General features: G+C 57.2%; 44 protein-coding genes (2 of these 44 only partly in view). 28 read left to right on the plus strand and 16 right to left on the minus strand.

From position 1 onward, the window contains the following. Positions 1-759: the 5' portion of a zinc-dependent alcohol dehydrogenase family protein gene (locus tag K5845_RS13140; protein ID WP_090226219.1), read on the minus strand. 225 nt of this gene lie to the left of the window's left edge; only the first 759 of its 984 coding nucleotides appear in the window; the start codon lies at positions 757-759; the stop codon falls past the left edge of the window. A gap of 206 nt (positions 760-965) precedes the next feature. Between K5845_RS13140 and K5845_RS13145 the strand changes: the two genes are divergently transcribed. The 6 genes from K5845_RS13145 to K5845_RS13170 all read left to right on the plus strand — a co-directional run bounded on the left by K5845_RS13145 (position 966) and on the right by K5845_RS13170 (position 5,300). Further along, the gene (locus K5845_RS13145) at positions 966-1,295 is read left to right on the plus strand and encodes an HPF/RaiA family ribosome-associated protein (RefSeq protein WP_052743792.1); all 330 of its coding nucleotides are present in this window, start codon (positions 966-968) and stop codon (positions 1,293-1,295) included. 468 nt (positions 1,296-1,763) lie between these two features. Further along, positions 1,764-2,078: a hypothetical protein gene (locus tag K5845_RS13150; protein WP_046477988.1), complete on the plus strand. Its 315-nt coding sequence runs from the start codon at positions 1,764-1,766 to the stop codon at positions 2,076-2,078. 79 nt (positions 2,079-2,157) lie between these two features. Continuing rightward, positions 2,158-2,721 carry an HdeD family acid-resistance protein gene (locus K5845_RS13155; protein WP_046477987.1) on the plus strand — a complete coding sequence of 188 codons (564 nt, stop codon included), beginning with the start codon at positions 2,158-2,160 and terminating at the stop codon, positions 2,719-2,721. Beyond that, positions 2,696-2,848 carry a hypothetical protein gene (locus K5845_RS13160; RefSeq protein WP_287959219.1) on the plus strand — a complete coding sequence of 51 codons (153 nt, stop codon included), beginning with the start codon at positions 2,696-2,698 and terminating at the stop codon, positions 2,846-2,848. The genes K5845_RS13155 and K5845_RS13160 overlap by 26 nt, the downstream gene beginning before the upstream one ends. Then, a complete protein-coding gene (locus tag K5845_RS13165; protein ID WP_046477986.1) occupies positions 2,778-3,842 on the plus strand; it encodes a patatin-like phospholipase family protein in 1,065 nt (354 codons plus the stop codon). The genes K5845_RS13160 and K5845_RS13165 overlap by 71 nt, the downstream gene beginning before the upstream one ends. A gap of 3 nt (positions 3,843-3,845) precedes the next feature. Next, a complete protein-coding gene (locus tag K5845_RS13170; RefSeq protein WP_287959164.1) occupies positions 3,846-5,300 on the plus strand; it encodes a GntP family permease in 1,455 nt (484 codons plus the stop codon). 39 nt (positions 5,301-5,339) lie between these two features. Here the strand turns inward: K5845_RS13170 and K5845_RS13175 are convergent, their stop codons facing one another. Next, positions 5,340-6,053 (minus strand): MOSC domain-containing protein, encoded by a 714-nt coding sequence (locus K5845_RS13175; protein ID WP_287959165.1) that lies wholly within the window; start codon positions 6,051-6,053, stop codon positions 5,340-5,342. Between the two features lie 399 nt (positions 6,054-6,452). Between K5845_RS13175 and bcsS the strand changes: the two genes are divergently transcribed. Beyond that, positions 6,453-7,295, plus strand: a complete 843-nt coding sequence (gene bcsS, locus K5845_RS13180) for a cellulose biosynthesis protein BcsS (protein WP_046477983.1) — start codon at positions 6,453-6,455, stop codon at positions 7,293-7,295. A 96-nt stretch (positions 7,296-7,391) separates the two neighbouring features. Here the strand turns inward: bcsS and K5845_RS13185 are convergent, their stop codons facing one another. Both K5845_RS13185 and K5845_RS13190 read right to left on the minus strand, forming a co-directional pair. Next, the gene (locus K5845_RS13185) at positions 7,392-7,595 is read right to left on the minus strand and encodes a hypothetical protein (protein WP_046477982.1); all 204 of its coding nucleotides are present in this window, start codon (positions 7,593-7,595) and stop codon (positions 7,392-7,394) included. A gap of 39 nt (positions 7,596-7,634) precedes the next feature. After that, positions 7,635-8,225, minus strand: coding sequence for a VOC family protein (locus K5845_RS13190; RefSeq protein WP_046477981.1), 591 nt, complete (start codon positions 8,223-8,225; stop codon positions 7,635-7,637). Positions 8,226-8,488: 263 nt separating this feature from the next. Between K5845_RS13190 and K5845_RS13195 the strand changes: the two genes are divergently transcribed. Together K5845_RS13195 and K5845_RS13200 are read left to right on the plus strand one after the other, a co-directional pair. Then, the gene (locus tag K5845_RS13195; RefSeq protein WP_287959166.1) at positions 8,489-9,505 is read left to right on the plus strand and encodes a C45 family autoproteolytic acyltransferase/hydrolase; all 1,017 of its coding nucleotides are present in this window, start codon (positions 8,489-8,491) and stop codon (positions 9,503-9,505) included. After that, complete coding sequence (locus K5845_RS13200) at positions 9,502-10,554, plus strand: dienelactone hydrolase family protein (RefSeq protein ID WP_287959167.1); 1,053 nt, start codon at positions 9,502-9,504, stop codon at positions 10,552-10,554. The genes K5845_RS13195 and K5845_RS13200 overlap by 4 nt, the downstream gene beginning before the upstream one ends. 19 nt (positions 10,555-10,573) lie before the next feature. Here the strand turns inward: K5845_RS13200 and K5845_RS13205 are convergent, their stop codons facing one another. After that, positions 10,574-11,254, minus strand: a complete 681-nt coding sequence (locus K5845_RS13205) for a 4'-phosphopantetheinyl transferase family protein (RefSeq protein WP_287959168.1) — start codon at positions 11,252-11,254, stop codon at positions 10,574-10,576. Between the two features lie 51 nt (positions 11,255-11,305). After that, positions 11,306-12,628: a KamA family radical SAM protein gene (locus K5845_RS13210; RefSeq protein WP_046477978.1), complete on the minus strand. Its 1,323-nt coding sequence runs from the start codon at positions 12,626-12,628 to the stop codon at positions 11,306-11,308. Between the two features lie 212 nt (positions 12,629-12,840). Here K5845_RS13210 and K5845_RS13215 point away from each other — a divergent pair, with 212 nt between their 5' ends. Continuing rightward, positions 12,841-16,971 carry a Pls/PosA family non-ribosomal peptide synthetase gene (locus tag K5845_RS13215; RefSeq protein ID WP_287959169.1) on the plus strand — a complete coding sequence of 1,377 codons (4,131 nt, stop codon included), beginning with the start codon at positions 12,841-12,843 and terminating at the stop codon, positions 16,969-16,971. A gap of 16 nt (positions 16,972-16,987) precedes the next feature. On the opposite strand, the gene K5845_RS13220 is transcribed toward K5845_RS13215, so the two are convergent. Next, positions 16,988-17,968: a DUF808 domain-containing protein gene (locus K5845_RS13220; protein WP_046477977.1), complete on the minus strand. Its 981-nt coding sequence runs from the start codon at positions 17,966-17,968 to the stop codon at positions 16,988-16,990. Positions 17,969-18,069: 101 nt separating this feature from the next. Next, on the minus strand, positions 18,070-19,005 hold the full coding sequence (locus K5845_RS13225; RefSeq protein ID WP_046477976.1) for a LysR family transcriptional regulator: 936 nt from the start codon (positions 19,003-19,005) through the stop codon (positions 18,070-18,072). A gap of 215 nt (positions 19,006-19,220) precedes the next feature. On the opposite strand from K5845_RS13225, the gene K5845_RS13230 reads away from it, so the two are divergent. From K5845_RS13230 to K5845_RS13250, 5 genes are all read left to right on the plus strand, one after another. Further along, positions 19,221-20,288 carry a C4-dicarboxylate TRAP transporter substrate-binding protein gene (locus tag K5845_RS13230; RefSeq protein ID WP_046477975.1) on the plus strand — a complete coding sequence of 356 codons (1,068 nt, stop codon included), beginning with the start codon at positions 19,221-19,223 and terminating at the stop codon, positions 20,286-20,288. 80 nt (positions 20,289-20,368) lie between these two features. Further along, positions 20,369-20,917, plus strand: a complete 549-nt coding sequence (locus tag K5845_RS13235) for a TRAP transporter small permease (RefSeq protein ID WP_046477974.1) — start codon at positions 20,369-20,371, stop codon at positions 20,915-20,917. Next, positions 20,917-22,245, plus strand: a complete 1,329-nt coding sequence (locus tag K5845_RS13240; RefSeq protein WP_287959170.1) for a TRAP transporter large permease — start codon at positions 20,917-20,919, stop codon at positions 22,243-22,245. Before K5845_RS13235 ends, K5845_RS13240 begins: the two co-directional genes overlap by 1 nt. A gap of 50 nt (positions 22,246-22,295) precedes the next feature. Next, positions 22,296-23,000 carry a cyclase family protein gene (locus tag K5845_RS13245; RefSeq protein WP_046477972.1) on the plus strand — a complete coding sequence of 235 codons (705 nt, stop codon included), beginning with the start codon at positions 22,296-22,298 and terminating at the stop codon, positions 22,998-23,000. Positions 23,001-23,069: 69 nt separating this feature from the next. Further along, complete coding sequence (locus K5845_RS13250; protein ID WP_287959171.1) at positions 23,070-24,473, plus strand: amidase family protein; 1,404 nt, start codon at positions 23,070-23,072, stop codon at positions 24,471-24,473. A gap of 21 nt (positions 24,474-24,494) precedes the next feature. Here the strand turns inward: K5845_RS13250 and K5845_RS13255 are convergent, their stop codons facing one another. The 5 genes from K5845_RS13255 to K5845_RS13275 form a co-directional block, all read right to left on the minus strand. Beyond that, positions 24,495-25,823 carry an HlyD family type I secretion periplasmic adaptor subunit gene (locus K5845_RS13255; RefSeq protein ID WP_046477970.1) on the minus strand — a complete coding sequence of 443 codons (1,329 nt, stop codon included), beginning with the start codon at positions 25,821-25,823 and terminating at the stop codon, positions 24,495-24,497. A gap of 18 nt (positions 25,824-25,841) precedes the next feature. Beyond that, positions 25,842-27,839, minus strand: a complete 1,998-nt coding sequence (locus tag K5845_RS13260) for a cadherin-like domain-containing protein (RefSeq protein ID WP_287959172.1) — start codon at positions 27,837-27,839, stop codon at positions 25,842-25,844. Then, positions 27,836-29,602, minus strand: a complete 1,767-nt coding sequence (locus K5845_RS13265) for a type I secretion system permease/ATPase (RefSeq protein ID WP_046477969.1) — start codon at positions 29,600-29,602, stop codon at positions 27,836-27,838. The genes K5845_RS13260 and K5845_RS13265 overlap by 4 nt, the downstream gene beginning before the upstream one ends. Positions 29,603-29,683: 81 nt before the next feature. Beyond that, positions 29,684-38,563, minus strand: a complete 8,880-nt coding sequence (locus tag K5845_RS13270) for a peroxidase family protein (protein WP_287959173.1) — start codon at positions 38,561-38,563, stop codon at positions 29,684-29,686. A gap of 459 nt (positions 38,564-39,022) precedes the next feature. Beyond that, positions 39,023-39,694 (minus strand): LuxR C-terminal-related transcriptional regulator, encoded by a 672-nt coding sequence (locus K5845_RS13275; protein WP_287959174.1) that lies wholly within the window; start codon positions 39,692-39,694, stop codon positions 39,023-39,025. 515 nt (positions 39,695-40,209) lie between these two features. On the opposite strand from K5845_RS13275, the gene K5845_RS13280 reads away from it, so the two are divergent. The 7 genes from K5845_RS13280 to K5845_RS13310 all read left to right on the plus strand — a co-directional run bounded on the left by K5845_RS13280 (position 40,210) and on the right by K5845_RS13310 (position 48,127). Further along, positions 40,210-41,145, plus strand: coding sequence for a TonB-dependent receptor plug domain-containing protein (locus K5845_RS13280; protein ID WP_287959175.1), 936 nt, complete (start codon positions 40,210-40,212; stop codon positions 41,143-41,145). A 36-nt stretch (positions 41,146-41,181) separates the two neighbouring features. After that, positions 41,182-42,378: a TonB-dependent receptor gene (locus K5845_RS13285; protein ID WP_353736548.1), complete on the plus strand. Its 1,197-nt coding sequence runs from the start codon at positions 41,182-41,184 to the stop codon at positions 42,376-42,378. Positions 42,379-42,450: 72 nt separating this feature from the next. Next, positions 42,451-42,966: a winged helix-turn-helix domain-containing protein gene (locus K5845_RS13290; protein WP_244512343.1), complete on the plus strand. Its 516-nt coding sequence runs from the start codon at positions 42,451-42,453 to the stop codon at positions 42,964-42,966. Positions 42,967-43,026: 60 nt separating this feature from the next. Next, positions 43,027-43,488: an Rrf2 family transcriptional regulator gene (locus K5845_RS13295; protein ID WP_090226251.1), complete on the plus strand. Its 462-nt coding sequence runs from the start codon at positions 43,027-43,029 to the stop codon at positions 43,486-43,488. A 293-nt stretch (positions 43,489-43,781) separates the two neighbouring features. Then, a complete protein-coding gene (locus K5845_RS13300; RefSeq protein ID WP_287959176.1) occupies positions 43,782-44,465 on the plus strand; it encodes a hydrolase in 684 nt (227 codons plus the stop codon). A gap of 158 nt (positions 44,466-44,623) precedes the next feature. Further along, on the plus strand, positions 44,624-46,489 hold the full coding sequence (locus K5845_RS13305) for an amidohydrolase (RefSeq protein WP_090226256.1): 1,866 nt from the start codon (positions 44,624-44,626) through the stop codon (positions 46,487-46,489). 36 nt (positions 46,490-46,525) lie between these two features. Then, positions 46,526-48,127 (plus strand): MFS transporter, encoded by a 1,602-nt coding sequence (locus tag K5845_RS13310; RefSeq protein WP_287959177.1) that lies wholly within the window; start codon positions 46,526-46,528, stop codon positions 48,125-48,127. A 600-nt stretch (positions 48,128-48,727) separates the two neighbouring features. On the opposite strand, the gene K5845_RS13315 is transcribed toward K5845_RS13310, so the two are convergent. Beyond that, positions 48,728-49,432 carry an FMN-dependent NADH-azoreductase gene (locus K5845_RS13315; RefSeq protein ID WP_287959178.1) on the minus strand — a complete coding sequence of 235 codons (705 nt, stop codon included), beginning with the start codon at positions 49,430-49,432 and terminating at the stop codon, positions 48,728-48,730. Positions 49,433-49,565: 133 nt separating this feature from the next. Here K5845_RS13315 and K5845_RS13320 point away from each other — a divergent pair, with 133 nt between their 5' ends. Further along, positions 49,566-50,459 carry a LysR substrate-binding domain-containing protein gene (locus tag K5845_RS13320; protein ID WP_287959179.1) on the plus strand — a complete coding sequence of 298 codons (894 nt, stop codon included), beginning with the start codon at positions 49,566-49,568 and terminating at the stop codon, positions 50,457-50,459. An 86-nt stretch (positions 50,460-50,545) separates the two neighbouring features. Here K5845_RS13320 and K5845_RS13325 read toward each other — a convergent pair whose 3' ends face one another. Together K5845_RS13325 and K5845_RS13330 are read right to left on the minus strand one after the other, a co-directional pair. Next, positions 50,546-51,487, minus strand: a complete 942-nt coding sequence (locus K5845_RS13325; RefSeq protein ID WP_287959180.1) for an SRPBCC family protein — start codon at positions 51,485-51,487, stop codon at positions 50,546-50,548. Continuing rightward, positions 51,484-51,825: an ArsR/SmtB family transcription factor gene (locus tag K5845_RS13330; RefSeq protein ID WP_170832390.1), complete on the minus strand. Its 342-nt coding sequence runs from the start codon at positions 51,823-51,825 to the stop codon at positions 51,484-51,486. Before K5845_RS13330 ends, K5845_RS13325 begins: the two co-directional genes overlap by 4 nt. Positions 51,826-52,269: 444 nt before the next feature. Between K5845_RS13330 and K5845_RS13335 the strand changes: the two genes are divergently transcribed. The 5 genes in view from K5845_RS13335 to K5845_RS13355 are tightly spaced (at most 21 nt apart) and all read left to right on the plus strand, a layout consistent with a single transcriptional unit that may run on beyond the window. After that, positions 52,270-52,593 carry a HigA family addiction module antitoxin gene (locus K5845_RS13335; protein ID WP_287959181.1) on the plus strand — a complete coding sequence of 108 codons (324 nt, stop codon included), beginning with the start codon at positions 52,270-52,272 and terminating at the stop codon, positions 52,591-52,593. Continuing rightward, positions 52,590-54,416, plus strand: a complete 1,827-nt coding sequence (locus K5845_RS13340; protein ID WP_287959182.1) for a site-specific DNA-methyltransferase — start codon at positions 52,590-52,592, stop codon at positions 54,414-54,416. The genes K5845_RS13335 and K5845_RS13340 overlap by 4 nt, the downstream gene beginning before the upstream one ends. 4 nt (positions 54,417-54,420) lie before the next feature. Beyond that, the gene (locus K5845_RS13345) at positions 54,421-57,012 is read left to right on the plus strand and encodes a DEAD/DEAH box helicase (protein ID WP_287959183.1); all 2,592 of its coding nucleotides are present in this window, start codon (positions 54,421-54,423) and stop codon (positions 57,010-57,012) included. 21 nt (positions 57,013-57,033) lie between these two features. After that, the gene (locus K5845_RS13350; RefSeq protein ID WP_287959184.1) at positions 57,034-57,249 is read left to right on the plus strand and encodes a hypothetical protein; all 216 of its coding nucleotides are present in this window, start codon (positions 57,034-57,036) and stop codon (positions 57,247-57,249) included. Then, positions 57,246-57,671, plus strand: partial view of an AAA family ATPase gene (locus K5845_RS13355; RefSeq protein ID WP_287959185.1) — the 5' end (the start) only. The gene runs 2,073 nt beyond the window's last position; only the first 426 of its 2,499 coding nucleotides appear in the window; its start codon is at positions 57,246-57,248; its stop codon lies beyond the right edge, outside the window. Before K5845_RS13350 ends, K5845_RS13355 begins: the two co-directional genes overlap by 4 nt.

The raw sequence follows: 57,671 nt of genomic DNA on the forward strand, positions 1-57,671 counted from the left end.
AATGCCACCGCACACGACCCTTCCACCTTTAGCGACCGCCGCAAGAGCGGCCGGGACGAGCGCGCCCACCGGTGCAAAAATTATCGCAGCATCGAGAAGTTCCGGCGAAGGTTCATCTGAACCGCCCACCCATGTGACCCCAAGGCTTCGCGCAAACTCTTGCGATTTCGTATCTCCGGGGCGGGTGAAGGCGTACACGGCACGCCCCTGCCACAGACATATCTGAGTAATGATATGAGCCGCCGCACCAAAACCGTAGATCCCTATCATTTTGCCTTCACCAGCATGGCGCAACGACCTCCATCCAATCAAACCTGCACACAGGAGAGGTGACGTTGCTATCGGATCAGCGTTGGGATCGAGGTCAAACGCGAAGTCCGACGTGGCCACCGTATGCGTGGCAAATCCTCCGTCGCGCGTGTAACCAGTGAACAAAGGATGGTCACAGAGGTTTTCACGATCGCTCCGGCAATAACCGCACTGCCCACAAGTCTGGCCCAGCCAGGGTATGCCAACGCGGTGTCCAATTCGATCTGCGGAAACACCCGGTCCGACGGCATCAACAATGCCGACGATCTCGTGCCCTGGCACCAACGGCAACTTTGGCTCTGACAGATCACCATCAACGATATGAAGGTCGGTCCGGCACACCGCACATGCTTCTATCTTTACACGTACTTCACCTTCGCCGGGCGTTGGATCTGGCCGCTCGACAAGTTGCAGAGGCTTGTCAAGCTTTTCGAAAATCATTGCCTTCATGCGCACACCCTGCAGTCAATTTTTCGCTGTTGACGGTCTAGGCCGTGGCCGCTTCCATACCTAAATAAATAGGACCAACACTCGTTGGCTTTGATGCAGTGCAAAGAGTTTGGAACATTTCACGGCGGGGGTTTCACTTACACAATCCATCCGTTTCCGTCGCATCCAGCTTTGACGCTGTAGGCTTCACTTCGCGAGGCAAGACTATGCAAGACCCACTCATCATCACGTTTCGGCATCTAGAGTCTTCTGAGGCGGTCGAGAACCAAGTCCGACAACGTCTCACGGATCTTCAGAAGCTCTATCCCAGGATCGTTGCCTGTGAAGTCGTGATAGAAGCTCCTCAAAAACGGAAAGTTACAGGCCGGGAGTTCAAGGTCCACCTGAAACTCTCAATTCCTGGTCCGGATATTAACGTCACAGGTGAGGCAAGTCGCGGTGAAGCCGCTGAGGATGTCAACGTAGCCGTGCGCGAGGCCTTCGAGGCTGCTGAGCGTATTCTCGTGGAGCGTAAGGAGAAATTGGCCAGACACTAACCACGGCATACCGAGTTGCAAATATGCTTCCCCGGTCATCAGGCCGGGGAAGACATCTTATTAAGGGCCTTCAATTTTAAGTGTTATTTGCGCCTCTTAAGCGGCTCTCTGTTCGGCAGCATCGAGCCTTACCATTTGCATTGACGCCTCCATGATGCTCTGCGTCTTTTGCGGCTCCCTAGCCACGTTACTCAAGCTTGCGCCTCACGCGCCTTTTAATTTTTAATTCCGCCCATCATATTCCGTCGGCTGAACTATTTTTCTCCTGGCACTTTTGCAAAACGCAATGAATCAACACCTTGCAACTCCGCGCCCACCGCATGAATTTCGAAATTATCTCTATAGCTATCCATTAACTATTGCCGCGCCTCGAAAATTAATTGATACGCTAAAGCAAAATTTTCTTTTATAGTGGGCACTGAGAATGGGGGGTCTCATAGCGGATTCATTCACTGCGGAGACCTAAAAATGAGACCTTATCTGACATCGGCACTTCTTATTCTCTTGGCCGGCGCAATATCCTCACCAGCGATCTCTCAGGACAATACGAAAGGTGGTCCGCCCAAGTCCATGGGCGATGAAGCCGGAAAACTGCCTGCGACCGGGACCATGAGCGAGCGTCTCCCAGAAATGGGAGCTACTCCTCGCCCGTCCCCCGAGATGGAAACCGGATCTGTCGGTCCCAAAGGCCCCGCTAAGACCATGGGCGACGAAGCCGGGAAACTTCCTGCAACCGGAAATATGAGCGGTGCGGTCCCAAAGATGACCACTCCGGAAAAATAATGGTGTTCGACGCGGTCGTGCAATCGCATGGCCGCGAACTCGATAAGGTTTTGCAACCCCAATTCCTGGAGATTAAATCATGGCGGACAAATCAATTACCTATACCGATTCTGGCGGTGCGAGTTGGTGGGGCGCTATTCTGCTCGGGGTCGTCTTTGTTATCGCCGGGCTTTTCATTCTCGGAGATTTGGCCCTTGCAACGGTTATCAGTGCTGTGCTGATCGGTATCGTTCTGCTTGTTGCTGGTATCGCGGAAATCATTCATTCCTTCTCCGCACAGCATTGGCGCGGCTTCCTGCTGAGGCTGTTGGTCGGCTTCTTGTACGCAGCCGGTGGTGTCCTACTTGTCGCCGACCCGCTGCGCGCTTCGATCGCCCTCACGCTCGTTTTCGGGATCGCGTTGATCGCTTCCGGTATCGTGCGTCTTTTCCAAGCCTTTCAATACTGGGACTGGGCCGGATGGCTTCTATTACTTTCCGGAGTCGTCGGCATCGCCGCTGGTGCAGTCATCCTCACTCAGTGGCCGATCAGTGGCCTATGGGTGCTTGGCCTCGTCGTGGGCGTGGATCTGCTCATCCATGGGTTCTGGTGGATTTCGCTTGGTTGGCGCATGCGGCATGACCATCGCGCCGTTCCAGCGTGACGTTTCCGGACTTCTGCCGAACCAGAAGGGTATGTTGGGAGTAGGGATAGCAACGGATGCCATCGGGTGGGGGCAAGACGACCAACAGATCTGGTTCCCGCCGTCGAACGACGGTGAAGCTCATTGACCTCGCGCTGCAAGGTGGGGGGTCTCATGGCGCATTTACTTGGGGCGTATTGGATAGGCTTCTCGAAGAGCCTGACCTCAAGATTGACGCCATCTCTGGCACATCGGCCGGCGCGATGAATGCTGCCGTCCTCGCCGATGGCTGGACAGACAACGGCGCGATTGGTGCACGCGCGGCTCTTGATGCCTATTGGAATCGCGTATCTCGGGCCGCCGCCTTAAGCCCCCTGCAACGAACTCCAATCGATCGGATGCTCGGGCGTTGGACGCTTGATACGTCACCAGCCTTCATCGCGATGGATTTGATGTCGCGAGTTTTCTCGCCCTACGACCTCAATCCGCAAGGGTTCAATCCACTTACCCGGATCCTGGAAGAGAGTATCGATTTTGAGAGGCTCTCCCGCGCGCCGATCAAACTGTTCGTTACGGCTACAAACGTCCGAACCGGGCGCGGCCGCATCTTCCGGAACGCGGAAATTACGCCGGAGGTCCTACTCGCCTCCGCATGTCTGCCAACACTGTTTCAATCCGTGGAAATAGACGGTGAACCCTACTGGGATGGTGGGTTTGCGGGAAATCCGACAATTACGCCCCTGGTCCGTGAAAGCGATGCGCAGGATACGATCCTCGTACAAATCAACCCTCGGGAGCGCCCGGGAACGCCCAGGACCGCAGCGGAGATTTTCAATCGACTGAATGAGGTCTCCTTCAATGCGACGCTCATGAAAGAGCTGAGGATGATCGCGCTTTTGCGTCAGGTGGCCGACCCTGGCTCGGGAGAAGGTGCGCGTTGGGCTAGTATGCGAACCCATCGGATCATGAGCGACATGATGGTGACGTTGGGTTACTCGTCAAAGCTAAACGCCGAATGGGCCTTCCTCACCATGCTGCGGGATGAAGGGCGACGTTGCGCTTCAGAATTTCTCGATGTGCACAAAAACGATATCGGGCAGAGCTCCACGGCCGATCTCGATGTTCTTTTGGCGGAGTGCTAGGTCATGGGGCTTTTCGGAATCCTGATCGCCCTGGGATTGTTGATCTGGTTTGCCTACCGGGGCTGGAGCATTCTTCTGTTGGCGCCGGCAGCGGCGCTCCTGGCAGCCGCCCTTTCAAATCAGCCGTTACTTGCTCACTGGACGCAAACGTTCATGGGCAGCGCTGCAAACTTCTTCGCGCAATTCTTTCCTCTATTTCTCCTCGGCGCGCTGTTTGGCAAGTTGATGGACGACAGCGGATCGGTCCGAGCCATTTCGCGCTTCATGACTGAGCGTCTTGGACCGAGCCACGCCATGTTGGCGGTCGTGCTTGCTGGGGCGATGGTCACGTATGGCGGCGTTAGTCTGTTTGTCGCCTTCTTTGTTCTGGCCCCCATGGCGCAGGAACTGTTTCGCGCGGCGAACATCCCACGGCGGCTGATGCCCGCAGCCATCGCGCTCGGGACATCGACCTTCACAATGTCGGCGTTGCCGGGAACACCGGCCATTCAAAATGCCATTCCGATGCCGTTCTTCGGAACAACCCCGTTTGCGGCACCTGGACTTGGAATTGTTGCCGCGCTCATCATGTTCGGGTTCGGGATGTGGTGGCTCAACCGCGTGGAGGCTTCGGCGCGAGATGCAGGTGAGGGCTTTGGCGGCGACAATGCGAGCCCGCTTGATACAGTGGCCGACGATCAGCTTATTCGAGAACGGGCAACAACCGCGCGCGAGTTTGACCCCGCAGAGTTGCGACATGGGCAACAGAGCGACAGCCTTCCGCCGATTGGACTCGCAGTGCTGCCACTTGTTGCGGTCGTCGGCATCAACCTGCTTATGGCAATCTTTATCTTGCCGTCGCTGGATTTCTCATTCCTGGCAGAGGAGCGTTGGGGAGCAACGTCTTTGTCAGCGGTGGGTGGCGTCTGGTCTGTTGCCGTCGCACTGGCTTCCGCAACACTGATTTTGATCCTCACAAACAGGCAACGGCTGCCGGCATTGCGCGAAAGCATGGACGCAGGCGCCAACGCCGCGGTGCTGCCTGCCGTCAGTGTTGCAAGCCTGGTGGGCTTCGGCGCGGTCATTGCCGCATTGCCGGCGTTTGCGTTGGTGCGGGATTGGGTCCTCTCTATCGAGGGCGGGCCTCTTGTCTCGCTCACGGTCGCGACCAATGTTTTGGCTGCGCTCACCGGCTCCGCATCAGGTGGGCTCACGATTGCGCTGGATACGCTTGGCGAAACATACATGCAGCTTGCCCATGAACTGGGTATCAACCCGGAGCTACTGCATCGTGTGGCCGTGATCGGCTCGGGCACTCTCGACAGCCTCCCGCACAACGGCGCCGTCGTGACCCTGCTTGCCGTGTGCGGGACCACGCACGGGGACAGCTATCGAGATATCGTCATGGTGGCGATCGTCGGCGCCATTATCGCCCTCGTCGCCGTAATCCTCCTGGGCTCGTTGTTTGGGTCCTTCTGAGCCCTTCCCGCCGCCTAGATGACGCTCAGACCGGAGACCTCAGGATGTCTCTTCTTTATCGACGCCCGTGAGCCGCTTGCTCCAGTCCTCAACCTTGGACGTCTCAAGGCGGCGTTGCATCAGGCGGCGCCAGCTTTCTGCAAGTGTTGGGATTGCGGCAAGCGCGGTCAGTTCTTCGAAGGCGAGCGTGCGCTGATAGAGAACCGAAATCGCGCGAGCGAGCGGCCATTCGGGATGTGGGCGTTCAATCAGGCAAAGCGTGTCGCCCGGCTCAATGCTCCCCTCTTCGAGAACTCGATAGTACCAGCCCGAACGCCCTGAACGTTGGACGCGCATGGCCATGTCCGCCACGCCGAAGCGCGCATTCAATTTCCAACATGGCTGCCGGCCTTGGGACACCTGTAACACCACAGCGCCCAGACGCATTGTGTCCCCCAGACAGACATCAGCTTCAGTCAATCCAGAAGTGGAGATGTTTTCACCGAAGGCAGGAGGCTCATCGAGCAATGGCGAAATTTCGGGTATCTCCGCTGACCACGTCGCATAGTGATCCCGGGCGTAATGATGCAGCGCCTTCTCTGGCCCGCCATGATGCCGGGGATCAGCTTGCTCGTCGCCAACCAACCCCGTGCGGGTAACGCGCCAGGGACCGGCAACAGCTGACTTATCGATGGCACTAAGCGCCCCTGATGGCCCTAACGGCCGTGAAACCCCGGCATACATATGTTCAATGATTGCCAAGCCGGCTGTCATCCAAGCCCGTCCTTACTCGCCTTGTTTTGCTGTCATACGTGAACCGTTTGAGCCGCTCGTGTCCTGTGTCCAAACGGCCCTTAAGATGGGACCATCAGCACCATGCGTCGCGGCATCCGGCCTCAGCGCACATTCTGTTGGGTCCATTTTAACGAATCGTTTTTCGTGCTTTACTGCGCTGAAGTAAAAGCATTTTGCGATACGGTTCCGCGTTTCTTCACATCCAAATTTTTCTGTGAATCACCATTACGTCGGCTTCACGGTGGCGAACTGTAATAAATTCGCAACAATGTCTCAGGTATGCGCACCTGTTTATGTGCTGTTAACCCGCGACTCAGTTAATCCTACTAGCAATGTTTCTTGGATTTTGGCTCCGGCAAGGGGGAAGCCGTAACAGCTATGGCAATAAAGAAATCGACGATCGCTCTGGCCTCGGCATTTACTGCCGGCCTCATCGCAACCTCAGCATTCGCAGGTGACGATGGCTTTTATCAACCGTCGTACGGCGATCTGGCATACCCGATCGTCACGTTTTCCGGTGGTGAACTGACCAATGGCGCTCGCGAGGGTTACTCCGGCATCTACTATGGCTTCAATCGGGATTTAGGCCAGTCCGGCTGGATTGGCCGGATTTACGGCTCGATCGGCGATTACGATTATGACTATGGCCCTGGGCAAGGACCGTTCGGTAATGGACCCGGCTCCGTTGACGGTGACTATTGGACCGGCGACATCATGTTCGGCTATTTGTGGGTTCGTAACGGTTTCGACCTCTCGGTGCTTGTTGGTGCTGAATACTACGATCGTGAATCTGTTACGTCTGATCCCAACCCCAATTTCCGTGGTCGTGATGAGGATGATGAATTCGGGTTCAAGGTTGTTGCCGATATCGAATCCAACGACCTGAGCAATTCGCCCCTGTATTTCGCTCTCGGCGGTAGCTACTCGACAGCTTTCGACAACTATTATTCTCTTGCCCGGGTTGGCTACAGCTTCGACCGTTTCACGATTGGGCCTGAGGCTTGGGCTCTGGGCGACGATTCCGGTGATGCACAGCGCCTTGGCGGCTTCTTGAAGCTAGACTTTGAGATTGGCACTGTCGCTACCACGATCATCGGCTCTGGCGGTTACCAGTTTGCTGATGACGGATTTGCAGGTGAGTTCGGTGAAGAAGGTGGTTATGCCACCATTGAATTCCGGATGGCTCTTGGTGAACCTCGTCGCGGCCTTCCTATGAAGTGACCTAGCGACATATCCGCAAGTTCACTTGCGCCTTTACAAATAAAAAAGCCGTGGCTTACCGCCACGGCTTTTTTTAGATCCTAATCTTCTCAAAACTCAGGAATGTTCTTGGTGGCTGATTGCGTTTTGGGGAGATGCCGCCCCACGCAAAACAGTTTCGACCGACGCTTCTTCGACCTTGACCGGCTCCGTTTGCGTTCCACGAGGCCGGCACATGGCCGAATTTATCGATACTCCCTCGCGAAGCAGCCAACCGCTCGCGACGCCGCCATTCTCATTCTTGACTAAGTAGGCCTTCATTGCTTCCTCCTGAACGCGTATTTTGCTGGAGCGCTCGGTTCAGCAGTTGGGCTTTTGAGCGGGCGTCACGATGCCGAAGACGTTGCCCATCGGGTCGTTCACAACTGCGATGACATCACCGTTCTCGGTCTCCATTGGATCGCGCAGGATGGTGCCACCATTAGCCTCCACCTTCTCGATGGTCGCGTCCACGTCCTCAACTTCCATATAAGTGAACCAACCTAATCCTGTATGCGGCGCAACCGGATGATTGGCTCGCATTAGTCCGGCGACCTCCTGGTTGCCGTTCAGGAAAATAGTATAGCGATCCTCGGGAGAGCTGGGCTCCTGGGTCTGATCATCAGCATCAACGACCTTCGTATTCCAACCCATTACCTTGGAATAGAAGTCTGTCAGCTTTTCCGTTTCTGGGGCGAGCAATTCACTCCACCAGATAAAGCCTACACCGGAGCAGGAACCGCGGTTCGGTGTGGTATTTGTTGTTGCCTCGACGGCTTGCGCAGGCGCACACGCCAACACGAGCCCCGCAAAGGCCATAGACGCCACCAACTTAACGTGCTGACGAAGGTTAAGAGTCTTAAATAGACGGGCACCATTTTGGGGCGTCTGGATCATAATCGGATTCGACATACTGTCCTCTAAAGGCAGGTTTTACAATTTTGAGAGCCAATGAGGGGACAGAAGCAATTCCAATGCCAGGTGCAGAACGACGGATTTCGTGAGTTCGGTCGTTTAATAAATGCATGACCTGCCGCGGTAATAAAAAATTTACAATGTGCCCTGTGATGCCAATTGGGTTTGGTATTTTGTTTGCTCAGTAAATAATTCGTCGCTTCGCACCCAACACCTCTGCATCGAACTGCTCTCATTCCAGCACGAGACACACTGACGAAATGGCCCACCGTAACTATCACGAAATTGATGCCAACAGCCCTTCGGCCTGCGGTCGCGCGCTTGGTAAAATGTTTGGATCTATCATTAGGGGCTACCTCGCCGAATCCCGTGAAGACGAGGACTGGCAGGAGCTGTTGAATGAAGCCAAGCCGCTGCTCCAGCAAACCGCTCGTTACTTTCCCGCTTATGTCGAGGAATTGGACGCCTATGCCGATGCGGCTGGTGTTCCTCTAATCGAACTGTGGGCGATGAGCATCGAGGATGAACTTGGCGATGACGACTATGAGAAATGCACGACGGTCGTTACCAACAACGGCCGCTTAATCGCTCATAATGAAGATTGGGATCCGGATGCATCCGACGATATCTGCATCCTGAAAAAGAGATGCGGAGACACGACAACTCTAGAGCTTTATTATTATGGCTGCCCCTTAGGGGGGACGGCCTTGTCCATCAGCTCGAACGGTTATGTGCAAGCCATCAACAGCTTGGATCATACGGACTGGCAGATCGGCGTTCCTAAGCTCGTGATCGCCCGCAGAATGGCCGAAATTCGTAGTTTAGATGCAGAGCTCAACGGTGTTCTTGCTGTTCCGCGCTCTTCGGGCTTTGCTCACAATCTCGTAGGCAGCGATGGGGATGTTTGCGTTGTGGAGTGTACCGCTATGCGACACAGCGTGCGGTATCCAGACACTCCCAGCATTCATACAAATCATCTACTCTCTCCGACGCTAAGGTGTTTCCAAGACGAGACCGACGGCAAAAGTACATTCCGACGTTACGACAGCGCGTGCGATCTCGCCCGGCCGGGCATGGACATGGCCTCGATGAAAAAGCTGATGAGTGACGAAAGCCGGGGCGCCGTTTCAAGCCTGTTCAATCGCAATACCATCGCGCGAGCTATCGTCGATATAGACCAGCAAACAGCGAGTTTCTGGTTACGACGAGAGCGCAAAAAAGGCTGGATTGATTACCCGATAAATTTCCTCTGCGACAAGACAGAGTTCATCGCATGACCTTTCCACTTGCGAAGCGCATTTGGACGACAGCGAGCAGACAGCGCTTCATGTGGGGAAGCCTAGTGCTGGCTTCCATTGTCACTTTGATATTAGCTAGCTTTTTGTTGTCACGGGGCCCAGCAAAGGAGCCTTTCACGACCGAGCAAATGAGGTTTGTCACCAATGTTGTGCCGGGTACGACAAATGACGAACCCGTCGAAGTCCAAGCTACGCTCTACATTCCAAAGGCCGTAGAATTTCCCATTCCCGCGGTCGTGATCACGCCCTCGAGCAGTGGTGTCGAAGAGACGCGTGAGGTGTACTACGCGCGGGAGCTAACAAAGGTCGGTGCTGCGGTGCTTATCATCGACAGCTTCGCATCGCGCGGCCTGACGGATTCTCTTTATGACCAGAGCGTGTTGGAGCAATGGGATGTCGAAAACGACGCTATTGCTGGCCTTGCCAAACTGGTCGCAGACGAGCGTTTCATTCCGGATCGCATTGCGATTATGGGCGTATCGAAAGGCGGCACCGTCGCAATGGATACTGCCTTGACGATCCGGCGCAAATGGATGGGCGTAGACGATATCGCCTTTGCAGCACACATTGCCATTTCTCCCGACTGCACTTGGATTACGCGCAACGCGCAGACAACCGGGGCGCCCATACTATTTATGTTGGCTGAACTTGATGATCAGACGCCGGCCAAACCCTGCCTGGCAGAATCCTTGCGCATAAAGAACGCGGGAAACGAACGCATTGAAACCAAGGTGTATAAAGGAGCACATCACGCATGGGAGGAACTTGGCTGGTGGCCTGAACACGATCCTGAGGCTGAAAACTACTCGAAATGTCGTGTCTGGATTGAGGATGACGGCAAAATGTACTCAGCGCACACGGGTGAGCTCCTGCCCGAGGATGATTGGCACTCTTGGGCCAGAGACTCCTGCATGATCCAAGGCGTGACGTGTTGCGGTGGTTCATGGTCTCTTAAGAAACAGGCAACGGACGACATCATTGCTTTTCTGCGTCGGGCGGGCGTTCTTGACGAGAAACCTACAAGCTGACGCGGCTAGAATTGCTGGCCTAGTGAGCCTGCAAAATGCCGGACACATCTGACATCGATATCTCCAAGCTATCAGATGATGTAACCAACGCCGCGCGAAAGAATTCCGGCGCGGGCAGGTCATAAGCGAACCAATGTTCCGATCCTTGAGGCATGCTCGTATCCTCGATCTCGCGGTCCGGCGTCATCGAGGAAATCCGCTCAAGATTGGCAGAAAAACCACAGCCCGTCGCTTTGAGGTATGCCTCTTTGCGGGTCCAGATGGTGAAGAAGATTTCGCTGCGGTCAAGCCGTGGAGCGCGCTCGACGGCTGCATATTCCTCGGGACTGAAGATCTCAGCCGCCACTGCCAAATGATTGATGGATTTGTCGGCGCGCTCGATGTCGATTCCGACAGCGCCCGGAGCAATCGCGATCAAGGCACGGCCGGCCGCGTGCGATACGTTGAAATGGATTTGATCGTCTCCGACAAGGCGCGGCTTTCCGTTCACACCTGTGGTGAACGTGAAATCTCTCGGACTTCTATCTGTGTATGCGCCGAGAACCGTTCTGAGTAATGCACGGGTTTTGACGAACTCCTCTCGCACCAGAAGATGGCTGATCGAGGCAGCTCTCTTCGCTTCACTGGAGTCCAGAATCGGATAGCAGTCCTCTGCCGTTAAACGGCAGAGGTCCGCCCCGTACACACGGATTTGGGTCATGGCTCACTCCCGCGCGTTGAAAGCCGGGCGCGGGCCAGTCCTTTGGGGTTGTTACTCGGCGGCCATCACGGAAGGCTTCGCCGTGGGGAGTACCGAAGGAAGACGTGCCAAAATGGCATCGCGGCCACCTGGAGCACGCCATTCGGCACGCGCTGCGGGATCAAGCGTCCTCAGCGGATCGAAGTAGAAGTACATCCGGTTCCGATCGACCGACGGCGACCGGTAGCCCGTCGCTCCGAACTTCGAGTTCTGATACTCGAAGCTGTGGACGTCGCGCTTGCCACCGCCACCTGGGGTGTCCACGATGAACAATGGCGTGTTGAATCCGGCGGTCGCCCCGCGCACCTCACGCTCCAGCATTTGCATGTCACTTACTGGAACTCGGAAGTGCTCTGTACCCATGACCATGTCGCATGAGTAGACATAGTAGGGCTGGATGTTCACGGCGCTCAGCTTCTTGATCAGTTCGATCATTGTGCTGGGATTGTCGTTTACGCCGCGCAGGAGAACCGCCTGGTTGCGAACGTGAATGCCATCCGAAAAGAGCCGACGCATAGCCTTCTCAACCAGCGGCGTGACCTCGCGCGGATGGTTGAAGTGGGTGTGAACGAAGACGCTCTTGAATAAGGAGCGGCCACGCTGCGCCACCTCATTGATCGCTTCGTACCAAGGATCATCCGAAAGGAACTTCATCGGTTGAACGGAAACCGATTTGGTTGCGAAGCGAATACGCCTTACGTGCTCGATGTCGAGGAGCGCATGGCCGATGAGTTTGATATTCGCTGGCTTCAGGCGGGCGATGTCGCCGCCGGAAACCACAACGTCCTCAATGCTTGGGTTTGAGCGGATGTAGTTGAGGGCGGCCAACCAGCCGCTTGCACTTGTAACCGTATCTTTTTGCAACGACTCCGTCGCCTGGCCTACGGCATAGCTGCGCGTGCAGTATTGGCAATATACCGGGCAAACAGAGGTGACGAGGAACAGAACCTTGTCGGGATAACGGTGTATCAGGTTCGGAGCCGGCGATGTTTTACGCTCGTCCAGCGAGTCTACTGACGTGCATGGATGATCTTCTTCAAGCTCGGAGAGCATCGGCAAGAACTGCCGGCGAATTGGATCGCTTTCTGCATTGCGCCAGTCAATCAAGTCGAGGATGTATGGATTAAGCCGGATTGACATGCCGACCTTTTTCAAACCCTCGCGCATTTCGTTAACAAAGCTTTCCGGCGCGACATTTCCAAGCGCTGCCTCAAGCTGATCAATTCGGAAAACCGAATTCTTATCTTGCCATTTATGATCAAGAAATTCTGACTTATCAGTCGCAGCATAGAGCCCCGACGTATTCTCAAAGCCCAGGATGTCGGTGTGGGGCATGGTTCAACTCCGCCTCAAATTCGTATCAAATTTGAACAACTGGCCATACCCTGCGCAAATCACAGACCGATTCCTGGTTAAGCTCGACGCTCCTCCTCTTAGTGGTTAAAAAAGTATTTACAGATCCGTTTGCTTTTTTCTGGCTATAATCGGCACGAAGTTTGCGTTCCGACACAAGCACCAATCATTTTTTCGCGCATGTGGCGGTTTTCATGAGTTCTGTTCTTAAAGAGAATAAATGGCGTGATGCGGCACTTGCGGCCGGTGATACGCTCGCCGCTGCTGATTTTGGTATCGACGCACGGACTGAATCGCGAGAAACGCGCATTCAATCCAAATCCGACTCTCTCATGTCTCGACTGGATCAATTGTCTCGTTCCGGTCGATCATGGAAGCCAACGCGGATGGCGCCCTGCCTCCACGAAATATTCGAGCGACAGGCTGACCGCACACCCGACGCAATTGCTCTTGAATGCGGCGATAAGGCTCTGAGCTATCTCGAGCTGGAAGAGGAAGCCAATAGAATGGCGCGCTACCTGCGCGCTCTTGGTGTTACCCCCGGACGCTTTGTGGGGATTTCACTCGACCGGTCTCAGTGGCCCATTATTACGATTCTGGCTGTCCTAAAGTCAGGCGGCGCCTACGTTCCGATCGAACCTTCACTGCCAAACGACCGCATTCGCTATATCGCGGAAGCCGCAGATCTGGCGATTGTCGTGACAGAGGCTGAATACGAGGCGCGCTTGTCAGAGATCAGCGCTGGCAAAGTCGTGACCGTCGAGCAGTATCGTATGTCCGCGAGTGGCTATAGTGACACGCGCTTATCGCGTAGCGAGTCGCGCGTCCAAGCGGACGACATCTGCTACGTCTTGTTCACTTCCGGCACGACAGGGCGTCCGAAAGGCGTCGTTACGGAACATCGGAATGTCGTTCACTTCGTTGAAGCCTTCAATGAAGTGTGCAGCACGACGGCCGACGATCGCGTTTACCAGGGTTTTTCTCTGGGATTCGATGGCTCCGTGGAAGAGATGTGGATGGCATTCTCGAACGGCGCGACGCTCGTCTGCGGCGACAAGGCCACGCCGCGTTTCGGTGCGGATCTCGCGGACTACCTCAAGTCCCGGAAGATAACCTTCCTGTCGACTGTTCCCACGTTGCTGTCCACTCTGACACAGAACATTCCTTCTCTGAGACAGCTCGTTGTTAGCGGAGAGGCTTGCCCCGCTGACCTCGTGAACCGCTGGTGCCGTCCAGGCCTTACGATGCGCAACGTCTATGGCCCAACGGAAGCGACGGTCAACACGACGGCGAGCGTACTTGAGGCCGGAAAGCCGGTAACCATCGGGCGTCCGCTCCCGGGCTATAACCTGCACATTCTCGATAGCGAGATGCGGCCTGTTCCGCATGGGGAAAAGGGCGAGCTTTACGTCAGCGGCGATGGCTTATCTCGCGGTTACCTCAATCAACCGGAACTCACTGGGCGTGCCTTCATCTCGTGGGCGCCGCCGTCTGATGCCGTCTCCGATGAGCTAGCGACCTCTCAGACGCTCCGCCTCTACAAGACTGGCGATCAGGTCCGCTGGAATTCTGACGGTGAACTGGAATTCTTCGGCCGCATCGACAGTCAGGTCAAGCTGCGGGGCTTCCGTATCGAGCTGTCTGAAATCGAAGCAATTCTCGTCGAACAGTCAGAGATCACGTCGTCTGCTGTCAAAGTCTATGATGCCGATGGTGTTCAAAGCCTTGCCGCATATGTGCTGCTAACAGAAGGCGCAGGCGCCCTGGACCGGTCGCACTTGCTTGCCATTCTTCGGGATCGGCTTCCCACCTATATGGTGCCCGCCTATCTCGACGTCTTAGACAAGTTCCCGATGCTGACCAGCGGCAAGGTGGACCGTAATCGTCTGCCTGCACCAACGCGCGCGCTGGTGACAGAGGACGCTTCGACCGACGCTGAAATGTCGGAATTTGAAGAGCGCGTCGCTGCGGTCTGGGCGAAGCTTCTGAAGGTCCCCAAGGTTGGGCCTGAGCAGAACTTCTTCACAGATCTTGGCGGACACTCGTTGCTTGCCGCTCAACTCGTTACGGCGCTGCGTGCTGACTTAAGCGTAAGCGTACCGGTTCGTGACACCTATGCGCATCCGACCGTTCGGCAGTTAGCGGCCCATATTGAAAAGGTCAGCGCTCAGGCCAAGACCAAAACGGCGGCCACGGCTGCTACGGCTGTTCCAGCCAAGGCCATCGCCCCGAAGCGCCCCTGGTCAACCGTACTATTTCAAGTCCTTTATATGCTGTCGATTGTGCCGCTACTGGCTTTGCCGATCGTCTATATTCTGCCGCTCGCCATGGAGGCGTTACAGAAACGTGCCTCCGTTGTCGAACTGGCCATCACGAGCCTTGCGGTCGTCCTGGCCACCTGGCTGGCGCTGGTTGTTATCGCAATCGCCGCAAAGTGGACCATTATCGGACGGTTCCGCCCAGGTCGTTATCCTCTGTGGGGCAGCTATTACCTCCGCTGGTGGATTGTCTCTCGTCTGCAGCACCTGAGCGGGATGTCGGCTCTCAACGGTACGCCGTTAGCGCCTGTCATGTGGCGACTCATGGGTGCACGCGTTGGACGACGCTGCGTCCTCAACCCGAGCCTCATCTACGCGTGGGACTGCATCAAAATCGGAAACGACGTCAGCATCGGCGTTGACGCGCAGCTTCCTGCATTGCGAATGGAGGATGGTGAACTCGTCGTCGGCAACGTGGAGATTGGCGAACGCTGTTTCATCGGCTGCCACTCCGCTCTCGGCCTGAACGTCAAAATGGGTGCCGATTCTCGCCTCGACGATCAGTCGATGCTTCCCGACGGATCCATCGTCCCGGCTAGCGCTGCCTTTCGTGGCTCGCCAGCTCAGCAGAGCGAAGTTGCGACACCCGAGGGCGCTCCCGTCCTGTTTGGCTGGTTCCGTCTTACGACGTTCACATTGCTGCAACTCTCGTTGGGTTTCATCGTCACGCTTGTGACAGTGGCCCCCGTCGCCGTGTCAGCATGGCTCACCGCGATGTTGGTGTTGCATTACCCTGCGAATGTCGCCGCCTTGGGCTTTCTTGCGATCATACCCGCAACGATGATCTTCTTCGCTCTCTGGGTCGGGCTCTGCAAGAACCTCGTTTATCCCAATCCGAAGCCGGGCGTTTATAAAGTCTACTCAATTGCCTATCTGCAGCATTGGCTATCCAGCCTTGTGATGCAAATTGCGCAAGTTATCGGCATGCCGATTTTCACGACCCTCTATCTGCCGGCGTGGATGCGCTACCTTGGAGCACGCCTCGGAAAACATACCGAGATGTCGACGGTCTGGCGCGTCAATCCTGACATGCTGATCGCAGGTGACGGCGTATTCTTCGCCGATGGAAGCATGACGGGAAGTACGCGGACGCACCTTGGCCGTTTCGAAGTCGCGACCAACGAAATCGGCGACCGCTCCTTCCTTGGAAACAGCGCCATTTTATCGACCGGCGTGAATCTCGGCAGCGATTGCCTTCTGGGCGTCCTTTCATCATCGCCGCATACGTCGGATGCGATCCCTGACGGCACGGACTGGCTTGGTTCACCGGGTTTCCGCCTGCCGAACCGTCAGAAAGTGACGTGCTTCGATCAGCGGCTGACATATAAACCTTCGTTTTGGTTGTACTTCCAGCGTGCACTCATCGACGGCCTCCGCGTCGTTCTGCCGGGATACGTCTTTGGCGGCATCGGGATTGCGAGCCTGCTCGTGGTCGTGGCCGTCTACAATTGGTACGGCGTCTGGGGCGCATATACCGCTATTCCGGTGATGTCCTGGTTCGCGCTGATGACCTGCATCGGAACCGTCGTCGGCCTCAAATGGCTTGTGATGGGACGCTTCAAACCCGAGGTTGTCCCACTTTGGAGCCGTTATGTCTGGTGGAACGAGTTGATCAACGGCCTCTACGAAACGCTCTTGGCGCCGCTCATCACGAACTTCTTCGGTACGCCGTTCGCATCCGTACTTCTTCGGCTTATGGGCTGCAAGATCGGCCGCTACTGCTACATCGAAACGGCGCTGTTCTCAGAGTTCGATCTGGTCAACATCGGCGATCACGCGTCACTGAACGCCGGCACCGTGGTCCAGAACCATCTGTTTGAAGATCGCGTGATGAAGTCGTCAGAGCTTCACATTGGGGAAGGTTGCACAATCGGCAACATGAGCATTGTTCTCTACGACACCGTTATGGAGCCGGGTGCGGTTCTGGGTCCATTGTCGCTGCTCATGAAGGGTGAGACGATGCCCAAAGGCAGTCGGTGGCACGGCAGCCCAACGGTATCAGCTTGATTATTGCGTCCGCCTGTCACCCTTCGACAGGTGGACGCCCCTGACGAAACAGGCCTTTCCCAAATTCGATCAGCGGTGTGACCACGTAATGCGCGATAGGCATAACCGCGAAACCCACTGCGAGACCAAACAAGCCGTCCAGTGTTGCCTTCACAATCCATTCCAGCGTTACACCAGCCGCCGGCACAGTATGGCTGACGGCAGTGGCTGCGTCATGGATGATGTGTCCTATCCCGGTCCAGCCAAACACCTCGACTCCGTGAATTACGATGGAGCCGCCTACCCATAGCATTGCCGCAGTGCCAACTGTCGAGATGAACGCCATCACGCCGGGCATACTTCTCACAATTCCTCGACCAATGGCACGGGTCACCGACCAATCGCCGGTCCGGCTGAGCTTTAAACCCCAATCGTCCGCCTTCACAAGAATCGCAACCGTTCCGTAGACGAGGGCAGTAATTCCAACGGCGATGAGGGCGAGCACGGCGGCTTGCATCCAGATAGTTTCAGCTTCGACAGTCGCCAACGCAATCGTCATGATTTCCGCTGATAGGATGAAGTCGGTCTTGATCGCACCAGCGACCCGCTCGCGTTCCAGACGCGCGGCATCCAGTGTTTCGGGTTTGGGGCCGTGATCCTTCGACGGTACGAGCCAGTGTAGTATTTTTTCGGCACCCTCGAAGCAGAGATAGGCGCCACCCAACATCAGCAGCGGCGTCAACAGCCAGGGAAAGAACGCATTCAACAGCAGTGCAGCGGGCAGAAGAATAACGATCTTGTTGAAAAGAGAGCCGCGCGCAATCTTCATCACGATGGGAATTTCCCGGGCGGCGGGGAGCCCGTGCAGATACTTCGGCGTTACGGCGCCATCGTCGATCACGACGCCGGCGACTTTCGTGCCAGCCTTCGCGGCCTGGGTCGCAACGTCATCAAGTTGAGCAGCCGCCAATTTTGTGAGGGCCGCGACATCGTCGAGAAGGGCAAGCAGACCGCTCATAATTTCCGTGCTCCTCTGAGTGTTTCAGGACGAAGGACGATGCAGTTCGTAAACTTGGAAGCTGTTTGGCTTATGGCGTTCCAAGCGCTGGCGCGCAAGACCTAGGGCGCGCGGCGTGGGTGTAGCCGACCTGGCCAAATTCCATTCACGACCAATTCCGAGCAGAGGTCTATAAGCAATCGCGCCGTCGCGAGACTGGCCCGTGGCCGAACGCTATCCTGTCTCGTAGCGAGATGAAGCGTCCAGTCTATCCGCGGTTGAACGAGCGGTATCGCGGCGATCGTCCCCCGTTCAATGTGCTCTCGGACGAGGTAGGTGGGAAAGATTGTCGGATATCCCTTTTGCACCAACGATACGATGCCAGGAAACGAATCCACATCGGCTATGATCTTGAGACTGACCCCCTCGGACTTCGATATTCGATCGATTAGTCCCCGAATGCTGTGGACCTGGCTCGGCATGACGAGTTCCAACTGGTCGAGCTCATCGAGACGGATCTGCTTGCGCGACGCCAATTCATGCGAGCCTGAAACCAACAGCCTGGGCTCTTCGATTAGGATCGGCTCACTACGCAAACCCGCCATGGGTTGAATGTCGAAGAGTATTGCCATGTCGAGCCGCCCCAACTGCAGCTGCTCGACCAGCACGCCGCTCATCGCTTCAATGACATGAAGACGCACGAGCGGGTGGCGTGTGCACAATCTATGGACAAGTTCCGCCGTAATGCCGCCCGCTACAGTAGTCGGAAGGCCGAGACGGACGTCGCCGATCGGCTCCTCGATGAGGTCCTGCGCGACCGTGGTCATATCAGCTACATCATGCAGAATCGCATAGGCTTTCTGCAGAACGAACTTCCCCTCTTCTGTGACGTCCGCTCCGCGAGAATGCCGCGCAACCAATTGAACTTTAAGCTCATCTTCCAGCCTCTTTAGTGAGGCGCTCAACGCTGGCTGCGTTAGATTGAGTTTGCGCGCGGCACCCGAAAGACTCCCCGACTCCGCGATGCCGATAAGCGTCCTTAAATCTCGCAGTTCCATATGCCCCCTCTGTGCTGCACAACACAGTTGCAAGTACTGCAAATAATTATAGCATCGTTTCTTTGATATAAATATTATTTATACCTAACATATCTATTTTTCGTATTGTCAATACGCCTTTTTAATCAATAGCGTAATCAAACGATGATGGCCGATGTAATAACCGTGCCACATGCCGTTTTGTTGTGAATCTAAACAGTATACGGGGGTATCTTATGATCGCGCGGCGCGGGTTTACCGCTGTTTGCCTATCGCTACCATTAATGGCTCTATCAAGCCTTGCTCATGCTGACACGATCAGCCTGCGAATGGGCTCAGGGCACCCCATAGGCCTTCTCGCGTACACGGAGACGGCGCACAAGTGGTTCGCGCCTGAACTGAAGAAACGCATCGAAGAGCGTACAGAGCACAAAGTCAAAATCCAGGAGCTGCACGCCGGTCAAGTCGCAAAGGTGACCGAGGTTCTGGAAGCAACGCGCGATGGGCTTCTCGACATCGGCTTTATCAGCCTGATTTTTGAACCCTCGAACGGTTTCTTGCAGACGTTCTCGCTGTTTCTGCCGTTCGGCAGCCCGGACGCCGAAGTGGTGACCAAAGCGGCGCAGGCGACCTTCGCAGAGTTCCCTGAGATGAAGGACGTCTTTGAGAAGCAGCACAATCAAGTTTATCTCGGCGGGTCATGCTTGGCTAATTATGGCCTGGGCACGAACTTCGCCTGGGAAAAATTCGCGGATCTCGAAGGTCATAAAATCGCTGGCGCAGGCACCAATCTCGATTGGATCGTCAAAGCGACTCCTGTCGCCTCAAACCTCAATGAAGCGTACCAGTCCATCCAATCCGGCGTATACGAAGGCTATGTGAGCGCCTCGACATGGTGGAAAGCGTTCAAATTAAATGAGGTCGCTCCGTATTTCACAAAAGCTGATTTCGGTGCGCAGTACGTCAACGCCGTCACCATCAACAAGCAAAAGTGGGATCGCCTGCCAAAAGAAGTGCAGGATATCCTCAAAGAGATGGGTGAGGAGTGGGCCGGCGTTACGGCCGAGGTCTGCAAGCGTAACGACGCAAGTGGCCTTGAACAGCTCAAGGCGCTCAAGGTCGATGTCCGCGAAATCTCCGACGAGGCTCGCAAAGAATGGGCAACAGCGTTGAAGGACTTCCCTCAGCGCATGGCCACTGATGCGGCGTCACGCGGGCTATCAGGTGCCAAAGTCATGAACTTCTACATGACGAAGCTCGAAGAGCTCGGCCACAAGTGGCCCTACCGTTACGAAGTAAAATAATACGTTTGCGGCGTCACTGGGTTCTTCATCTACCTCGTGACGCCCACACCCTTCTTTTACATTCCAAGGAGTGACGCCAGGTGTTGCAGACCATCGACACAGTCGTCGAGCGCATCAGCGAAGCTTTGAAATATCTGGCTGCGATCCTTCTTCTTCTGATCGCGGGGCTCATTACCACTGACGTGGTGATGCGTTCTCTCCTGAATAAACCGATCATCGGCATCGCCGAAATCGTCGCGAACGGCATCGTCATCATCGCCTATCTACAGCTCAGCTATACTGTGCGTATCGGCGCGATGTTGCGCTCGGAACTACTCATAAATTGGCTGGGGCCTCGCGGGAAGATCGTACTTGAGACTGTAATCGCCATCCTCGGCATTGGTCTCTTTAGCCTGATCGCCTGGTCGTCTTATGCGCCGATGATGCGCGCCATTGCGACCAGCGAGTTCGAAGGACATGCCTCATTCCAGCTTCCGACGTGGCCCCTGCGCGTTATCATCGTCTCGTGTTCTATTTTCGCAGTCGTCAACTACGTCCTCCTCGCCGTAAAGGCTGTCCTTAAAGGCGAAACCGCACACACCTCCCATGAGGTCCCTGCAGACGAAAGCAGCAAAGTGGGAGCACACTAATGGGCGGGCCTGAATTCGCGATTGCAATCATTGCAGTCCTTCTTTTGCTGGTTATGTGCAGCGTTCCAGTGGTCCTGGCACTCGGGCTATGCAGCTTCTTCGGGCTTGCCTATCTTACCGGTAGCCTCGAGATAGCTGGTTCGCTTCTGGCCAACACGACATATGAAGCGATCCGAGACTACGTGTTCGCCGTCATTCCGCTCTTCGTGTTGATGGGTGAATTCATTTCGCGATCCGGCGCGGCGTCGGATCTCTACAATCTGGTCAACCGCGGCTTTAAGCGGTTGCCCGGCCGTCTGGCGCTCGCGACCGTTGGCGGAAACGCCGTCTTTGGTGCCGTAACGGGTGTGAGCATTGCATCGGCGGCTGCGTTTTCGCGGATCGCCTACCCGCAGATGCTTCGGCACAATTACGACAAGTCGGTTGCCCTGGGATCAATCGCGGGCAGTGCCTCTCTCGGCATGCTCATTCCACCGAGTGTCCTGCTGATTGTCTGGGGTGTGATCTCCGAGCAGTCGATCGGCCGCCTTTTCGTGGCAGGTGTCCTACCTGGCATTTTATTGGCGACCATGTTCTTCGTCTTCATTATTGGTTTCGCCATACTTCGGCCTTCCGCATTCGGCGGCGCTCACGCGAATACGGCGATCACGGAAGATGAAAACGGCGAAAGCCGACTCAATGAAGTGTTCGGTGGCCTCGGCGTTGCGCTTCTCATTTTTGCCGTGCTCGGCGGAATTTGGTTGGGCGCCTTTACGCCAACGGAAGCTGCTGGCATCGGTGCACTGCTTGCTCTCGTCCTCGCAGTCCTAAAAGGCGTTCCGCTTACGGGGCTAAAAGAGGCTGTGCTTGAAACCGGACGTATCTCCGCGCCGCTTCTGTTCTTGCTCATCACAGCGCAGATGTATTCCCGCCTTCTTGCACTCGGCGGAATCGTAGACTTCATCCAGACGCTGTTCCTCAGCGTCGGCGACTCTCCACTGACGATTCTCCTCATCATGGTCGCGGTCTGGTTCGTGCTGGGAATGTTCATCGATTCCGTTTCGATCATTCTACTCACGGTTCCCATCTTCGCGCCCCTCGCGCTGAGCGCCGGGTATGATCCTATCGCGTTTGCCATTATCGGAATCGTCGCGATCGAGGCAGGCCTCCTGACACCGCCGCTCGGCCTGTGCGTCTATACAGTCAAAGGCTGCGTCAACGATCCCGATGCCACTCTCGGGCGTATATTCCAAGGCTCGATCCCCTACTGGATCATCCTCTTGATCCTGGTGTTCCTGGTCGCGGCCTTCCCCGCTCTCGCAACATGGCTGCCATCGCTCATGCAGTGAGCAGCCGCCCCCCCCCCTTACTATCAACGCCAACTACCGGAGGTACGCCCGTGGCACGCCGAATCGTCGATCTGAGTCTGACCGTCGAAGATAATATGCCGGCTCATAAGCTATTCCAGAGCCCCATTTACTTGAAAGCCTTGTCGCACGAAGCGACTCAGTCAATGGGCCTGGGCGTGCCCGGCGACGCCATGACGTTCCAAACAAACTACATCGGAATGCTCGATCACGTCGGCACGCACGTCGACGCGTTCCTGCACGTTAATCCCAAGGGCGCGCCCATCGACGAGATGCCGCTTGACCTGTTCATGGGCAAGGCGGTTTGCTTCGACCTGCGTCACATCGGAGACCTAGAAGACATCACCGAAGCACATATGGCCGAAGCCGAGCAAAAAGCTGGTGTGAAGGTTGATGGGCACATCGTGCTTCTGTGCACGGGCTTCCATGCGCGCAACTGGGGAGATCGCAACAAGATCGTGTGGGGTAACCCCGGCCTCACGGTCGAGGCTACTCGCTGGCTCCACGACCGTGGCTCTCGCATGCACGGTGTCGAAGGCCCTTCAACGGACAAGCCTTCCGACAATATTTTCGCTCAGCACAGGCTGTGCCGCGACCTCGGCATTTCGCACTTTGAGTGGCTCGTCAATCTTGAAGAACTCGTCGGCAAAGGCGAGTTTGAATTCATCGGCCTACCGATCAAATTCAAAGGCGGATCGGGTTCTCCAGTTCGTGCAGTGGCGATCCTGGAAGAGTAATTCTTACACGCTGGGGGAGACGGCGCGCTTCCCCCGCAAAAAATCTCAAAACACTATGGGAGAGAGCGGATGGCGACCGGGTTTGCCTTCATGGGTGTGCGCGAAATGGCGGGCCTTTTTGCCCGCAAAGAAGCCTCGCCAATTGAAGTGCTCGATGATGTCATCGGCCGGTTGTCAACGCTCGAACCCAAACTGAATATGTTTGCGTACCTCGATCTTGAGGGCGCACGCAAACTGGCCCAAACCTCTGAACAAAGAATGATGCGTGGCGAGCGCATCGGCATACTTGATGGCATCCCGACGTCGATCAAAGACCTGATCGCCATGCAGGGGCTTCCGCTTCGTTCCGGGTCGAAGGCCTCGGCGGATACCCCGGCCGCGCTTGACGCTCCCGTCACAGAACGCTTGCGCAACGCAGGCGCCGTTCTCTTGGGCAAATCGACAACCAGCGAGTTTGGCTGCAAGGCTGTTGGCGACAGCCCGCTCACAGGGATAACGCGGAATCCCTGGAACCTTGATATGACCCCCGGCGGTTCGAGTTGCGGGGCGGCTGCGGCCGTTGCCTCCGGTCTGCTTCCCTATACGATTGGAACCGATGGCGGAGGATCGTTACGCATCCCTGGCGCGTTATGCGGCCTCGTTGGCTTCAAAGCGCAGTTTGCTCGCATTCCCATTTTTCCGGTTTCCGCAACACCGACGCTGGCGCACGTTGGTCCATTGACGCGGACCTGCGAAGATGCGGCGGCCGTTCTTTCGGTGATTTGCGGATATGATCGCCGTGATCCGTTCACCGTAGCCGGACCGGTGCCTGACTTTGCGCCAGGTCAGCCCGCCGGGCGGCCTCTAAGGATCGCCTGGAGCCCAACGCTCGGTTATGCGCGAGCCGATGCGGAAGTCCTTTCGCTCTGTGAAAAAGCCGCGAAATCTTTTGAAGCTCTCGGTCACCACGTGGATGTTGTCGATCACGTCATGGACGACCCTGGTGATATCTGGACGGCAGAATTCTATGCCGGCGTGGGGACACGCCTGCGTGCAACCGTTGAAACAGCACCCGAATTGATTGATCCGGCCGTTTTGGAAGTTCTCAAAGAGGCGATTTCTCAAGATATGCGGTCCTACTACGACCGCGTGTTCGCACGGTATGCATTCCGTGAAAAGATGCGTGAGTTCTTTGAGGACTACGATCTGCTTCTTTCACCGACGTTGCCGACGGCAGCGTTCCCGGTCGGGTTGAATACGCCGCCGGGGTACGAGGACAGAAGCATCGTTTCGTGGGTGTATTACACTTATCCCTTTAATCTGACGGGACAGCCTGCTGCTTCCATCCCAGCCGGGCTGACGAGTGATGGATTGCCCGTTGGACTCCAGATCGTGGCCGGGGCCCACGACGATGCCCTGCTGTTCGAGGCCGCCTCAGCCTACGAACCGACCTCAGAATTCACCGCCCAAGCGCAATGGCCCACAATTGTATAGCGTGGGAACTTCCGCCTCCGCTTACTCTTCGCGGAACGCCTTTGTGAACTGATCGGTGATGGGTTTCACGATGTAAGATAGGGCCGTGCGGTCTTCTGTCGTGATGAAGACTTCAACTGGCATGCCCGGAAGCAGCGTCTTATCCCCGAGCTTGGCGAGTTCGTCAGGCAGCACTTCGATGTCTGCCATATAGTTGACCTCACCTGTGGCCGCATCGCGCGTCGTTGCCGGTGACACGCGTGCCACGCGGCCTTCCAATTCAGGTGTCGTGCGCTGATTGAACGTTGAGAAGCGTAGCCTTGCACGCTGCCCTTCCGCAACCTGATCGATGCTTACCGGGGAAACTTTCGCTTCTATCTTGAGTTTGGCGCCTTCCGGCACAATGGTGGCCAAAACTGCAGCCGGAGAAATCACACCACCGATTGTGTGAATGTTCAGTTCGTTGATGGTGCCGGATATCGGCGCGCGAATATCCGTACGCGCCAGGCGATCTTCAATTGCGGTACGACGTTCCTGGAGTTCGGAGATCCTGGTGTTGACCACGCTCAGTTCCCGTTGCGCCTCGGTTCTCGCGTTTTCATCGATGGCCATGATCTGAAGGCGGATTTCTCCAACCCGCGTTTTAGCTCGGGCGATGCCGGCATCAATTTCTCCGCGCTCTCCCAGCAATTTTGTCATTTCACGCTCAATCGTGTAAAGGCGCGGTGCCTCGACAAGACCTTTCTGCAGCAATTTTTTGATCTTTGTGAACTCCACTTCGACCAGTGCAAGTTCATCTCCCTTGGCTTTACGCTGCGCCTCCAGTCCTCTCACCTCTTCACCAATTTGATCGACTTGCAACGCGAGCTGCTGCTTCTGGCTATCCCGATGTGTGCGGTTTCCGGAGAATAAGTGAGTTTCGCCGCGAATAGCACCAGATGCGGTTTCGCTTTCGTGCTCCAAGCCGTCAGGAAAGTCGAGCGTAGCCAAACCATCTCTCTCTGCGCTCAGGCGCGCGCGACGCGCCGCCAGCTCCGCGAGCTGCGATCGAACGATCGAGAGTTCCGCTCGCGTCTGGGCGTCGTCAAGGCGTAGAAGTATTTGGCCAGCTTTAACAAAATCGCCTTCGCGAATAGCGATCTCGCCGACGATGCCGCCATCACGATGCTGAACCGCCTTCAAGTTGCGATCAACATTGACAGAACCTGACGCGATGATCGCGCCTGCAAGTTCGGCTGTCGCAGCCCATCCGCCCAATCCAAGAACGAGCAGCATGCTTAAGGCGGCACCTGTCACCATGCGTGTGCCAACGCGAAAAGCTTGTTCATCATCCAACCTGGACTTGCGCGCCTTGTCTGCTTTGTTGCTCACGGCAATTCCTCTGTGTTCCTATACGCCTTCGACAGTGACAAGCACTTGCAGTTCCGCGATCTCTATGGTCGTTTCCCAGACACCGTCTTTATTGAGATCAGCTTCAATTACTGTGTGGCCCAGTTCTTCGGATCGTTCATCGTGGTAGCGAAGGCGTATGCCGTCATCGTCCACCTCTTCGCCATAAACCTTCTCGAACCGGTCCTCGACTTCATCCAAGACCTCCTTGAACAAGTCATGTTTGGAGATCCGTAAGCGGTCTCCATGCTGGAAATCAGTAATTTCGAAGGCGATTGTCATCAATGTTGACGGGGTGCTCTCTGGCGCGCTGAATTCGAACACGTCGCTCCCATCTCCGCCGGTCATGACGACACCGTTGTTTCTGCCAACGATGAAGTGATCGTCACCACCACCTGTGCGGAAATGCTCGAAGTTACTGAAGCTGTCGCTGCCGATTTCGGCCCCACTCGCCATACCGGACATGATGTTAATCGTCACCATGTCGGTGGCGCTGGAATAATCCAGCCGGTCGAAACCTTCGCCTCCGTCATAGTGGTCGTCGTCACCGTCGCTTGCCGCTACTAAGATATCATTTCCATCGCCCGCTGCGACGGTATCGTTGCCGAAGCCATCCATAACGATATCGTTGCCGTCCCCACCATGGATATCGTCATTGCCTGCGCCACCGTCGATCCTGTCGTCGCCGGAATCGCCGTGGAGCACATCGTGTCCGGCCTCGCCGAACAAGATGTCATTGTGGACACCGCCGTACAGTGTGTCGTTTCCGGTTCCGCCGAACAGCCGGTCGTTGCCATCGCCGCCAAAGATCAGGTCATGGCCGTCGTCGCCAAACAACGCGTCGCTGCCGCCTTCGCCGAAGATGCGGTCATTGCCGGCGCCGCCTGAGACATAATCGTCGCCCAAGCCGGCAAATATGATGTCATGGCCGGTTCCGCCGTAGACGACATCATCACCGTCGCCCGCGACGATATGGTCGTTGCCGCTCCCTCCAGTGATTACGTCATTGCCCGCACCAGCGTCGATGATGTCATCGCCGCCCGCGCCATCGATCTCGTTGGCGCACTTCGTACCGAGCAACATGTCGGCATCATCGGTCCCGATGATCGGAGCCTCTTTGACCACCCAGAAATACGCAAATTGCTCAACGGCGAACTGGCCGTCACTGACCGCATACGAGACGATCACCGGACCAAGTTCAAACGTGTCCGTCTCGAACAGCCAGCCGTTCTCAAGAGGCTTCAAGGTTCCTGTTGATACCTGCAGATTCTGAACCGTCAACGGATCGTTGTCTGGATCGACGGCATTGCGCAGGAGGTCGCTGAGGCCGATTGCCAGCGTGGCGCAACTCGCGATATCCATCAGGTAGACCGGACCGCTCAAACGGGGTGCTCTGTTGGCCTGTTGCGACCCACCGTTACCGGCACCAGGACCGCTACCTGTTTCCGTATCGCTACCACCATCAGGTCCAGATGATCCGGGTGTCGAAATGGAGCCGCCCCCGCCACCTCCAATACCACTGCCTCCCGAGGCGAAGATCTTGCCACTCACATTGGGGTTGTCGTTGGCCGCTACCGGTTGGAAAATAATGGTCTTCGGCGAGAACCACTCTAGTTTCGGTGAAGGATCCATAAACTGAAATGCTGGAGACTCAGATAGCGTGAAACTTAATGGACGCGGCAAATCCAGCACTGCCAAGGACGTGCTCGATCCCACCTTCTCGGTGTTTTCTCCGGTGGGCGTGCCTGCGACCTGACCTGTCGTGGTTTGTGAGGTTGCGAGTTCCGTTTCGTCCTGCTCAGGAGGGGTGTCGGCCGGGGGATCTTCCTGCGTCTTACTCGCACTCGGGAAGATTGACTTGAGGTAGAGCCCTACGGCAGCGAGTAGCACCACGACATACGCTGGCGTCTTTGAGTTCTTGTCCATGCTCTTATGGACATAACGCTCGTGAGGATCATTCTCTTGGGGTGATGTCTTCGTACCCTTGATTTCGATCATGCCGGCACCCTTTGCGCTTGCCGCTCTAGCGGCTTTTCGACGGGCTGCGGATCGGTGTTTACGCTGCGTGGAACAAATTTCGCGACAACATCTTCCTTTCGACCGAAGGACGTCACGCGACCATTTTGAACGACAGCCACCAAATCGACGGCGGCCAAGGCACTTGGGCGATGAGCTATCACAATCACAATGCCGCCGCGCTCGCGCACGCTTCGCATCGCCAGGGTGAGTGCCGCCTCGCCTTCGCCGTCCAGATTCGAATTCGGTTCGTCGAGAATCACCAGGAATGGGTTGCCGAACAGCGCGCGCGCGAGCCCGATGCGTTGACGCTGGCCGCCCGATAGCGATGCCCCTTGCGGCCCAAGTTGGGTCTGGTAGCCATCCGGCATCCGCACAATCATCTCATGAACGCCGGCAGCACGCGCTGCTGCGACGATCTCCGAAGGATCGGCATCGGGATTCAGTCGCGAAATGTTTTCACCGATCGTGGCATCCAACAGTGCGACGTCCTGCGGCAGGTATCCGATATGACGCCCCAACGCTTCGTCATCCCACTGGGATAAATCAGCATCGTCGAGCCGAACATTCCCGCGAAGCACAGGCCAAAGTCCGGTGAGCGCCCGGGCCAGCGTCGTCTTGCCGCCACCGCTGGGGCCGATGATGCCGAGTGCGTCTCCGGCTTTGAGCTCTAAGCTAACCTCGCTGAGCAGCACGCGGCCTACCGCTGGCGCCGCCACGGTGACATTTTCGATCTTGAGCGATTTTGTTGGATCCGGCAGAGCCATCCTCGGTGCCGCTCCCGCGAGCGAAACAACCGTCTCTTTCAAACGTCCGAACGCAGCACGCGCCGCGACCACATTCTTCCAGTTTGCGATTGCCAAATCGATCGGAGCCAATGCTCTCGCAGACGCGACAGAAGCCGCAATAATCGCGCCTGCCGTCAGATCTCCATTAATGGTCAAAAGCGCGCCCAGACCGAGGACGGCGGACTGCAGAAGCATCCGCAATACCCGCGATATTGCGCTGAACGTGCCGCTGATGTCGGTGGCCCGCGTTTGCAGTTCGAGATGCTCGTCGTTCGCCTCGTTGAAGCGTGCGACCGCTCGTTTCGCGAAGCCCATAGCCTTCAGGATCTCGGCATTGCGCGCGTTGGAATCGGCTACCGCATTGCGCGCCACGACAGCCTGCTGCGTTGACTTGGTCAAGCGACGGGTGAGGATCTCAGCAAGGATCGTCAGGAGCGCCAAGACTGCAGCGCCACCAATCGTCAGGGCGCCGAGATAGGGATGCAGCATATAAACGAAGACAAGAAATACGGGCATCCAAGGCAGATCGAAGAGGGCTAGTGGTCCCTGACTTCCCAGAAAGCCGCGCACCGTATCAACGTCGCGTCCGCGTTCGAGTGCTTCGGCCGTCGAAAAGCCGAAGCGTGGCATGTCTATTGCCACCTGATGAGCGATCGGAGCGATGTTCTTGTCGAGCCGCGCACCAATCCGAACGAGGATCTGCGAACGGATGATGTCGAACATTCCCTGGAAGAGATAAAGACCGATCGCAACTGCAGATATCGCGACCAGAGTTGGAATGCTGCCGCTCGTCAACGCGCGGTCGTAGATCTGCAGCATGTAGAAAGCGCCGGTCAGGGCCAGGATGTTGATGATCCCGGACATGACGAACAGGAAAACGAGTATGCCGCGAAACCCTTGCGTGAGTTGTTCGGCCTGTTTTCTTTTATTCGCTGACTTCGCAGCCTCGGAGCGCATGGAGAACTATTCCTCGGGTTGACTGCCTATGCGAGAACTCTCCCGCGGGCCGGCTCTCGCCGAGCCCGCGGGCAACAGGCGTTACAGATCGAAGTCGCTCTCGGTGAGGTTCTGCGTTCCCTTTATGCTGATCTTGAAGTCAGAATCGGTGCCGCCGCTGGTGTTGCCTTCCACGACGGTGAATTCCTCACCGTCTCTCGTTTCATAGCTGACCAGCAATTCCCCGCTGGCACCGGTGAATGCACCGGACACGAGGGTGAACGACTGGTTGCCAGCTGAGCCACCATTGGCGTCGATTGCGCTCAGATCAATTTTGTCTCCGGGCTGGAAGCTCATAATCGTGTCGCCGTCGGCGTCACCTCCAGACAAGAAGCGGAACGTATCGGCTCCAGCTCCACCGTCCATCACGTTGGCGGCGCTGCTTGCGGTAATGACGTCGTCACCAGAACCCGTTACGACATTCTCGATGCCCCAGAGCGTATCTTGGCCGCTGTCAGCACTGAACGCGCTGCCGATACCCATGAAGCCACTGCCGAGATCGACGGTCGCGTCGGCCGAGACCGCGCTCATGTCGAGGGTGTCATTACCCGTTCCGCCCGACATCTCGTCACCGTAGTAGGTGTCGTTTCCGTCACCTGCATTTGCGACGATCCGGTCGTCACCAGCTCCCGCGAAAACGGTGTCGTTGCCAGCACCGCCCTGAATGAGGTCGCCGCCTGCACCGCCGAAGATGTGGTCGTTACCATCATCGCCGTAGAGCATATCGGCGCCCTTGCCACCGAAGATGTCATCATCGCCGATGCCGCCGAATATGACGTCCCGCCCGTCTTCGCCGCTCAGGAGGTCGTTGCCGCTATCACCTCTGATAATATCAGCGCCAGCGCCACCCGAGATAACATCATCACCGCCGAAACCAAGCAGCGTGTCAGCGCCCGACGTACCGGTCAGGACATCCGTACCCTCGCCACCGATGTGTGCCGTGGGAGCGGGAGTCTGTACGTCGTCGTTATCGTCAACAGTTTCACTGTCGTCGTCATCACCGCTACCGGTGGTGTCGTCATCATTGTTGTTAGTGTCAGTACCGGTGCCATCACCCGTTCCGGTGTCGGTCCCGTTATCTTCATCATCGACTTCGAAAATGTGCTCCGGCAGGCCGGTCAGCCCCGTGTTGCGCGCGATGATGTCTGAGAACTCCTGACCATCGATGAAGGTCTCGTAGAAGTCGAAGTTGTCGAAACGATCGGTGTAGTAGAAGCGATCGCCCTCCTGCAGACGGTCAAGTTGCTCATGAATCACGACCCAGAAGGTTTGTCCGACGACACCGCCATTGATGTGCTTCTCGGCCAGCCCACCAACCCACACGTCGAGGCGATCTATTCCTTTGACAACCTTGGATCCATTCGCACCATCCAGAAGCTGGATATTCGGGTTGACCTCCTGGAAGGCCGCAACCTCCTCAGGTGACAAAACGAGATCCGGATATGCCTCCTTAAATTGCGCGATGACCACATCGCTCAGTCCGTTTCGGGCCTGGAAGTCTTCCCAGGACGTATACGGCGACAGATCACCTGCGAACCCAACCGCCTCCATGACGTATGGGTTCTGGGACATCATAAGATCCGCTCGGATCTGGTTGAGCGTACCCAGGCCAAGGTCACGGCTGCGTGCGACGTTGAAGGAGAAGAGATCCGCGTTGATGCGCACGAGATCGTTCCGCACTGCATCGACGATGTTGAAGTCAACTTCTTCAGCGGGCTGTTGAACGATACCGCCCAGAATGGAGTCGACGCCTAACTGTTCGTAACCTGGCTGAGGCACGTAGCCTGGAGGCAATGGTCCGGCAAACACACCGCTTTCATTGCTCGGATTGAGGAACGCATCGAACAGGGCAACCTGCGTAGGTTGGCCGTTCTCATCGATGACCGTCATGGTTTGACCGATGAGTGAGTGGCCGAACCGATACGCTGCGGCAGCAAACTCGTGAGAGATGCCTGCGTCGGCCTGCGGGTTGTACCCGTCGTGTCCGTGCGATCCTGATCCTCGCATACCACCAAGCAGGGTGTCTGCGAATTCGTCAAAGACGACACGCTGATATTCCGCTTCGTTCATCATCTTGGCAGCCTGGAACACTTCTTCCGGCGTGCCTTCAAAGCCATGTGCTTCGAGATTTTCAACGTGGAAGTTGTGGTTACGAGCCCAGATCGTATGCATCGAGGTTAGGGCGAAGTTTTCGTTCGCGCGCCCATCGCCGGCGACGTAGTGATCCAGCAGATTGATGAAGGGGTTCGTGTCCAGCAGCAAGGAGTGGCCACTGCCCATGAAATTGGAGGCGATAGATGAAACGACCATCGGATCGAAGGCACCTTCTGCATTAAGCAGCGTGCCAGTGGCACCGCCTTCCAATGGATAGTCGGTATAGTAATCCCGGAAAGCTATCGATCCGTTCGGCAAGGAGTCCGAATAGAAGATAGTGTTGTTTTCCCAGTGATGCTGGATCAGCTCACGCAGGGTGGGGAGGAGATTGAACTCTGGTGCCGACGGATCTGGTCCTCCTGCGAGCAGGTGGCTACCCAAACCGCCTGAACCGTCGCCCTCGCGCAAGAATTGTCCGACGAGTTCATGTGAGCCATAGGCTTGGTTCTGATCGACGTAAGGCGACGTCTTGTTGATGTGAATTGGCACGCCGTTCTCGTCGAATCCAGCAACCGTGCCTCGCGTGAGGTCGGCCGGGTTGTCCGTGCCTGGTGCGCGCTCGGCGCCGGGGCCGCCAATCTCGATGATCCCATTCCCACCCTTCGGGATGAAGTCGAGGCCGTGATCAAAGTACTGACCGAATGCCATGAAGAAGATGTTGGCATCCTGAGCTTTCGGCAGATTGGCTTCCTGTTCACCCAGGATGTTGCTGATGGAGCGCGGATCGAGGCCATCGAAGATCGGGTTGATCGCGCGATTTCCATCGGCATCGGGATCTCCATAGCGAGCTCCGGTAAGCCGAATGAACGGCTCGTCTGCTGCGCCCCAATCGGGGTTGGCGATGTTGTTGCCATGACCCGATACGGTGCGTACGCCAGGAACGGAATCGTCGTCACCAGGAATTTCTAGTCCGTTGACCAGAGCCTTAAGTCCCGCCAGGTCGCTCTCAGTGAGCGTAAAGTTGCCCTGACCCGAACCACCGGGAACGACCTGCGTGATGTTGTCATCCGAGAAGGTGATCGAATTACTGCCATTCGACATCGTCACGGTGCCGTCGCCGTTATCGACGATGTTATAGTCGGATGGATTTGCGCCCGGCGGCAGTTCGATTACATCCTGCGGACGCATCATGCCGAGGATCGTATCGTTCCCGCCGTTCGACTTGAACACAATCCGATGGGCCGAACTTAGGGTCGACATGTCGATTGTGTCATCCCCAGGCGTACCATCAATTGTGATCGTGCTGGTACTCAGGCTCGTTGGAGTAAAGTCTCCGATCGGGATGAACGTGTCGCCGCCGCCAGCTCCCGTGATGTGGATCTCTTCGATGTTGTCGAGTTCGGCGATAATCGATGCGTTATCGGTGCCGTTACGGGTGATGACAATTTCCGTGGCGGCATTAAGCCCGGTCATGCCCGCTGCCAACGCTTCAGCTCGCGAATAGATACGGAAAGTTTCCGCGGTCTGATCGCCGGTGATGTGGACTGTGTCCGTGGCCGCACCACCGTTCACGAAATCCCGGCCATCGCCGACACGCCAAAGCGTCAGGTCGTCGCCGCCGCCGCCATTGACCGTGTCGTTGCCTGCGCCTCCAACCAGGACGTCCGCACCATTGTTACCATTCAGGGTATCGACACCACCATGTCCCAGCAGGATATCTGAGCCGCCAGTACCGCCCGTGGTCGCGCCACCGTTTGTACCGTTAAACAAGGTGTAGGTCGTGCCTGCGAAACGGAGCTGCTCAATACTGGTCAGCGTGTCCGTGCCTTCCGCACCGACGGTGTCCGTCACGGTGAGCTGGTTGGCACCGTTTAGCGAGAAGGCATAATTTTCAACGCTACCAGAATAGACAGCGACGTCCGTTCCGCCACCGCCGTTGAGCGTATCGTTACCTTCTCCACCATTGAGCGTGTCGTTTCCACCGAGACCGCTCAAAATGTCATCGCCGGCGTTGCCGTTCAACGTATCGGCGCCGCCAAGAGCACCGATATTGAACAACCCGTTCGTTCCGGTTGCGATGTCATCACCCGCCGTTCCGTTGAACGTATTCGCCAGGAAGGGCACAGCGTTCCAATTGTCACCGACGACACCGGTTGGTTCTGAGAAGACTGTTTCGAGCTCGCCTGACCCATCAGTGAAGCTGACGGCCACACGAAGGATATCGCCGACCTGACTTCCAAATCCGAGTACACCTTCATTCGGCGTGAACGACGCGCTGGTCCCTCCGAGCCCAGCAGGGATATCGACCCAGGTCGTGCCATTATCCTCGGAAACCTGCCACTGGAAGGAGAACGGCCCCAGACCATCAGGATCCTGAATGGCGCTAGTGTCCACCGTCAACGTCTGCCCTTCGGTCGGCGTGAGATCGCTGATGACTGGAACACCCGTGGCCGGCTGGCTTACCTGTACGTCCTGATCCCGGAAGCGAAGGATCTCGATGTTGCGCAAGGTATCAACACCGTCGGAAACGATGTTGGTTCCCGTTGCCGGATCGATCTCAGCCGTCACAGTGACGTGGGTGACGGTTATGCTGCCATCGTCGTTGTAGGTGATCGTGTAATTCGCCAAGTCGTCGTTGAAGACGGCGACGTCAACATCACCCTCTTGGCCGCCATCGAGAATTTCACGGACGATGTGCAATTGGTTCGGCCTGATCTCCCGTGCGATGAGCAAATCGAAGAGTGATTTGCCCTGCCAAGCCACGATCGCGAAATCATCCGTAAACGTATGTTTTAGGCTCGTCACCGTGGCGATTTCATTTTCCGCCAAGTTCTCCTGACCGTTGCCCGTGATCCTGATGCGAACGTTCAGCCACTTGTCGCCATCGAGGACGTCGTCGCCGCCGTTGCCTTCAAGAATGTCGCTACCGCCGCCGCCTAAGAGAATGTTGCCGCTGTTGAATGCGATCATCTCTTCGAGTTCTGCCGCAGTCGCGCCAGGCGGTGCTGCGTCGATTAGATTGCCAAGCAGTTCGCGCAATCCATCGATGCGGTTGACACCAGCTTGGGTCAGTTCGTCGTTGAAGAAGACCGCTTCATTCGCCGCTGTCGTGTTGCCTTCGATGCCACCCTCACCATCCGGCAGTGCGGCAACGCGATCATCACCGATCAGCGTGTCATTTCGCTCCCAACCCGACAGCGCTTCAACCTTGTCGAAGCGGTTGCGTAGGATGTCTTGCTGCTCCGTGGTGAAGATCTTGATGCGCATATCGGCGTAGCCGTCGATCTGCGAACCTTGGAAGGTCGACCAGTCGAAGCCGAACATGCCTTCGTTACGCATAACGCTTTCGCCCTGGACCATGATGTCGTCGCCGGATTCAGCGTCGAAATCCTGCTCGTCGGATCCGGCGAACATGACGTCGTGGCCAAGGATGGTCGAGTTAAAGAAGAGCTCCGAGTTGTCGCCAGCGATCGTATCGAAGCCGCCGCCGCCTTCGATCCAGTCATCGCCCTCGTTGCCCAACAGGAAGTCGACGCCATCGCCACCAACGATGAAATCGTCACCTTCACCACCGAACACTTCGGTATCGTCCACGCCGACAAAGAATACGTCCTTGCCGTCGCCACCCATAAGGATGTCCAAACCGTTCGAATTGGCGATTACGTCGTCGCCTTCATCGCCCTTGATAAAGTCTCCGGTATCGCCTTCGTCCGTGATGATGTCGTCACCGGCACCACCCATAATGAGGTCGACGCCCTGGCCACCTTCGATACGGTCATCGCCGCCGTCGCCCCAGATCGCATCGTCACCAAGGTCGCCTATGAGCGTGTCTGCATCATTGGTGCCGCCGAGCACGACGTGCTCGCCGCCAGAGAAGCGCAGATAGTTGCCAGGTGATCCATTTGGATTTTCTCGAACGACTTTGCCGAGACCGAGAGCCTCAAGCACCGGATCGTTTCCGACTGGATCGTCGCCGATCTGCATAGCCTGGTTGACTTCGAGGATGTGGTCATACTTCAGGAATGCATCGATACCGATGTGGTGGGCTACGGTGTCGTCAGCCGTACCTTTGATGCCATCAGGGCCGGGATCTTGAATGAGATCGGTATTGGCCATGATGAGCTTTGAGAATGCATTGTTCTCAAGCTCATTGAGGAAATTCAGGCCTTGGGTACGCGTCAGATAGTAGAAGCGATCGCCGTCCTGCAGGTTTTCTAGCTGTGCTTCGAAGATGGCATTGAACGTCGAACCCAGCATGCCGCCGAACAGCAGAATCCGCTCGGCGAGACCGCCGATCCAGAGATCGATGGTGTTAAGGCCCGTATTCTCGGCGCTGTATGAGCCGGTGCTATTGAGGAACGCTTTCCGATCAGCGTCAAAAGCCGCCTGCTCTGTCGGATCTGTGATTGACTGGTCGCCGAAGACAAGTTTGATCGCCGCGTCGCGGCGGCCCGCAAGACTATCTCCCGCGGAAAGAATGGTGTCATGCGTGCCGTAAGCGGCCAGGAAGTTGACCACCGAGATCGGATTCTTCAAGTTTGCGGCGAACTCTACCCAGCTCTCATATGGCTTGAGGAAGCTAGATCCTGTCGCGGCGAAGAGCTGAGCACGCGCATCGTTAAGTGTGGGAACGCCCGTATCCCTGGCACGTGCAATGTTGATAGCTGCGAGGTCGAGCGGAAGCCCAAGCAAATTGTTGCGGAGTGAACCGACGACAAATTCGTCGATCTCGTTACCGTGGACCAATGTCATGCCGCGAACAATGGCGCCTGCGGCCTCTTCGTGGCTGATGGCACCGTTCTGGTCAAATTCCACGGGATTGAGAAAGGCTTCGATCAAGCCCAGATCAGCTTCGGATTCCCACGTCGTGGGGTCCACCAGCGGCTGGCCGTTCTCATCGACGAAGATGCGCCCGACCGTATCCGTCAGCATGGAGTGGCCGAAGCGGTAAACGGTGTTGGCAAACTCCGCGAAAATGGCTGGGTTGATGTCCGTCACGCTGTTGAATACGAACGGATCAATGGCTGGTTGCACTTTACGGGCGAACTCTTCGAACACGAGATGCTGATACTGCATCTCAGTCGCGAACCGCGCCATCTGGAACAGCCGCTCGCCATCCCAATTGAGGGTTTCAGCATAGGCCGCCAACGCTGCCGGGTCCGTAGGAATCGCGTCAACTTCAGCTGGCGTGAGATCTGTCAGCAGCCACTCGTTAATGAAATCGATGTCACCCGATTCAAGAACTGTCTTCTTGTTGAGCGCTACTTGGCGGTTATGTTCCGAGTGGAATACGTGATGGACTGCGGTCAGAGCAATGTTCTCGTTTCCACGCCCATCGCCGGTGATGAAGTGGCGATCGAGAAGTTCATCATCGTAGGTTCCGGCTGGTTGGGCGTCCGCAGGTCCACTGACATCGGTGTCGCTGTCAGCGACCTTCATGCTATCCGGGACACCATCGCCGTTGCTGTCAAACATTCCGGGCGCTGCGTTGTGCGCGATATCATCGAGGAATGCGTGCGCTGTGCGTACCGGGCCCAGGCCACCGTTCACATCTGCAATGACGACGGGCTGGACGATGCCATTTATGTCAACGGTTGCGCTCGCGACGATGTCGTCTGACGTATTTGGAATGCCGTCTGCGCCAATGCCGACGATAACCTGCGGGAATCCATCTGCGCCGCGAATGAACTCACCGTAGGCGTCCGTACGCAGGAGCGGGACATTCAAGACGTCGATGTCGCTCAGAACGATCCCAAGCTTCTCTAGAGCCTGGGCCTTGACGTCGCCCCACGTGGGGAGCCCGCCATTCTCGCCGTTCAGCAAGCGGCCGGTGGCAACGGGTACTCCGTCGACGATCGCATACTCACGCAAGAAGACCTGATGCGACGCGTGCGAGGTATACGTCTGGTTCTGATCGACAAATGGCGTCGTCGTGTTGACGTGGTTGACCTCCCCGTCGGGTCCTTCGACAGGTTGAGCGCGTGTGAGCGCCATGAAGCGCAAGTGAGTGGGCAAGTCGTCGGCGGTGCCCAACACGCCGTCCGCGCCGAGCACGAGCGGATCGTCTTCGTTTAGGGGAATGAAGACCGTACCGTTGTCGCTCTTCGTGATCAGGTCGAGACCGTGATCAAAAAACTGGCCGAAGAACGTCATCCAGCCGTTGAACGATGCGGAAATACCCTCGTCGGGCGCTATGTTGGGAATCAACGAAAGATCTTCATTCGTGATCTCCCGGTGGGTCGCAGTCTCAACGATGCCGTCCACCGCCGGTACATCCAGAGTACCCGGTGCAGCCGGCTCCTTGCCGTATTTCTCGATAAATGCAGCTGTAGCCAATTCATTGTTGAACCAGGCCACAATGGCAGCCGGGTTGTTGACGCTCATGTCGACGATCAAGTTTGAGATGATCCGGGGATCTGCGTCAGCAACGTTACCCGGTTGCCCGTAATCGGTGTTCGTGACGACTGGCCCGCCCGGAGGACCAAGCGGCATTTGATCACCGTCCTGGTCATCGAGGAAGCTTCCTTCAAGCATGCGCGGCATGACCTGGTCCGCAGCACCCCAAAGTTCGCGTCCTTCAACGAGGTTGTTATAGCTGCCATCGACTGTACGCAGACCGAACGGTGTTTTCGGATCAGGTATCGCGCGCGGCGCGGCGGGGTCGCCAAGATAGACGCCATCTGGCCCGTACAGGGCTGGGTCTGTGATCACGTTGCCGTTCGCGTCGAGACGGATCTCCGTTAGGGCCGCACCATTAGAATGCGCTTCGGCGATCTTGATCTGCTTCAGGATGAATTCCAGATCATGCTGATTCAACGTGACGCCCATCTCGGTCTCCATCGGCAACGGTTGAAGCTGTCGACGATGCCGACAGCAATGCGGTCTGCAGACAGACCTGCGATCATGAGCTCCAGGATGGATGGGAAATCGATGCGCAAGTAGGGGAGAAGGTCGGACTCAATGTTCGGACTTGGGTCCAGTTTGGGGTCCGACCAAAGATCCGACTAGACATTGGACCATCGGGCGGGAACCAATCGGACTAAAGGCTGATGGGTGACCAGACCATCGTCTGAGTTTCTCTATGACAGCGTAGACCTTGCTGCGCCGAACGCCGGCACGCGTGCCGCAATTGAGATCTTAAAACGTCAAGTCGCGCCCGTACTTTGTCATGCGAGAGAATGATGGTTCCGTGCTTCCACCGTAGGCGCACGCAAACCAATAAAGGGAGGCACGGCCTCCCTTTTCATCGAGAAATAAAATTGAATAGTTTTTTGCCGTATTCCGGAATCAATTCCGGTAGACTGTGGGGCCGTACTTATGCTCTGCAGATAAATTCTGAGCGGCTAATACGACTTCAATTCTGTTGCGAGCATTTAGCTTCTGCATCAGAATTGTCATATAATGCTTTACCGTTTTTTCGCTGATTGCGAGTTGATTTGCTATTTCTTTATTCGTTTTACCACGCAGCAACAAACGGACGATCTGCTCCTCCCGGATGCTCAGCTTGATAGCAGCTGCCGCACGCTTGCGCAGCGACGCATCGCGCAACGCGGATATCACTTGTGTCGCAAACCTTTGCGTGATGTAGGTCTCACCGCCCACGACCGCGACCAGCGCTTTGCATAGCTCTTCAGCTGTGCTTCCTTTGGAAACGAAACCACTCGCACCCAGCTCAAGCGCTCGCAATGCGTACTCGACCCCGACCAATCCCGTAAAAACGACGACTTTTGTATTTGGACATTTCCCGTTGATTTTCGACATCGCTTCATATGCGTTGCCGTCAATATTTAAGTCCAGCACGAGAACGTCCGGTTTATGCACAACGGCGCTATTCACCGCGTCGGCTGCGGAAGTTCCCCTTGCTACAACCTGAAAATCTTGAACTCGAGAAAATGCACTAATAAGGCCATCCATCATAATCGGATGACCGTCGATAAACGCCACAGAAATTTTTGACACCTCAATGCTCCACACATCCGTGTTGGAATTAACATAATACTCACAATGTTGTGAAGCGGCAAACTATCTTTTTAGCGTTTGATTAACCCAGCATCGCTCGTTGATCTCATGCGTTTCTATCTATTGACTTTATTGCCGTCCGGCTCATACGCCGGATAGATTGCTCAATGCGAACGTTCCTTTGCATAATTTTTAAGCTGATCTTCCTTGTGCTGTAGATAATCTTCGACACTCCTTCTTCAACCTCAGATGCGAGCCGGCAATCCCGACCATGGACTGGATTAACGCCGTCGCCGCCGCACTCATTCAACATATTCGATAGGATATATTGATGGACTCATTTGCGCCACGCATGGCGCAACGTGAGGCCTTTTTGCGCATTATTGTTTGACTAGCTATATAGCTTAACGGCTATAACGTTGGCGTAATACTCGTTCATGTGGGAGGGAACATCAGTGATTAGAACGAGGCGTATCGCGCCCTTTGCTTGTGCTGTCATAGCGTTTGAATCTTCCGTGGTTTTTGCTCAAGACGCCGCTCCGACACCCGGCGCCGACGTGACAGCTTCCGACGCCACAGTGCTCCCACCTATAGTTGTGGTGTCCCCATCGCAGGCCCTCTCCAAGCCCGTTCGCAAGGTTGCACCCGCTCCATCTGTGACCGATGTCGACGGAGCACCCATCGGCCCTCTGCCAGCCTCGAGCGGTTCGGGCAGAGGTGCCGTCGGTGTCTTCACACTCGGGCAGCTGGATGCCATCGGAGGCAGCACCATCACCAACGAGGCGATGTGGACCTTCAACAAAAACTCGCTCGATCAGGCCGTCAGCATTTTGCCCGGCGTTACGATGCAAAACACCGGGGGCAGCCGAAACGAGCGCGATATATCCGTGCGAGGCTTCGACCGGCTTCGCGTTCCATTATCCATCGATGGTGTGCGCATTTATCTGCCAGCCGACAATCGCCTCGACTTCAACCGCTTTCTCACGTCTGACCTTGCCGAAGTACAAGTGCAGAAAGGCTACGTGTCGGTCTTGAACGGTCCCGGCGGCATGGGCGGTGCGATCAATCTCGTCTCTCGGAAGCCGACGAAAGCCATGGAAACAGAAGCCCGCTTGGGGGCGGTGTTGAACGGCAACTCCGGTTCGCTCAATGCATGGAACAGCTACGGCTACGCCGGCACACGCCAGGACGAATACTACGCGCAAATTTCTGGGACGATTCTCGATCAGGACCACTGGAATTTGTCAGACAGATTCACGCCCATCAACCTCGCCAACGAGAATGGCGGGGACCGCGAACACTCGGATATCCGTGACTGGCGCATCAACGTCAAGGCCGGCTACACGCCGAACGCGACCGATGAGTACAGCCTCAGTTATACGTCGCAGTCCGGTGAGAAGAGTGCGCCCCTTCATGTTATTGGGCAGGAAGTGCAAGGCCCGCGTTATTAGACGTGGCCCTATTGGGACATTCAAAGCACGTCGTGGCTGTCCAAAACGCAAGTCGGTTCGGCCTCGTACGTCAAGACGAACGCCTACTACAACACCTTCAAAAACCTTCTTTCGACCTACGATGACGCGAGCTATTCATCACGAACGATGGGGCGGGCTTTCGACAGCTATTACGATGACTATGCCATCGGGGGATTTCTCGAAGCTGGCACAAACCTCATTCCAATGAACACACTCAAAGGTGCTGTTCATTTCCGCCGCGATAATCACGCTGAAGCCCAGCTCGGCCGTCCGGATCTCCCGGGCAGCATTCGTGAGCCGTGGCATCATAACATCGAAGACACTTGGTCGTTCGCCGTCGAGAACACATTTCACGCGACCCGCCGTCTCGATATCGTGACCGGCATCAGCTACGACAAAAACGTCGTGCATAAAGCTGAGGATTTCGACAACGGCGTCATCATCCAAAACGATACTCCGAACAACGATGCCTGGAATGGCCAAGCGGCGGCCATCTATAGCTTCAGCGATACCGGCAAGGCGCACGCGTCTGTCTCTGACCGGACAAGGTTTCCAACAGTCTTCGAGCGGTTCAGCACGCGCTTTGGGTTCGCGGTTCCAAATCCGGACCTCGCCCCAGAGCGGACGATCAACTATGAAATCGGCTGGGCCGACATTTTTATCGACAAGCTCAAGCTGTCTTCGGCCATTTTCTATTCGGATCTGAAGAACTCGATTCAGCCCGTTTTCGTCGCCAGGAATGCAATCCAGAACCAAAACATAAAGGGCGAGAACTACGGTGTGGAATTCTCGTTCGATTGGGATATCCAGCCGGGTCTCAGGATCGGCGGCAACTACACATATCTCGAACGCGAGTTGGATTATCTGTCGGCAGGTCCGCGTCCAGAAGGCACACCGCGTCACCAAGCATTTCTGTATTTGGCTTGGCAGGCGACGGACAAGCTAACGCTAACCCCTAGTCTCGAACTCGCCAGCGATCGCAACAGCCTGGTGACCAACTCGACGAGCACGCTCTTGGCATCAAACCCGATGCCAAACTACGTCAAAATTGGGTCGTACGCGTTGCTCAACCTGCAGGCCGAGTATGCCTTCAATGAGAATTTCACCGCGGCAATCGGCGCTACAAACCTACTCGATCAAGATTATCAACTGGCCGAAGGATTTCCGGAACCCGGTCGACAGTTTTTCGCCAACGTGAAAGCCAAGTTCTAGGGTGCTATCACGCGCGAAACCGCGCTCTTCAAGCCGGACCTCCAGACCGGCTTGAAGAGACCTTTCCCTTCCGTGATTCGACGTTGTATCCTGTATGCTATCTCGATGTTCCCGCACGGGGCGGGAACCCGTGATCGGCGCGGTACCCAGCTTTCTGATCGGCGGGTCAACGCCATCATGTGGGGAGGCTATCTCGTGCCGAAATCACTGCGACCTGCACGCTCTGGTGATGTCTCAAAACCTGAGCTTTTCATTCGCCTTAAATTCTCAGAAGGCAGCTTTCTAGGGCCCGGCAAGGTGGAGCTCCTTGAGGGTATCGAGAAATACGGCTCGATTGTCGCCGCGGGCAAAGCCATGGGCATGTCCTACAAGCGCGCCTGGTATCTCGCCGATGAAATCAACGAGATGTTTGAGCAGCCCGTCGTCGTCAAAAAGCATGGCGGTAAAGCAGGTGGCGGCGCGGAACTGACAGATCATGGCAGGGAAATCGTTGCGCATTACAGGTCCGTGCAAAAGCTCTCAGCGGAAGCTGCGGCGACCCATATTCGCAAAATTCGCAAGGCTCTCCGAAAGGATGGGACAGCTTAAATTTGGGCCCGTTTCCGAGATCAGTCTGCAATCCGTTCGGACAGCGACATATAAAGTTACATGAAACGAGACAGCAAGCTTTCGGGCGTCCTCCACGTTCTTCTTCACATGCTCGGCTCTGATGAGCCGGCGACCTCCGAACAGCTGGCTAGGATGATGGGCACAAATCCTGTCGTCGTGCGCCGCATCATGGCCGGCCTCAGAGACCAAGGATTTGTGACGTCAGCGAAAGGCCATGGCGGGGGATGGACCGTCGCCTGCGATCCAACAAAGGTCACGCTTGCCGACATTTATAGAGCCGTGGGTGAACCGACGCTCGTCGCGATGGGCCATCGCTCCGAAATGCCGGCTTGTCTCGTCGAGCAATCCGTCAACCGCGCGCTCAATAGCGCCTTTCTCGAAGTGGAGTCCGTGTTTCTGGCCCACTTGGAAGCCGTGACGCTTGCATCTCTCTCCAAAGACTTTAACCGCAGGCTTGTTCAACGAGGACAGACCTTGAAAGAACAGCGCCACGATTCTTGATATTTTCTAGTTGGCTTGCCCCTGCGCTTATGGAGAGCTGCGGCAGTCCCCCCGCATCTGGATGATTTTTCGAAGCTTCCTATTTCGCCTCCACACGTGCGCAGACGTGGTGGGGTCCGTCGTCCCACCGCACGCGCTCCCCATGCTGCCCTGAACCCCAAATTTATTGGTTCCATTTTGGATGCAGTTTGGTCTTTATTTTCACAATTGTCACTCCATAGGCTGCGATATAGCTTGCCGGCATGACGCATTCACGGTCGCTCTAGCCACATCGCTCACCGGGAGAAAACATCATGTCCAAGCAGAAGCTTGAAGTGCTCACGCCGCAGAACTCGCAACTGATTTTCATCGACCAGCAGCCGCAGATGGCCTTCGGCGTTCAGAGCATCGACCGCCAAACGCTCAAAAACAATGTCGTTGCGCTTGCAAAATCTGCAAAGGTCTTCAACCTCCCGACAATCATCACGACGGTTGAGACGGAATCTTTCTCCGGCCACACCTACCCGGAGCTCCTGAGCGTCTTTCCAGAACACCCCATTCTGGAACGCACTTCGATGAATTCCTGGGATGACCAGAAAGTGCGCGATGCACTTGCCAAGAACGGTCGCAACAAGGTCATTGTTTCCGGTCTCTGGACCGAAGTGTGCAATACGACGTTCGCGCTCTCAGCAATGCATGACGCAGACTATGAGATCTACATGGTCGCTGATGCGTCCGGCGGCACCTCGCTCGATGCTCACAACTACGCCATGCAGCGAATGGTGCAGGCCGGTGTGGTTCCTGTCACCTGGCAGCAGGTCCTGCTCGAGTGGCAGCGTGATTGGGCGCACCGCGACACCTATGATGCTGTTACCGGCGTTGTGAAAGAACATTCCGGTGCTTACGGCATGGGCATCGATTACGCTTACACGATGGTGCACAAGGCTGAAGAGCGCGCGAAACATGGGCCAACACTTGCCCCCGTTCCGGCCACCTAAGTCGCGACTTTCGAAGAGCTTTTAGCCGGCGTCGCTACGGCGCCCGCCCTTCCAAAAGGATACGCGCCGTGAATATTCGCCGCCGCACTTTCGTTCGTGGCCTCGCCTCCGTGGGCGCTCTCGCCACCGTGACACCGCGAACCTCGTGGAGCCAGCCAATGACAGACGCACCCGACCTCATCTTGCGTGATGGGCGCATCACGACACTTGATCGCAACGTCCCCGAAGCGCAGGCCATCGCCATCAAGGATGGGCTCGTGCAGATGGCTGGCACAACGGACGACGTCATGCGCACAGCGGGTGCCAAGACGAAGGTGGTCAACCTCGACGGCCGGCGCGTCATTCCGGGCTTGAACGACAGCCATACCCACCTGATCCGCGGCGGGCTCAACTTCAACATGGAATTACGCTGGGAAGGTGTTCCGTCAGTGGCCGATGCGCTGCGGCTTCTGAAGCAACAGGCCGCACGGACACCGGCACCGCAATGGGTTCGTGTGGTCGGCGGCTGGTCTGAGTTTCAATTTTCAGAACGGCGTCTGCCAACTCTGGATGAGATCAATGCGGCCGCGCCCGATACCCCGGTCTTTATTCTACACCTCTACGGTCAGGCGCTTCTCAACAAAGCGGCGATCAACGTTCTCGGAATCAACAAGAACACCCCCAATCCTCCCGGTGGACTTATCGAGAAGGACTCGCAGGGAATCCCGACGGGCCTGCTCATCGCCAAGCCCTCAGCACTGATCCTTTATTCGACGCTGGCGCGTGGCCCCAAGCTCCCCATCGAAGATCAGATCAATTCCACCCGCCACTACATGCGCGAAATGAACCGGCTCGGCATCACGTCCGTGATTGATGCTGGCGGTGGCGGTCAGAACTATCCCGAGGACTACGATGTCATTCAACGCTTGCATGATGACGATCAGCTGACGGTACGCATCGCCTATAATCTCTTCGCGCAAAAAGCCGGTGACGAACTCAATGACTATGAACGCTGGCTTACGCTCACGAAGCCCGGCGCCGGTGATGCGATGTTGCGCATGAACGGTGCAGGTGAAAACCTCGCTTGGTCGGCCGCAGACTTTGAAAACTTCCTCGAACCGCGCCCTGACCTTGTCCCCACGATGGAAAGCGAGATCGAGCCTATTGTCGAGCTGCTTGCCACCAACAGATGGCCGTTCCGAATCCACGCCACATATGACGAGTCGATCGATCGTTTTCTTTCGGTCTTCGAACGCGTCAACGGCCGAGCCCCCTTTGAAACACGCTTTATCATTGACCACGCAGAGACCATCAGTGATCGCAATATCGATCGCATCAAAGCGTTGGGGGGCGGCATTGCGATCCAACATCGCATGGCATTTCAGGGCGAGTATTTCGTCAACCGTTATGGCGCAGAAGCCGCGCGGAACACGCCGCCGATCTCCAAGATGCTGGCGGCTGGATTGCCGGTCGGTGCAGGTACCGATGCGACGCGTGTTGCCTCCTACGATCCGTGGGTCGCACTTTATTGGCTAACAACCGGAAAGACGCTTGGAGGCCTTCCGCTCTACGGAGAGGACAATGTTCTCGATCGTGAAACCGCCTTGCGACTGTGGACGAAGGGTTCGGCGTGGTTCTCGGGCGAGGCCGACGTCAAAGGAACGCTCGCACAGGGGCAATACGCGGACCTCGCAGTCCTCTCCGCCGACTACATGAGCGTTCCGCCTGAGGAGATCCGTCGGATCAATTCCGTGCTCACGATCGTCGGTGGCAAGGTTGTTTACGGAGAAGGCAACTACGCGGACCTGTCGCCTCCCGTACCACCGGCATCACCGTCGTGGAGCCCGGTCGGCGCGATACCAAGTCCTGCCCAACGTGCAGATGCTGGCGAGGGGACACACTTCGCTCATTCCTGCCACGACGGATGCCGTCATAGCTGCGGTGTCCACGGCCACGATCACGGCATTGCCTGGAACACGCCGATCCCGGTCGGGGACAAGAAGGCCTTTTGGGGAGCGTTGGGCTGCTCCTGCTTCGCGGTCTAGGTCGACGGTGGAACCCTCACATTCGGAGCCAACGCAATGGATGCCAAGAAAACAACTGAATCCGCGAAGGCTCCGTCGGCGTGGGCCCCGCTCGCACGACCGGCCTTTGCCGTCCTGTGGACCGCCACCATCGTGTCCAACATCGGCACCTGGATGCATGACGTGGGTGCGGGATGGTTGATGACGGACTTGTCACCGTCTCCGCTCGTAGTGGCGGCCGTGCAGGCCGCCACGACGTTGCCGGTGTTTCTCTTTGGCCATCCGGCGGGCGCGCTTGCTGACATCGTTGACCGGCGCAAACTGCTGCTCATCGTCAACGCGATCTTAGGAGTTGTTGCCGGAATTCTCGCCTTCCTTGTGAGCTTCGGGATGGTGACCCCGACACTGCTTCTTCTCATTACGTTCATCATGGGTACGGGCGCCGCTTTCATGGCCCCGGCGTGGCAGGCCGTCGTGCCGCAGCTCGTGCCACGGCAAGAGTTGACGGCGGCAATTGCACTTAATTCCATGGGGATCAACGTCAGCCGCGCAATCGGTCCGGCGTTGGCAGGCTTTCTTATTGTGGCGTATGGCCTTGCGACACCCTTCTTTATCAATGCGCTGAGTGTCGTCGGCATCATTGCTGCGCTTTTATGGTGGCGGCAGCCGCGCATCGCTGAAAGTCAGTTGCCCCCTGAGCAAGTCGGCTCCGCGATTGTTGCCGGCCTGCGCTATGCACTCAACAGCCGGCCCGTGGCGTGGACGCTTATTCGGGCTCTGGGTTTCTTCATCTTCGCCAGTGCTTTTTGGGCGCTCATTCCTCTTATCGTACGCAACGTTTTAAAGGGCGGCCCCACTCTGTATGGCATTCTTCTCGGGTGCCTTGGCGCGGGCGCAGTCGCCGGAGCGGTCGCTCTACCAAAACTGAAAGCACGGTTCGGGCCAGACATCACGGTCGCGGCGGGATCTATCGGTACCGCTGCCGTCCTCGCGATCCTCTCGTTCACCGACAATCCTATTCTTGCGGCGATCGCCTGTGGGCTCGCTGGGGTATCGTGGATTGCTGTTCTCTCAAGTTTACAGGTCTCAGCGCAGACCGCTTTGCCCAACTGGGTGCGCGCACGCGGGCTTTCGATTTTTCTCACCGTCTTCTTTGGTGCGATGTCCGGGGGCAGTCTGATCTGGGGTAAGGTTGCAACGCTTGTCGGCATTCCCACGACCCTCCTCGTCGCGGCTGCAGGCGCGTTGCTCATGATCCCACTGACATGGCGGGCAAAACTCAACCGAGGTGAGACGCTCGACCTCACGCCATCGATGCATTGGCCTCAACCGCTCGTTTCCGACGAGGCCACACACGATCGCGGACCGGTCATGATCCAGGTGACCTACGAAATCGCGGAAAAAGATCGCGCCAACTTCATCACCCTCATGAACGAACTCTCGGCCGCACGGCGACGGGGTGGGGGATATGGCTGGACGCTCATGCAAGATGCCGCCGACCCGTCCCGGTTCGTCGAAACCTGGTGCGAGGTTTCGTGGCTCTACCATCTGCGTCACCACGAGCGCGTGACCGGCGCAGACCACGCCGTACAAGACCGCATCCTCGCACTGCATCGTGGCTCAGACCCGCCCGTCGTCACGCATTTGATCCGAGCTTAAGGAAACAACAGTGCAGCAGAAATGTCTCCCGCTGCACTATTGGGATTTGGCACATTCTGGGTACATCGCGCGTACCCCTCACATCAAAGTTTAGGCATCTTTACTGTTCGATTGAACCTTTTCTGGGGCTCACGAGTTGCTGCTGCTGCCGGGGCTCATTAAAGGAGAATTCTTGATGAGATTAACCTCCATCGCAGCCGGTATCGCGATCGCTGGTTCATTATGCGTCGGGATGCCCGCCGCTCAGGCCGCACCGTTATCGCAACCACAAACTACGCAGCAAACCATCTTTCGCCCATCGCTCCTCGAAAAAGCGCAATGGGGAGGAAGCTGGCGTCGCCACTGCCGCCGGTGGCGGCGTGAATGCCGCTGGCGTTGGGGTGGCGGCTGGCGCTTTCGCCGCTGCATGGTGCGCCACGGGTGCTAAGCGGTTCGGCTAACGATGCCTGACATTGGCACGGCTGCTTCAGGCCGTGCCATCCGCGCGTGATGCGCATCTTCCACATTGCAGTCTACGGCTCGTGCAAGAGGCTAGCCAATTGTGTGTTCTGCCGACTTCCACCCAAGTGGTCAGAGCCGTAAGAATGAGCGGCTGTCGACTTACTGACAAGAATGATGGGAAACGCCTCGTTCAGACGAGGGCTTAAACGCAAAACTCGATGCCAAACGGTGAGCGATCTCGGCGGTTCGTGTTTGCGCCTCGGCAACTGAAGCGCGATGCCGGTCATCCTTGAATTCCTGGTACTCGATCGTGACGGTCTCGATCGCTTTGGACGATACGCCGAGATAATGGGCGCAGGCGGCCAGAGCCGGATCGAGCGCGTTCTTGTCAGCGCGAACACCGCCGGGAACAAAGCCAAACTCCCCGCGGGCGGACAGCACAACGAGATGTTTTCCGCTCAGGATGGGCTCAATCGGGAAGTCTCCGCGATTGAGATCAAAGGAAAAGGTCTTGCCGATCCTGGCAACCTGATCGAACCACGCTTTCAAGGATGCCGGCATCCCGTAATTATACATTGGCACACCCATCACGATAATATCGGCCGCGATGACCTCATCGATCAGTTCATCCGATATGGCGAGGTGATCGCCCATCCAGGCTTCACGCTCCTGCGGAAGCGTAAACGCGGCATGGATGAAGCGATGATCAATGAAAGGCGGCGGCGTTTGACCGACATCGCGTGAGACCACTTGCGTATGGGGAGCGACGTTGACAAACGTGCGCTCGAAAAGGGCGGTCAGCTTTCGGGTCAGCGATCGATCCTGGAGTTGCGCGCTCGCGTCGATCTTCAGCAACGTGCTCATGGGCTAGCCTCATCGGTTGGAGACGTATCTTTCTTCGTCTGATCAACGGAATAGTGTTGGCGGCCGCTATTGGCGAAGGGCGATCTCTCATGCATATGATGAATAAGATTCATGAAGAGCGGAGTAAAACGTAATGCGTCGACTGCCGCCGCTACACGCCTTGCGGGCCTTCGAGGCAGCTGCGCGGCATCAGCATTTCGGCCGAGCTGCAGAGGAACTGCACCTCGATCCGACAGCCATCAGCCATCAGGTCCGGAAGCTGGAAGATCTGCTCGGGGTTTCTCTGTTTCACAGGCGCCCCCGTCCTCTGCGGCTTACCGAAGCGGGTGCCAAACTGTTCCCGGTCCTGCGGGACGCGATGGACCGGATGGCAGCGGCAAGCGAAGAGGTCAGACAGGATACACGTCGGCCCTTAGTCATTTCGATGACGATGGCCTTCGCGGCCGAGTGGTTCACGCCTCGCCTGGCTCGGTTGAAATCGGAAACCGAGCTCGACATCACCGTTCATGCCGACAATCGCCCGGTCGACCTCCGTGCCGGAGACGTCGATCTGGCGATCCGGTCTCGGGAACAACGCGGTCTGGACGAGGCGTGGTTCCACCTGTTCGACGATCGCCTGATCGCGGTGGGAACGAAGAGCTTTCTCTCCCAGCACGGGCATCCAAACCGGCCAGAGGATTTGCTGCGGGTTCCGCTTATTCATTATCGCTGGACGTTGGATCACCGCCAATCGCTCGGATGGAAGAGGTGGTTTGCCGAAGCAGGATGCGCGCCAGGCGATCTTTCGTCGGCAGGCGATTTCAGCGAAGAAAGCGTTGCCATTCAGGCCGCCGTCTCTGGTCTTGGCGTGGCGCTGCTGTCGGAGTGTCTGGTCGCAGACCATATCGGACAGGGCGACTTGGTCCGGGTCAGTGAACACAGTCTTGCGATGCCCGCCTTCTGGGCCGTCAGGTTGAAAGACCACAGGCGCGCCAGCGAACTCGATCTGCTGATTTCGCGAATGAAAGCGAGCCTTGGGCCTGACTGACCTTTAAACCTTGCTCTACCAGAACAGACGAAACGTCGAACTACGTCTACGCTATTGCTCTCTCGAGTAATCCATGAACTCGGTTGCTAAGCCGCAGCATTCCCTCGGGTTTTGATGAAGCGTTCCAGCTTACCCAGCGTTTGCAAGCCTAGTTCGACTGCGCCGAATCCCTTCGCCTGTTGAAACTCGGCCTCTGTGCTGAACACCATGCCGAGCGTCACCTTCGTCGCTCCATTCTGATCCTCGAACGAGGCCCAAGCGTCGGCGTGTTTCGGCCCGTTCTCGCCCCATAGCAGTGTATAGCCGATCCGCTCTTCAGGCCGAACCTCGGTATAGAGATGGTGGTTCGGGAACACAGTGCCGTCAGGGGCGATCATATCGAACACCCATTCGCCGTCCGTTCTCAGGTCGATCCTCTTGGTGCGACAGGAAAACCCGTCCGGCCCCCACCATTGCGGCAGCGCCTCAGGATTCATCCAAGTGTTCCAGACAGTGGTTCGCGGTGCCTGGATCACGCGCTGCAGTACCATGGTTCGCTTGGCCGCTCGGGCGAGATTGTCCAGCCCCGCGTCAAAGCCCTGTCGGTAGCCCACCTCCATACCGTCAGCCAGCGAGGAAAGCTGCACCGTCACGACCAGTCGGCTGCGTTCGTCCGTGCCGGAGAAATCAGCCGTCACCAGCGCTGTCGATTGCGTCACTCCTTCAGACGAGACTACTTCGTAATTCACGCTGCGCAGCGCTGGCTGCCACTCAAGCCAGCCACACTCACAGCGGATATTCGGCTGGCCCTCGACCTTGCAGAGCGAGACTTCGCGCCCACCCACTCCGCTGTCGACCTCCAAAAATTCCACAATGACCGAGGGCGTTGGAGCAGACCAGACCGCGCGCGCGGCTGGGGCCGTCCATGTCTGCCACAGCACCGACAATGGCGCGGCCACGTCCCGCTCGAAGGTCAGAGTTGCAAAGCGGCCCTTCGCAGGATCGCGCGCCGCGGCGAGCATCCCATCCGGATTGAAGTTCGATGTCATTCCCTGCGCTCCTTCATCGCTTTCATCGCAAACGCCTCCAGCCGGTCAAGGCGGTCTTCCCATATGGCTCTCTGTTCATCGAGCCATGTCTGAATCGGTTCCATGGCCTCGGGTACGATGGCGCAGGTGCGTACCCGCCCATCCTTGGAGGTGGCGATCAGCCCTGCCTCCTCAAGTACCGAAATGTGCCGCATCACCGTGGGCAGGCGCAGGCCGGTGGGCTCCGACAGGTCCGTGACCCGCGCAGGCCCTTCCGCAAGCCGTGTCAGGATCGATCTACGGGTCGGATCGGCCAGAGCGTGGAAGAGCAGCGAAAGTTCCGGATAATGCTTAGTCATATGGCTAACTATCATCCGCGCGGCTGTTCGCGCAAGAGAAACTTCGTCAACTTGCTAAGTGTTATTGAACTGGCGCACCCCACCCTTGAAGCAGTGGGCGCCTTCCGCGACGAGCGGAGGCGGTCTGCAGCATGTGATCGGTAATTGTAGTCGAGCGCTGTCCCCGCCTAATTGCGGGCGCGAGAACCACGTCTCGCGACACAATAGTGTCCCAGGTGCCAATTTTATGAGGCAAAGAGAAGAGCCGTCTGTTTGCGTCGGCGTCTTATGGCGGGCCGAAGCCGACGAAACAGAGAACTACACCTACGCTATAGCCCTCCAAAAGTGAGTCTCAAACCCCATCCGGCTGCGTCATGCCCAGAAGCCGTAAAGCGTTGCTTTACAGGCAACGTTAGGTCCGATACGCTGCATCCGAATCGATGAACATTCAACGGGCAGCGCGCGATGACGGACGAAGATGACCTTCGGCTGCGGAAGCCAGCCCATCCGGGCGGCTTCGTGAAGCATGAGGTACTGCAACCGCTCGGTCTGTCCGTGACGGAAGCGGCGGATGCGCTGGGCGTCACGCGCCCGGCCCTGTCGGCGCTTCTGAACGAGCGCGCGCACCTGTCACCGGAAATGGCGATCCGGATCGAAAAAGCCTTCGGCGTCTCGATGGAGACGCTGATGCGCATGCAGAACAGCTACGACATTGCGCAGGCCCGCAAGCGGGAAGCGGAGATCAAGGTTGAGCGATACACGGGAATGAATACGAAGGGGCGGGCATGACGGAGCTGAGTTTCAAGGGCAAAGAGTTTGTTTATAACCACCATCTGGCGGTGCCCTTCCGTCCGCTCGTGCCCGATGAAAGCAAGGGCATCGGTCCTGTCGCGCTTGACGGCAACCTCGTCATCCACGGCGACAACCTGCACGCGCTGAAGGCGCTCCTGCCGCTCTACGCGGGCAAGGTGGACTGCATCTTTATCGATCCGCCGTACAACACCGGCAACGAGGGATGGTGCTACGACGATAACGTCAATGCGCCAATGATCCGGGAGTGGCTGGAGTCCAATCCGGTCGGTGTTGAGGACGGCCTACGTCATGACAAATGGTGTGCCATGATGTGGCCGCGCCTTCGGATGCTCCATGAGCTGCTGGCGGACCATGGCGTCATCTTTATAACCATCGATGATAACGAGGCGCACCGCCTCACAAATATTTGCTGCGAAATATTTGGTGAGGGAAATCATGTCGCCACCTTCATCTGGCGGAAAGTGGATAGCCCAAACGATAACAAGGTAGCTATCACACCCGACCATGATTACGTCCTCTGTTTTGCGCGCGATATTGGCTCTGCAAAGTTCAAGAGGATGATCGCCCCGTCCATCCTGAAAGCTTATCCGAACCGAGACGAGAACGGACGCCCCTTTAGAGATCGCCTTCTGAAGAAGAATGGACGGGCGAGTCTCCGCCGTGATCGGCCGACCATGTTCTTCCCGCTTGAAGACCCCGATGGAAATGAGGTTTTCCCCATACATGATAACGGGGAAGAAGCGCGATGGTCGATGGGGAAGAAGGGCATCAAGAAACACAAAGATGCCGGTACATTGATCTGGAAGAGGATCGAAAAGCTCGGACGTGAAGTGTGGGAGCCTTACACCCGCGAGTTTGCGCCCGAAGACGATCCCACGCGGCCGTTTCCAACGATTTGGAGCGACGTGGATACGATGCGGCAGGCCAAGGCCATGCTCAGGAACATATTTGGCACGTCTGATTTGTTCGACACGCCGAAAACCGTGAAGCTTCTGGACAGGATCATCGACATTGCTGCCGATGATGACGCAATTATCCTCGATTCCTTTGCGGGTTCTGCAACAACGGCTCACGCCGTGCTCGAAGCCAACAAGCGCGACGGCGGCAATCGCCGCTTCATTCTCGTGGAAATGGAAGAATATGCCGACAGCCTAACGGCAGAGCGCGTCCGGCGTGTCATCAACGGCTATGATTTCGAGGGCACGCAGCGAACAGAGATGTTGCGGGAGCGGCTGAACTGGCGCGCGCTCAGCAATGCCGGAGAGCTGGCGCACAAGGTCGAAGGTATCGAGAACCTGCACGGCCACGAATACGACCGCATCAAGAAGGAAGTGAAAGACGGTGATCTGATCGTCACCGGCGAAAAGACGGTGGCGGAACGCGCAGAAGGTCTTGGCGGCACCTTCACCTATTGCACCCTCGGCGATCCCGTCGAACTGGACAAGGTGCTGAGCGGCGAAACCCTGCCGCCCTATGCCGGTCTCGGCGCGGCGCTGTTCCATATGGCGACCAATCACGCGCTCGATCCCGCCGCCGTGTGCGAGGATGATTTCTATCTCGGTGCCATGGAAGGCCAGCACGTCTGGCTGATCTACAAGCCCGATCTCGACTGGCTGAAGTCGCCGGAAGCGGCGTTGACGCTGGCGCGCGCCAAGGCATTCGCCGCCTCCGAGCCGGACAAGCGGCACCTAGTCTTCGCCCCGGCGCGGTTCGTGAGCCAGAAGATGCTGGCGGAACAGAACATCCCCGTGGAGTTCGTGCCGCTGCCCTTCGCGCTCTACCGGATAGATCGGAGCTGACGCCGTGTTTCGCCAGCTCGATTATCAGGACCGCGTACTCTCGACACTCGACGCCTATCTGGATCTCGTGAAGGAAAAGAAGGCGCGCGCCGATAAGGTGGCGGCGCTCGCCGCGCAAGACCCGGACCTTGGCCTTGCCATTCCGGATTTCGCGAAAGAGGCTTGGGAAGCGATGAAGGCGGCGGGGAAGCTACCCGCTTCCCGCGCAGCCATTCCGTTCTCGCCGCGCATGGACGGCTGCGAGCGGCCCGTACCCAACGCCGTGCTGAAAGTGCCGACCGGCGGCGGCAAGACATGGCTTGCCGTTTCCGCCGTCTCGCGGGTGATGGGCCGCTATCTCGACCGCAACACCGGCTTCGTCCTGTGGATCGTGCCGAACGAGGCGATTTATACGCAGACGCTCAAGCACCTGAAGGATCGCCAGCACCCCTACCGACAGGCGCTCGACCGCGCGGCGGCGGGGCGCGTGAAGATCATGGAGAAAACCGACCGGCTCGATGCGCGGGACGTGGAAACCAACCTCTGCGTCATGCTGCTGATGCTGCAATCCGCGAACCGCGAGACGCAGGACTCCCTGAAAATGTTTCAGGACCGGGGCGACGTGCACGGCTTCTTCCCACCCGAAGGCGAACAACAGGCGCATCAGGCCGCCATCGACCGCACACCGAACCTCTCCGCCTATACGGGCATGTTCCCCATGGTGAAGGACTCTCTCGGGAACGCCCTTCGGATCATCCGGCCCGTGGTCGTGATGGATGAAGGCCACCGCGCCATTTCCGATCTCGCCTTCGGCACGCTCTACGGATTCAACCCGTGCTTCGTGCTGGAGCTGACGGCCACGCCGCAGGATGTGCAGCCGCGCGGCGGCCGCAATCCGCGCGAAGGCCGCTATGCCAATGTGCTGGTGGAAGTGACGGGGCGCGAGCTGGACCGCGAGGGCATGATAAAGATGCCGCTCAACCTCGATCCCCGGCAGGGCAATGACTGGAAGGCGACGCTGAACGCGGCGCTTGCCAAGCTCAACGCGCTCGATGCCGAAGCCCGGCAACTGCGGGCCGATACGGGCCGCTATATTCGCCCGATCATGCTGATCCAGGTCGAGCGCACGGGCGCGGATCAGCGCGAAAGCGGCCATATCCACGCCGAGGACGTGAAGGACTGGCTTCTGACGGCGGGCTTCGATCAGGCGGAAATCGCGATCAAAACCGCGCAGCAGAACGATCTCAACGATCCGGAAAATCAGGACCTCTTGTCGCCCACCAACCGCGTGCGGGCGATCATCACGAAACAGGCCCTGCAAGAGGGCTGGGATTGCCCCTTCGCCTATGTGCTGTGCAGCCTTGCGGCCAGCGCCAACCTCAAGGCCATGACCCAGCTTGTCGGCCGCATTCTCCGCCAGCCCGGCGCGCTCAAGACGGACGTTGAAGCGCTCGATGAGTGCCACGTCATCACGCATCACGCCGATACCGCGACGGTCGTCGGTGCCATTAAAGACGGCCTCGAACAGGACGGCCTCGGCGATCTGGTCCTGCGCGTGACGCAGAACGACAAGAGCGGGACCGGCAAGACGGCCCGCACGATCAATCGCCGCCCGGCCTTTTCCTCCACGGAAATCTACCTGCCCAAGGTTATGGTGGTGGAAAGCGGTGACGCGCGCGAGTTGGACTACGAGACGGATGTGCTTTCCGCGCTCGACTGGCGGGGCTTCGATCCGCAGGACATCGCGGATCGGGTGCCCGAAAACGCCCAAGCGGCGGAAAGCCAGCTCCAGCGGATCAGGCTTGCCGAGGACGGCGAAGAATTGTTCGTCGGCGAGACGGTGGCCGCCAACGCGGAAATCCTCGTCTTCGATCCGGCGCATGCTGTCCGGATGATTTCCGACATCGTGCCGAATCCCTTCGTCGGCCGCGAGATTGTCGGCGCGACGGTTGCGGCCCTGCGGGCGCGCGGCTTCGATGACGCGAAGCTCGGCCTGCTCGCCAGCCTGATCGTGGAAGAGCTGCGCAAGGGCCTCGATGCCGCGCGGAACGCGCGCGCCGAAGCCCTGTTCAAGGCCGAGGTCGCAGTGGGACGCATCCAGTTCCGCTTGCGGCTCGATGGCCGCAATTGGCGGATGCCTTTCAGCATCGAAACAACGGAACCGGAGAACGCCCGCCAGCTCCTGAACCGCGCGGGCGGCCCGCTCGAAAAGAGCCTGTTCGCGCCGGTCTACGAGAACGAGCTGAACAGCGACGAGCGGGACGTAGCGGTCTATCTCGACGGCGAAAAGACGTTGGCCTGGTGGCACCGCAATGTCGCGCGGACGCAATACGGCATTCAGGGATGGAAGAAGGCCAAAATCTATCCGGATTTCATCTTCGCCGTGCAGCGCGACGGCGAAGCGAAGCGGATCACGGTGCTGGAAACCAAGGGCGACCAACTCGACAACCTCGACACGGCGTACAAGCGCGAGGCGCTGACGTTCCTCTCGGACCATTTCGAATGGGACGAGGCAACGCCGGTCGGCGAGCTGGAACTGGTCAACAACGGCGAGACCGTGGAAGGCACCTTGATCCTGATGAGCGAATGGAAGGCGAAACTGCCCGCGTATCTCTGACGGCGCGGTATTGGGGGGCGTATGGAATTTGATCCGGCATTGTCATTCTCGGACAACCTTGCCCGTTTCCGGGCGGAAGCGGAGCGCATCGATGCCGATTGCGCCCGCATTCTTTTCGACAATCTGGCCCTGCTGGCGCGCGACGATGATGCGACGCGCACCCGTCAGGCCGTTCAGGAGTTCAACCGGGCGGTCCTCGCCGCGCTCGACGGCCTGCCGGAAGGGCCTGCGGCATGAGCCGGTATTTTCTCGCCTCTGCCGCCATTGAGGGATTTCGCGGCATCAATAATGACGGCGATCCCCTCGTGCTGAAGTTCAAGCACGATGCCGTCAATTCCGTCCATGCGCCCAATGGGGTCGGAAAAAGCTCGATCTTCGAAGCGCTGCACTTCGCCCTGCACGGCACGGTGCCGCGCCTGGAAGGGATGCAGGACGCCGAACAGGGTGCCAGCTACATCGTCAACAAGTTCCATCCGGCGCAACAGGCGACGGTCGCTCTTGTTTTCAAGAGCGATGACGGCACGCCCGATGTGTCGATCACCGTCACCCGGACGGCGGCGGGCGGACGGGTCGTCACGTCTCCTTCCGGCCACGCCGATCCGGACAGCTTCCTCGCCGATCTTTGCGAGGATTTCGTGCTGGTCGATTACCCGCGCTTT

The sequence above is a fragment of the Filomicrobium sp. genome, assembly GCF_025698805.1.
Lineage (GTDB): Bacteria > Pseudomonadota > Alphaproteobacteria > Rhizobiales > Hyphomicrobiaceae > Filomicrobium > Filomicrobium insigne.

Bases quoted from the DNA above. Each gene is read 5' to 3' on its own strand.
- K5845_RS13145 (WP_052743792.1), top strand. From the start codon at position 966: ATGCAAGACCCACTCATCATCACGTTTCGGCATCTAGAGTCTTCTGAG.
- K5845_RS13150 (WP_046477988.1), top strand. From the start codon at position 1,764: ATGAGACCTTATCTGACATCGGCACTTCTTATTCTCTTGGCCGGCGCA.
- K5845_RS13155 (WP_046477987.1), top strand. From the start codon at position 2,158: ATGGCGGACAAATCAATTACCTATACCGATTCTGGCGGTGCGAGTTGG.
- K5845_RS13160 (WP_287959219.1), top strand. From the start codon at position 2,696: ATGACCATCGCGCCGTTCCAGCGTGACGTTTCCGGACTTCTGCCGAAC.
- K5845_RS13165 (WP_046477986.1), top strand. From the start codon at position 2,778: ATGCCATCGGGTGGGGGCAAGACGACCAACAGATCTGGTTCCCGCCGT.
- K5845_RS13170 (WP_287959164.1), top strand. From the start codon at position 3,846: ATGGGGCTTTTCGGAATCCTGATCGCCCTGGGATTGTTGATCTGGTTT.
- K5845_RS13175 (WP_287959165.1), bottom strand. From the start codon at position 6,053: ATGACAGCCGGCTTGGCAATCATTGAACATATGTATGCCGGGGTTTCA.
- bcsS (WP_046477983.1), top strand. From the start codon at position 6,453: ATGGCAATAAAGAAATCGACGATCGCTCTGGCCTCGGCATTTACTGCC.
- K5845_RS13185 (WP_046477982.1), bottom strand. From the start codon at position 7,595: ATGAAGGCCTACTTAGTCAAGAATGAGAATGGCGGCGTCGCGAGCGGT.
- K5845_RS13190 (WP_046477981.1), bottom strand. From the start codon at position 8,225: ATGTCGAATCCGATTATGATCCAGACGCCCCAAAATGGTGCCCGTCTA.
- K5845_RS13195 (WP_287959166.1), top strand. From the start codon at position 8,489: ATGGCCCACCGTAACTATCACGAAATTGATGCCAACAGCCCTTCGGCC.
- K5845_RS13200 (WP_287959167.1), top strand. From the start codon at position 9,502: ATGACCTTTCCACTTGCGAAGCGCATTTGGACGACAGCGAGCAGACAG.
- K5845_RS13205 (WP_287959168.1), bottom strand. From the start codon at position 11,254: ATGACCCAAATCCGTGTGTACGGGGCGGACCTCTGCCGTTTAACGGCA.
- K5845_RS13210 (WP_046477978.1), bottom strand. From the start codon at position 12,628: ATGCCCCACACCGACATCCTGGGCTTTGAGAATACGTCGGGGCTCTAT.
- K5845_RS13215 (WP_287959169.1), top strand. From the start codon at position 12,841: ATGAGTTCTGTTCTTAAAGAGAATAAATGGCGTGATGCGGCACTTGCG.
- K5845_RS13220 (WP_046477977.1), bottom strand. From the start codon at position 17,968: ATGAGCGGTCTGCTTGCCCTTCTCGACGATGTCGCGGCCCTCACAAAA.
- K5845_RS13225 (WP_046477976.1), bottom strand. From the start codon at position 19,005: ATGGAACTGCGAGATTTAAGGACGCTTATCGGCATCGCGGAGTCGGGG.
- K5845_RS13230 (WP_046477975.1), top strand. From the start codon at position 19,221: ATGATCGCGCGGCGCGGGTTTACCGCTGTTTGCCTATCGCTACCATTA.
- K5845_RS13240 (WP_287959170.1), top strand. From the start codon at position 20,917: ATGGGCGGGCCTGAATTCGCGATTGCAATCATTGCAGTCCTTCTTTTG.
- K5845_RS13250 (WP_287959171.1), top strand. From the start codon at position 23,070: ATGGCGACCGGGTTTGCCTTCATGGGTGTGCGCGAAATGGCGGGCCTT.
- K5845_RS13260 (WP_287959172.1), bottom strand. From the start codon at position 27,839: ATGATCGAAATCAAGGGTACGAAGACATCACCCCAAGAGAATGATCCT.
- K5845_RS13265 (WP_046477969.1), bottom strand. From the start codon at position 29,602: ATGCGCTCCGAGGCTGCGAAGTCAGCGAATAAAAGAAAACAGGCCGAA.
- K5845_RS13270 (WP_287959173.1), bottom strand. From the start codon at position 38,563: ATGGGCGTCACGTTGAATCAGCATGATCTGGAATTCATCCTGAAGCAG.
- K5845_RS13295 (WP_090226251.1), top strand. From the start codon at position 43,027: ATGAAACGAGACAGCAAGCTTTCGGGCGTCCTCCACGTTCTTCTTCAC.
- K5845_RS13300 (WP_287959176.1), top strand. From the start codon at position 43,782: ATGTCCAAGCAGAAGCTTGAAGTGCTCACGCCGCAGAACTCGCAACTG.
- K5845_RS13305 (WP_090226256.1), top strand. From the start codon at position 44,624: ATGACAGACGCACCCGACCTCATCTTGCGTGATGGGCGCATCACGACA.
- K5845_RS13310 (WP_287959177.1), top strand. From the start codon at position 46,526: ATGGATGCCAAGAAAACAACTGAATCCGCGAAGGCTCCGTCGGCGTGG.
- K5845_RS13315 (WP_287959178.1), bottom strand. From the start codon at position 49,432: ATGAGCACGTTGCTGAAGATCGACGCGAGCGCGCAACTCCAGGATCGA.
- K5845_RS13320 (WP_287959179.1), top strand. From the start codon at position 49,566: ATGCGTCGACTGCCGCCGCTACACGCCTTGCGGGCCTTCGAGGCAGCT.
- K5845_RS13325 (WP_287959180.1), bottom strand. From the start codon at position 51,487: ATGACATCGAACTTCAATCCGGATGGGATGCTCGCCGCGGCGCGCGAT.
- K5845_RS13330 (WP_170832390.1), bottom strand. From the start codon at position 51,825: ATGACTAAGCATTATCCGGAACTTTCGCTGCTCTTCCACGCTCTGGCC.
- K5845_RS13335 (WP_287959181.1), top strand. From the start codon at position 52,270: ATGACGGACGAAGATGACCTTCGGCTGCGGAAGCCAGCCCATCCGGGC.
- K5845_RS13340 (WP_287959182.1), top strand. From the start codon at position 52,590: ATGACGGAGCTGAGTTTCAAGGGCAAAGAGTTTGTTTATAACCACCAT.
- K5845_RS13350 (WP_287959184.1), top strand. From the start codon at position 57,034: ATGGAATTTGATCCGGCATTGTCATTCTCGGACAACCTTGCCCGTTTC.